Below are 55,417 nucleotides of genomic sequence, written 5' to 3' on the forward strand. Positions count from 1 at the left end.
GGGAGGGGGGGGGGGGGAGGGGGAGGGGGGGGGGGGGGGGGGGTGACTTGGCCCCGGTCGCGCCTCCCCCCCGCCGCCGGTCAGTGCCTGTTCCCGGCCGTCCGGCGCCGCACGACCACCACGGCCCCCGCCGCGACCACGGCTCCGACCGCCACGGCCGACCAGCCGCCCAGGCCCAGCCCGTCGTCCCCGGCCGAGGCCGTCGCGGCGGGCCGGAGCGCGGTGGGGGAGGGGTTCGGCGCCGCCGGGGCGTCGGACGAGCCACCCGCCCGGCCGGTCGACTCCACGCCGCCGGCCGCCTGCCGGGCCGGCTTCTCGTCGACCAGGTTGCCGACCGGCTTGACCTTGCCGGCCGCGGCGAAGCCCCAGTCCAGCAGCTCGGCCGTCTCGTCGTAGACCTTCTGGTAGCTGGTCGGGTGCATCACCGTCACCAGCAGGGTGCGCCCGTTGCGCTCGGCGGCGCCGACGAAGGTCGAGCCGGCGTTGGTGGTGGTGCCGTTCTTCACCCCGATCAGGCCCGGGTACTTGCCCAGCAGCCGGTCGGTGTTCGCGATCCCGAAGCTGCCGCGCTGGCCGGTGTTCTTGTCGACGGCGCCGGGGAACATCGCGTCCCGGGTCGCGCAGTACATCCGGAAGTCCGCGTTGCGCAGGCCGGACCGGGCGAACAGCGACAGGTCGTACGCCGAGGAGACCTGGCCGTCCATGTCGTAGCCGTCCGGGGAGATCACCTTGGTGTCCCCGGCCTGCAGCGCGTCGGCGCGGGCCTGCATCTCGGCGACGGTCTGCTGGACGCCGCCGTTCATGTGTGACAGGACGTGCACGGCGTCGTTGCCCGAGCTCAGGAACACCCCGCGCCAGAGGTCCTCGACCCGGTACTCCAGGTTCTCCTTGATGCCGACCAGGCTGCTGCCGGCGCCGATGTTCTGGATCTCCTCGTCGGCGACCTTGTGCACCGCGTTGCGGTCGAACTTGGGCAGCACGGTGTCGGCGAAGAGGATCTTCAGGGTGCTCGCCGGGGGCAGCCGCAGGTGCGGGTTGTAGGCCGCCAGCACCTCCCCGGACGAGGCGTCGGAGACTATCCAGGACAGGCCGGTGAGGTCCGTCGGCAGCGCCGGGGCGCCCGGCAGCGGATTGACCTGGACCCCGGGTAGCCCCAGCCGCTCACCGCCGACCGCGGTCGACGGGGGCGGCACCTGCGGGGCCGCGACCGCCGCCGGGGTGGCGAGCAGAACCGGGAGGGCCGCGGCGACCGCGGCGCACAGCTGCGCGAACGTGTGACGGGATGTGGACACCAGCTGACCGTACCCATGACGGAGCCCGGCCGCGCGACACTCCGGGCGGGTCCTTCGAAGGAGGGGCCCGCCGTACGCCGATCGGCGGTCCACGCATACTGGGGAGGCTCACACCGCCTTCACACCCCCGGCGAGGACCACCCCATGAAGCTCAGCCGCCGCACCTCCTGGTTCCTGACCGCCTTCGGCGTCTGGTCGATCATCATCTGGACCACCTTCGTCAAGAACCTGTGGAAGGACTCCGGCGGCCAGGCCTTCGTGAACGGCGACCACTCCCGGCCCACCGCCTTCTTCTGGGTGCACCTGCTGCTCGCCATCACCTCCTTCGTGCTCGGCATCGCCGTCGGCGCCGTCGGTGTGCGCGGCCTGCGCGCCACCCGGCGCGGCCCGGCCGTGGACTGAAATCCCCGAACGCGAAGGCCCCCGTCCGATCGGAGATCGGACGGGGGCCTTCGCGTTCGTCAGGCGGGGATCAGAAGCGGCGGGTGACCAGCGCCCGCTTCACTTCCTGGATCGCCTTGGTGACCTCGATGCCACGCGGGCAGGCCTCGGAGCAGTTGAAGGTGGTGCGGCAGCGCCACACGCCCTCACGGTCGTTGAGGATCTCCAGGCGCTGCTCGGCACCCTCGTCGCGCGAGTCGAAGATGAAGCGGTGCGCGTTGACGATGGCGGCCGGGCCGAAGTACTGGCCGTCGTTCCAGAACACCGGGCAGGACGACGTGCACGCGGCGCACAGGATGCACTTGGTGGTGTCGTCGAAGCGCTCGCGCTCCTCGGCGGACTGCAGGCGCTCGCGCGTCGGGTCGTTCCCCTTGGTGATGAGGAACGGCATGACGTCCTTGTACGCCTGGAAGAACGGGTCCATGTCCACGACCAGGTCCTTGAGGACCGTCAGGCCCTTGATGGCCTCGATCGTGATCGGCTTCTCCGGGTTGACGTCCTTGATCAGGGTCTTGCACGCCAGCCGGTTGCGGCCGTTGATCCGCATGGCGTCGGAGCCGCAGATGCCGTGCGCGCAGGAACGGCGGTAGGTGAGGGTGCCGTCCTGCTCCCACTTGATCTTGTTGAGCGCGTCCAGGACGCGCTCCTTCGGGTCCATCGTCAGCTGGTAGTCCACCCACACCGGGTCCGGGTGCTCCTCCGGGTTGAACCGGCGGATCCGGAAGGTGACGGTGATCAGCTTGGTGACACCGGCCTCGGCCGCGTCCAGAGCGGCCGAGTGCTCCACAGTCGGAGTGCTCATCAGTACTTACGCTCCATCGGCTGGTAGCGGGTCTGCACGACCGGCTTGTAGTCGAGGCGGATGGAGGTGCTGCCGTCGGCGGCGACCTCCTGGTACGCCATGGTGTGCTGCATGAACTTCACGTCGTCACGGGTCGGGAAGTCCTCGCGGTAGTGACCGCCGCGGGACTCCTCGCGGGCCAGCGCGGAGACGGCCAGCACCTCGGCCAGGTCGAGCAGGTTGCCCAGCTCGATCGCCTCCAGCAGGTCCGTGTTGTAACGGAAGCCCTTGTCCTGGATGGAGATGTTCTTGTAGCGCTCCTTCAGCGAGGCGATGTCCTCGACCGCCTGCTTCAGGGTGGCGCCGGTGCGGTAGACCATCGCGTTGGCGTCCATGGTCTCCTGCAGGGCCGTGCGGATCTGCCCCACGGACTCGGTGCCGGTCGACTCGCGCAGCTTGTCGACCATGTCCTGGACCAGCTCTTCCGGGTTCTCCGGCAGCGGGACGAACTCGTTCGCGTTGGCGTAGTCGGCGGCGGCGATGCCCGCGCGACGGCCGAACACGTTGATGTCCAGCAGCGAGTTGGTGCCCAGGCGGTTGGCGCCGTGGACGGACACGCAGGCGACCTCGCCGGCCGCGTACAGGCCCGGGACGACGTCGGTGTTGTTGCGCAGGACCTCACCCTCGACGTTGGTCGGGATGCCGCCCATGGCGTAGTGCGCGGTGGGCTGGATCGGGATCGGGTCCGTGTAGGGCTCGATGCCGAGGTAGGTGCGCGCGAACTCGGTGATGTCCGGGAGCTTGGCGTCCAGCTGCTCCGGCGGCAGGTGGGTCAGGTCCAGGTAGACGTGGTCGCCGTCCGGACCGCAACCGCGACCCTCGCGGATCTCGGTGTAGATCGCGCGGGAGCAGACGTCACGGGACGCGAGGTCCTTCATGACCGGGGCGTAGCGCTCCATGAAGCGCTCGCCGTCCTTGTTGCGCAGGATGCCGCCCTCGCCGCGGGCGCCCTCGGTGAGCAGGATGCCCATGCGCCAGATGCCCGTCGGGTGGAACTGGAAGAACTCCATGTCCTCCAGCGGCAGGCCGCGGCGGTAGGCCACCGCCTGGCCGTCACCGGTGAGGGTGTGGGCGTTCGAGGAGACCTTGAACATCTTGCCGGTGCCGCCGGAGGCGAACACGACGGCCTTGGCCTGGAAGACGTGGATCTCGCCGGTGGCCAGCTCGTAGGCGACGACGCCGGCCGTCTTGCCCTCGTTGATCAGCAGGTCGAGGACGTAGAACTCGTTGAAGAACTCGACGCCGTGCTTGACGCAGTTCTGGAACAGCGTCTGGAGGATCATGTGGCCGGTGCGGTCGGCCGCGTAGCACGAGCGGCGGACCGGGGCCTCGCCGTGGTTGCGGGAGTGACCGCCGAAGCGGCGCTGGTCGATCCGGCCCTGCTCGGTGCGGGAGAAGGGCAGACCCATCTTCTCCAGGTCGAGGACGGCGTCGATGGCCTCCTTGCACATGATCTCGGCGGCGTCCTGGTCGACCAGGTAGTCACCACCCTTGACCGTGTCGAAGGTGTGCCACTCCCAGTTGTCCTCCTCGACGTTGGCCAGGGCGGCGCACATGCCGCCCTGGGCCGCGCCGGTGTGGGACCGGGTCGGGTAGAGCTTGGTCAGGACCGCGGTGCGGCTGCGCTGCGTGGACTCGATGGCCGCGCGCATGCCGGCGCCGCCGGCGCCGACGATGACGGTGTCGTACTGGTGAATCTGCATGGGGGGTTAACTCGCCTCTGGCCTCTGCCGATGGTCGATGGTGCTCGCGGCTCAGATGTTGGGGTCGAAGGTGAAGATCACCAGGGTGCCCAGCAGCACGGTGAAGACCGTGGCGGTACCCATGAGTCCCTTGAGCCAGAGCCGGGTCGAGTCCTTCTCGGCGTAGTCGTTGATGACCTGACGCATGCCGTTGGCGCCGTGCAGCATGGCGAGCCAGAGCATCAGGAGGTCCCAGCCCTGCCAGAACGGCGAGGCCCAGCGGCCGGCCACGAAGGCGAAGCCGATCTTGGAGACGCCGCCGTCGAGCACCAGCATGATCAGCAGGTGGCCGAGGATCAGCACGACCAGGACGACACCAGACAGGCGCATGAAGAGCCAGGCCAGCATCTCGAAGTTGGTGCGGGTGCGGCGCGGGGTCTTCGCGGTCCGCTTGCGCGGCGGCTCGATGACGAAGGCGTCGGCCGGGTTACCGGTGCCGAGGCCCTTGCCGGTGTGCGCCTGCTTCGACGGGACGGTGATCGCGTCGGAGATTTCCGTGGACATCAGTCAGCTCACTTCCCGAACCAGGCGATCAGCGTGTGCTGCAGGATGCCGTAGAACGAGCCGGCCATCAGGGCGACCCAGACTCCGACGACGGTCCAGAGCATCTGCTTCTGGTACTTCGGGCCCTTGGACCAGAAGTCCACGGCGACGACGCGCAGGCCGTTGAGCGCGTGGAACAGGATGGCGGCCACCAGGCCGTACTCCATCAGGTTCACGAGCGGAGTCTTGTACGTCTGAATGACGGTGTCGTAGGACTCCGGCGACACTCGCACCAGGGCGGTGTCCAGGACGTGGGCGAACAGGAAGAAGAAGATGAGGACGCCGGTGACTCGATGAGCCACCCAGCTCCACATGCCTTCCCGGCCGCGGTACAGCGTTCCAGCCGGCACGGAAAAACCCTCCGGAAGCGATTGGGGGCTCGGCCGGCTTCGGTGTCGGTCAGCCCGGCCGGGTCGGTCCACCGGCCGCCAGCATCCTATCGACGCCTTGTTGGGAACCGCCTCCGGGGCCCCCCGGTGTGATCAATCAGGCACTTCTGGCCTAGCGGAGCGGGAACCAAGGCCGGTTTGGTCACGTTGGGTGACTGAATGGCTGCGCTACGGTGGCGAACCCCGCCCGTCGACACCCTGCCGAGGCGTCCGTGCCGTTTCGCCCCTCCCGTCCGTCCGCCGCCCCGGCCGTCCTGGTCGGCCTGCTGCTCGCCACGGGCTGCACCACGGTCGGCGGCTCCTCCGGGGACCGGGCCGCGCCCGGTCGGGAGCTGTCCGCGGCCGAGCTGCGGGCCGCGGCCGTGGCCGACGTCGACCTCGGGCCGGGTTACACGGTGACGCTGATGACGCCCGGTCACGGCGACACCGGGACGGGCGCCGGGCGGGAGGCCGCCGACGTCCCGGCCTGTCAGCCGCTGCTGGACGCGGTCGCCCCGGCCGCCTCCACGGGCGCGTCCCCGGCCTCGCCGGCGCCCGGCTCCCCGTACGCGGAGACGGACCTGAGCGTGGCTCGGGCCGCCGACCCCGAGGGCCGGGTGTACGGCGGGCTGCTGGGCTACCGGGCCGGGCGGGCGGCCGCGCGGCAGGCGGAGCTGGAGGAGCTGTTCGGTCCGTGCGCCTCGTTCACGTCGGCGGCCCCGGCGCCACCGGCCGAGAAGCCGGGTCGGAAGGTGGCGATCCGTACCCGGCACCGGCTGAACCGGCAGGACACGCCCACGCCCGAGGGAGCGGACTCGGCGATCGGATTCACCCTCACGAATGAATCGGGTACCGCCGTGCCGGCTCAGCGTGCCGTGCTCGTCCGGGTCGGCGCGACCCTCGCGGTGTTCGCCACCTCCGGGGCCGCCACCGGGCCGGCCGGCGCGCCGGACGAGCGGATCGTCCGGCAGCAGGTGGCCAAACTGCGTGCCGCACAGGCGGGGGACGCACGGGCGGGGGGCGCACAGTCGAAGGAGGATCAGCCGAAGCGCCGGCCCTAGTGCGCCCCGGCTTCGGAGTGGGTGGCGACCAGGTGCTCCAGTCGAGTGAGGGCGATCCGCCGGAGCTCGTCCGCCGCGATCAGCCGCTCCTCGTCCGGGTCGTTGGCCAACCGGGTGCGGATCGAGGAGAGCACGGTGTCGAGCATCTCCTCCGGGGGGACGCCCTCCAGGCAGACCACGAACACGTGGCCGAACCGGGCCTCGTACGCGGCGTGCGCCGCCCGCAGCGCGGTGTGCGCGGCCTGGCTGCCGGGGGCCCGCATGCCGAGCAGCGGCTGCGGCATCCAGCTCTCGTCGGCCAGCGCCTCGGCCAGGTCCGCCGGGCGCAGGTCGTAGGAGGCCTCGCTGGCGGCGGCCAGCAGGGACTCTATGTCGGGGTACGGCCGGTGCGCGGTGAGCCGCAGGGCCCAGCGGTGGCTGCCGCAGCAGGCCAGCAGGGCCTCCTCGGCGGCGCCGGCGTCGGCCTCGTTGAAGCGGTGCAACCCGAGGAGGGTCGGCTCGGTGCTGGCGTCGAGCCGCTGTGGCGGGATGTCGCTGGCCAGCGGGTCCTCCTCGTGAGGGCGGGAAGGTGCCGGTGGAGTGGGGTGGTGGAGCAGGTGAAGTATGGGGGCCGCAGGGGGCGCGCGGCGGCGCTCTGGCAGCGCTTCAACGGTAGTTGAGCCGTCATCAGTTGGGGAGGGCGTGCGCGGAATTCATCCGGACGAGCTATCAAGTTGTGACGTTGACACCTTCGCGTCATCGCCCTCCCCGCTTTCCTCTGTCAGTTCACCGCAGCCGGTTCAGGAGCAGCGGGTCCCCTCGGCCGGCATCGTGCCCTCGGTCAGGTAGGCCTCCATGGCGCGGTCGATGCAGGTGTTGCCCTTGCCGAAGGCGCCGTGGCCTTCGCCCACCCGGGTGAGCAGGGTGGCCTTGGCGAAGCCCTTGGCCAGGGACTCGGCCGCGGCGTACGGGGTGGCCGGGTCGCTGGTGGTGCCGATCACCAGGATCGGCGCGGCACCCTCGGCCCGGATGGTGTGCGGCTTCTCGGGGGACTGGTACGGCCAGCCCTCGCAGGCCGCGTCGGTGAAGTCCTCGGCGGTGACGCCCTTGGTCAGCAGCGGGGCCTTCTCCTGGAGCTCCTTGACCGCGGCCTGGGCGCGTTCGGGCGAGGGGGCCGGGGCGGACCCGTCGGCGCAGCTGATCGCGGTGTGGGCGGAGTCCATCGGGGAGTAGTGGCCGTTCTCGTCGCGCTCCGCGTAGCTGTCCGAGAAGGCGAGCAGGATGTCGCCGCGCTTCATGGTCATCGCCATGCCGAGGCCGACCCGCAGGTACTTCCAGTCCTGGTTCTGGTCGCCGTAGAGGGCCGAGGTGACGCCGTTCCAGGCCAGGTCGCGGCCGACCTTGCGACCGTCCTTGGTGGGCAGCGGGTGGTCGATCAGGCCGTCCAGGAAGTCGGCGGCCTTCTTGGCGGCCTGGTCCTTGTCCTGGCCGAGCGGGCACTCGTCGGCGTGGTTCTCGACGCAGTCGGCGGCGAAGTGCTCGAAGGAGGTCTCGAAGCCGATCCGCTGCTTGACCGCGGAGTCCAGGTCGTCGGCGGCCGGGTCGACCGCGCCGTCCAGGACCAGTCGGCCGGTGTTCTGCGGGAACTCCTCGGCGTAGAGCGAGCCCAGGTAGGTGCCGTACGAGACGCCCAGGTAGTTGAGCTTGCGGTCGCCGACGGCCGCGCGCAGCACGTCCAGGTCACGGGCGGTGTTGCGGGTGCCGACGAAGGGCAGCAGCTTGCCGGACTTGGCCTTGCAGGCGGCGATGTACTCGGTGTTCTGCTTCTCCTCGGCTGCCCGGCGGGCGTCCGGGTCCAGCGGCGAGTCCACCTGGCTCTGGGCGTCGCGCTGCTTGTCGTCCAGGCAGAGGACGGGCGAGCTGCCGCCGGTGCCGCGAGGGTCGAAGCCGATCACGTCGAAGCGGTTGTGCAGGGCGCCGGCGAAGTCCTTGGCGCCGTACTCGACCATCTCGACGCCGGAGCCGCCGGGGCCGCCGGGGTTGACCATCAGCGAGCCGATCCGCTGGTCCTGGTTGCCCGCCGGGTACTTGATCAGCGCGAGGTCGATCGCGTCGGCGGTGGGGTCGGTGTAGTCGAGCGGGACGTGCAGCTTGCCGCACTTCATCGTGGAGACGTCGGCCCGGGCCTCCTCGGCCTTGGGGTCGGCCGGGCAGTCGGACCAGCTGATCTTCTGGCCGTAGAAGGACTTCAGGGCCGGGTCGGCCTCGCCGCTCGGCTTGGAGGCCGCGGCGGCCGACCGGCTCGCGCCGGCGTCGGCGGTGGCGTCGGCGGTGGTGCTGGTGCCGGCGGCTTGGTCCTGGGCCGGCTTCGCGGTGTCGTCGCAGGCGGAGGTGAGCAGCAGGGTGCCTGCCGCCAGCGCGGTCAGCAGGACGCGTGGGCGGGCGGCCCGGAAGGTCTTCATCGCACGTGTGTACCACCCGGTGGTGACGTGTTTGACCTGCACCCCTGCGGGTCCGCCCGCCCGTCCCGGTCAGCCGCGGTGGACCTTGTGGTTGGCGGCCTGTGCCCGGGGGCGGACCACCAGCAGGTCGATGTTCACGTGCGAGGGCCGGGTGACCGTCCAGGCCACGGTGTCCGCGATGTCCTCCGAGGTCAGCGGCTCGGCCACGCCCGCGTACACGGCGGCGGCCTTCTCCTCGTCGCCCCGGAAGCGGGTGACCGCGAAGCCCTCGGACTTCACCATGCCGGGCGCGATCTCGATCACCCGGATCGGCTCCCCGCACAGCTCCAGCCGCAGCGTGGCCGCGATGGTGTGCGCGGCGTGCTTGGCCGCGACGTACCCGCCGCCGCCCTCGTACGCGGCCAGCGCGGCGGTCGAGGAGAGCACCAGCACCGTGCCGTCGCCGGTGGCGCGCAGCGCGGGCAGCAGCGCCTGCGTCATGTGCAGCACGCCGAGCACGTTCACCTCGTACATCGCCCGCCAGTCGGCCGGGTCGCCGTGCTCGACCGTCTCGGCGCCGATCGCGCCGCCGGCGTTGTTCACCAGCACGTCCACCCGGCCGACCTCGGCCGCGAAGGCGTCCACGGCGGCCCGGTCGGTGACGTCCAGCGTGACCGCCCTCGCCGAACCGCCCCGGTCGCCGATCTCCTTGGCCAGTGCCTCGATCCGCTCCGTCCGGCGGGCGGTCAACACCACGTCGAAGCCCTCGGCGGCCAGTCGGCGGGCGGTCGCCGCGCCGATTCCGCTGCTGGCACCGGTGACCACGGCCACCTTCTGCTCGGTCATTGCCACTCCCTGGGGCTCATCGGTCGTTCACCCGATCATCTCAACCGAGTCGGCGCCCCCGCCGCCCGGTCAGGACCTAGATTGCGAGGACCGACCTGTGCCCCGCCGTTCCCGTGGAGGGACCCATGGCAGCCGAGCCGCGCCGCACCGAGTCCGCCCGTCCTTCGGAACCAGCCCGTCTTTCCGAGTCAGGCTTCCCGATCGAGCCCCTGTACGGCCCCGAGGCGCTGGCCGGCTGGGACCCGGACACCCGGTTGGGCCGACCGGGGGAGTACCCGTACACCCGGGGGGTCTACCCGACGATGTACACCGGCCGGCCGTGGACGATGCGCCAGTACGCGGGCTTCGGCACCGCCGCCGAGTCCAACGCCCGCTACCGGCAGCTGATCGCGGGCGGCGGTACCGGCCTCTCGGTGGCCTTCGACCTGCCCACCCAGATGGGCTACGACTCGGACGCGCCGCTCGCCGCCGGGGAGGTCGGCAAGGTGGGCGTGGCGGTGGACAGCGTCGAGGACATGGCGGTGCTCCTCGACGGCATCCCGCTCGGCGAGGTGTCCACCTCGATGACCATCAACGCGCCCGCGGCCCTGCTCCTGCTGCTCTACCAGCTGGTCGGCGAGGCCCAGGGGGTGGCGCCGTCCGCGCTCACCGGCACGGTCCAGAACGACGTGCTGAAGGAGTACATCGCCCGGGGCACCTACATCTTCCCGCCGCAGCCCTCGCTGAGGCTGGCCGCGGACGTGTTCCGGTACTGCCGGGCCGAGGTCCCGCGCTGGAACACCATCTCCATCTCCGGCTACCACATGGCCGAGGCCGGGGCCGACCCGGCGCAGGAGATCGCCTTCACCCTGGCCAACGGCATCGCCTACGTCCGCACCGCGCTCGCCGCCGGGATGGCCGTGGACGACTTCGCGCCCCGCCTCTCCTTCTTCTTCGTGGCCCGCACCACGCTGCTGGAGGAGGTGGCGAAGTTCCGTGCCGCACGCCGGATCTGGGCCGGGATCATGCGCGACGAGTTCGGCGCGAAGGACCCGCGCTCGCGGATGCTGCGCTTCCACACCCAGACCGCCGGGGTGCAGCTCACCGCCCAGCAGCCCGAGGTGAACCTGGTCCGGGTCTCGGTGCAGGCGCTGGCCGCGGTGCTCGGCGGCACCCAGTCGCTGCACACCAACAGCTTCGACGAGGCGATCGCGCTGCCCACCGAGAAGGCCGCCCGGCTGGCCCTGCGCACCCAGCAGGTGCTCGCCCACGAGACCGACGTGACCGCCACCGTCGACCCCTTCGCGGGCTCCTACGCGGTGGAGGCGCTGACCGATCGGGTGGAGGCCGCCGCACTGGCCCTGATGGCCCGGATCGAGGAGCGGGGCGGCGCGGTGGCCGCGATCGAACAGGGCTTCCAGAAGGGCGAGATCGAGCGAACCGCCTACCGCCTCCAGCAGGAGACCGACTCCGGCGAGCGGACGGTGGTCGGCGTGAACCGCTTCCGGCTGGACGAGGAGGAGCCGTACCAGCCGCTGCGGGTGGACCCGGCGATCGAACGGCGGCAGGCCGAGCGGCTGGCCCGGCTGCGGGCCGACCGCTCCTCGACCGCCGTCTCCCGGGCGCTGGACGCGCTGCGCCGCACCGCGGAGGGGCAGGAGAACGTGCTGTACCCGATGAAGGAGGCGCTGGCCGCCCGGGCCACCGTCGGCGAGGTCTGCGACGCGCTGCGCGGGGTGTGGGGGACGTACGCTCCGGTGGAGCGATTCTGAACAGAACAGATCGTCTGAACGGCCGTCAATATCCCGCGCTCGTCAAGTGGACGGTGGCCGTGACCACCGGCCAGGGTGATCGTTGCACAGGACAAGCAACCCGGGGAAGGCGGCTAAAACGAGATGTCATACCCACCTGTCCGGCCGGTATGCGCCCATCCGGGGACTAATTTTCTGGAAGTCGGGCCAAATCCCCCCAACGGGCCTAGTCTTGGGGAGATGAACCGTCCTGAGCCCGCTCAGCCGGGCGCCACCCTCGCCGCCGCACGCCCCGCCGCCGACTTGCGCGCCAGGGTCAGCAGGCTGGAGCCTGAGCTGGTCGCCTTCCGCCGTGATCTGCACCGGCACCCGGAGCTGGGCCGCCAGGAGTTCCGCACCACCAACCTGCTGCGCGACCGGCTGGTGGCGGCGGGCCTGGACCCGCGGGTGCTGCCCGGCGGCACCGGTCTGCTGGTGGACATCGTCCCGGCGGACACCCTCCCGGGCGCCGAGTTCCTGGCCTTCCGCGCCGACATCGACGCGCTGCCGATCGACGACGCCAAGACCGACGTCCCGTACCGCTCGACCGTCCCCGGCCGGGCCCACGCCTGCGGCCACGACGTGCACACCTCGGTGGTGCTCGGCCTCGGCCTGGTGCTGGCCGAGGCCGCCCGCACCGGTGAGCTGCGCCGCCCCGTCCGGCTGGTGTTCCAGCCCGCCGAGGAGGTCATGCCCGGCGGCGCGCTGGACGTCATCAAGGCCGGCGGGATGGAGGGCGTCGGTCGGATCTTCGCGGTGCACTGCGACCCGAAGGTGGAGGTCGGCCGGATCGCCCTGCGCACCGGGGCGATCACCTCGGCCTGCGACCGCCTGGTGCTGCACCTGGACGGGCCCGGCGGCCACACCGCGCGCCCGCACCTGACCACCGACCTGGTGACCTCGATCGCCCGGCTGGCCGCCGACCTCCCCGGCGCGCTGGCCCGCCGGATGGACCCGCGCTGGGGCGTCAGCCTGGTCTGGGGCCGGATCGCCTCCGGCTCCGCGCCCAACGTCATCCCGCAGCACGCCGAACTGGAGGGCACCGTCCGCTGCCTGGAGCTGGACGGCTGGCGCGAGGCGCCGGACCTGCTGCACGAGCTGATCGCCAAGCTCGCCGAGACCTACCGGGCCAAGTGGACGCTGGACTACCACCGCGGGGTGCCGCCGGTGGTCAACGAGGCGGTCTCGGTCGCCCGGCTGGACGCCGCGATGACCGCCCGCTTCGGGAGGGACGGCGCCCAGGTGGTGGAGGGCACCGAACAGAGCCTCGGTGGCGAGGACTTCTCCTGGTACCTGGAGCACGCCCCGGGCGCGCTGGCCCGGCTCGGCGTCCGCGCCCCCGGCGACACCACCGTCCGCGACCTGCACCAGGGCCGCTTCGACGTGGACGAGCGGGCGATCGGCGTCGGTGTGGAACTGTTCGCGGCGCTGGCCCTGGAGGAGGACCGGGACTGACCGTATTCCAGCGGGTGTGGTCGATGAGTGATCGGGTTGTTGAGATCCGGGGTTCCGGAACGGTTCCGTAAACTGGACCGAACCAGTCTCGGATCGCCGCCCGTTTCACGGGAAAGGAGCCTCGGGAGACCCTTCAGACCACGGTTTGATAACAACCCGAACGCTCCGGCAGCCCGTAACCCAACCGTGTTCTACGCGCGTTACGGTGGCGTCCGACCACGCCAAACGGTTGCGTGTCAGAAGGAGAAACTCCCTTGCGCCGTTCAATGAAGCTCGCCGCGGTTGTGCTCTCGGGTTCCCTGGGCATGGCCTCGCTCGCCGCTTGCGGCGCAAAGAGCAACGACAACACCTCCTCCTCCGCGTCCGGTGACGGCTCGCTGAAGGTCGGCATGGCCTACGACATCGGTGGCCGTGGCGACCAGTCGTTCAACGACTCCGCCGCCCGCGGCCTGGACAAGGCCAAGGCCGACCTGGGCGTCTCCGTCACCGAGGCCGAGGCCAAGCAGGGCGAGGCCGAGGCCGACAAGGAGACCCGCCTCAAGAACCTGGTCGACGCCGGCTACAAGACCATCATCGCGGTCGGCTTCGTCTACCAGCCGGCGGTCGACAAGGTCGCCAAGGACAACCCGAACGTCAAGTTCGCGATCATCGACTCGAACGACAAGGACCAGCCGTCCAACGTCACCTCGCTGCTCTTCGCCGAGCAGGAGGGTTCGTACCTCGCCGGTGTCGCCGCCGCGAACAAGTCGAAGAGCCACCACATCGGCTTCATCGGTGGTGTGCAGTCCGAGCTGATCAAGAAGTTCGAGGCCGGTTACAAGGCGGGCGCCAAGTCCGTGGACCCGAACATCCAGATCGAGACCACCTACCTGACCACCCCGCCGGACTTCAGCGGCTTCGCCTCGCCCGACAAGGGCAAGGAGGCCGCGCAGGGCCAGCTCGACAAGGGCGCGGACGTCATCTACTCCGCCGCCGGTTCCTCCGGCGCCGGCTCCATCGAGGCCGTCGCCAACGCGGGCAAGCTCGCGATCGGTGTCGACTCCGACCAGGCCAGCCAGCCGGCCCTGGCGAAGTTCAAGAACAGCATCCTGACCTCGATGGTCAAGAACGTCGACACTGCGGTCTACTCGTACATCGACTCGGTCAAGAAGGGCACGCCGTTCACCGGCATCAAGCTCTTCGACCTGAAGGCCGACGGTGTCTCGCTCGCCACCACCGGTGGCAAGATCGACGACATCCAGGACAAGCTGAAGGCCGCCGCCGACTCCATCAAGAGCGGCGCCACCACCATCCCGACCGCGCCGACCTCCTGAGGTCCGCGCGTCTCGGACGCGACATGCGCTGCCGCCTGCCCGGTGGCGCGATGATCGACACGGTAAACGGGAGGGGCCCGGCAGGGTGCGCTCAACGCGTACCCCCGGGCCCCGTCCCGTCTCCACGTTTCCCCAGTTCCCCCCCCTTGGCCCTCCCAGCGCAACGACGCGCCTCCAGACCACCAGGAGATCGCCATCACCGCATCCGAACCCGTCCCCCTGCGCAAGGACGGCACCCCCAGCGCTGGGACGGCGACACCGGCCGTCGAACTGCGCGGCATCACCAAGCGCTTCCCGGGTGTCGTGGCCAACCACGACATCAACCTCACCGTCCGCACGGGCACCGTGCACGCCCTGATGGGTGAGAACGGCGCCGGCAAGTCGACGCTGATGAAGATCCTCTACGGCATGCAGAAGCCGGACGAGGGCACCATCGCGATCAACGGCGAGCAGTGCGAGTTCAACACCCCGGGCGACGCCATCTCCCGCGGCATCGGCATGGTGCACCAGCACTTCATGCTCGCCGACAACCTCACGGTGCTGGAGAACGTCGTCCTCGGCGGCGAGAAGCTCCACGGCATCGGCGCCAAGGCGAAGGCGAAGATCAAGGAGATCTCCGACCAGTACGGCCTGGGCGTGCGCCCGGACGCCCTGGTCGAGGACCTCGGCGTCGCCGACCGCCAGCGCGTCGAGATCCTCAAGGTGCTGTACCGCGGCGCCAAGATCCTGATCCTCGACGAGCCCACGGCCGTGCTGGTCCCGCAGGAGGTCGACGCGCTGTTCGACAACCTGCGCGAGCTCAAGTCCGAGGGCGTCACCGTCATCTTCATCTCGCACAAGCTGCACGAGGTGCTCGCGGTGGCCGACGCGATCAGCGTCATCCGGCGCGGCACCACGGTCGGCGACGCCGACCCGAAGGCCGTCACGGCCCGTCAGCTCGCCGAGATGATGGTCGGCGCCGAGCTGCCCTCCCCGGAGAGCCGCGAGTCGACCGTCACCACGACCGAGATGCTCAAGGTCGAGGACCTGCGGATCGCCAAGACCGACGCCGAGGGCATCGAGCGCGTCGTCCTGGACGACATCTCGCTGCGCATCCACAAGGGTGAGATCCTCGGCATCGCCGGTGTCGAGGGCAACGGCCAGGCCGAACTGGTCGAGGCCATCATGGGCATGCTGCCGCTGGACGGCGGCACCGTCACCCTGGACGGCAAGGACCTCTCCGGCACCCTCACCCGGGCGCGCCGCGAGGCCGGCATCGGCTACATCCCCGAGGACCGCCACAAGCACGGCCTGCTGCTGGAGGCCCCGCTCTGGGAGAACCGCATCCTCGGCCACGTCACCGAGGAGCCCAACTCCAGCGGCCCGCTGCTCAAGCCGACCGCCGCCCGCGAGGACACCTGGCGGATCGTCGAGCAGTACGACGTCCGCACCCCCGGCATCGAGGTCACCGCGGCCTCGCTCTCCGGCGGCAACCAGCAGAAGCTGATCATCGGCCGCGAGATGAGCCACCAGCCGAAGCTGCTGATCGCCGCGCACCCGACCCGCGGTGTGGACATCGGCGCGCAGGCCCAGATCTGGGAGCACATCCGGACCGCGCAGCGCGAGGGCCTGGCCGTCCTGCTGATCTCCGCCGACCTGGACGAGCTGATCGGCCTCTCGGACACCATCCGGGTCATCTACCGCGGCCGCCTGGTCGCCGACGCCGACCCGGCGACCGTCACCGCCGAGGACCTCGGCACCGCGATGACCGGTGCCGCGGCAGGCCACATCGAGTCCGAGTCGGAGGCCGTCGCCGAGGCGCAGGCCGTCGCGGCCGAGGGCACCGAGGCCGAGGGCGAGCACCCGCACACCGACACCGCCGACGACCCGCAGGCGGGGGAGTAACCCATGACCAGTCCCAACCCCGTCGCCAAGCGCAGCCTGGCGCAGCGGATCAGCGGTGAGCGGATCGTGCTCGCACTGGCGGCGCCGGTGCTCGCTGTCGCCCTCTCCGTCGCGATCTGCTCCGTCCTGCTGGCGACCTCGGGCAAGAACCCGTTCGACGCGTGGAACGTGATGATCACGTACGCCACCAAGTCGGACGGTCAGGTGGCGATCCTCAACCGGACCACCACCTACTACCTGGCCGCCGCGGCCGCCGCGTTCGGGTTCCGGATGAACCTGTTCAACATCGGCGTCGAGGGCCAGTACAAGGTCGCGGCGCTGTTCGCCGCCTTCGTCGGCGCCCAGCTCGACCTGCCGTCGTTCATCCAGATCCCGCTGCTGCTGATCACCGCCATGCTGGTCGGTGGCCTGTACGCGAGCATCGCCGGTCTGCTGAAGGTCTACCGCGGCGTCAGCGAGGTCATCTCGACCATCATGCTGAACTCGATCGCGCTCGCGATCATCGGTGTGCTGCTCGTCCCGGGCGTCTTCGCGCCCAAGGTCAGCGGCACCACCAACTCGATCCAGACCGACCCGGTCTCGCAGTCCAGCCACTTCTTCTCGATCGAGACGCCCGGCGGCACCCTCTGGGGCTTCATCTTCGTCGCCGCCCTGGTCGGTGTGGTCTTCCAGTTCGTGCTGACCCGCACCCGCTTCGGCTTCGACCTGCGCGCCACCGGCCGTTCCGAGTCCGCTGCGACAGCGTCCGGCGTGAACGTCAAGAAGATGGTGATCATCTCGATGGCGGTCTCCGGTGCGATCGCCGGTCTGATCGGCATGCCCGAGCTGCTGCAGAACTCCTTCTACTACGGGCAGACCTTCCAGCAGAACCTGGGCTTCCTCGGAATCTCGATCGCCCTGCTGGGCCGCAACAGCCCGATCGGCATGGCCTTCGCGGCCCTGCTGTTCGCCTTCCTGGACGCCACCGGCGCCCAGCTGCCGCTCAAGGGCGGCTTCCCGTCCGAGATCGTCTCGGTCATGCAGGGCACCATCGTGATCTGCGTCGTCGTCGCGTACGAGCTGGTGCGCCGCTACGGCCTGAAGCGCCAGCAGAAGCGGGTCGGTGCCCAGCTCGCCGCCCAGGCCGCGGCCACTGAGAAGAAGGAGGTGTCCGCGTGAGCACGGCGACTGCTGCTCGTCCGAAGGCGCCGGGCGCGCCCGCGAAGAAGCGCAAGCTGTCCTGGCCGGTGGTCCTGCTCCTGATCGCGGGTGCCCTGGTCCTCATCTCCGCCGTGGGCATGGCCACCGGCAACCACTCGCTGACCTCCTCCGGTCAGATCGCCGCCGCGCTCAGCGCCGCCGTGCCGATCGGCATGGCCGGTCTGGGCGGTCTCTGGTCCGAGCGGGCCGGCGTGGTCAACATCGGCCTCGAAGGCATGATGGTCGCCGGTACGTTCTGCGGCGCCTGGGCGGGCTACCTGGTCAACCCGTGGGTCGGTCTGCTGGCCGGCATGCTCGGTGGTGCGCTCGGTGGTCTGCTGCACGCGATCATCACCGTCACCTTCGGTGTCGACCACATCGTGTCCGGTGTCGGCATCAACCTGCTGATCCCCGGCATCTGCGCGTACGTCAACCGGATCTACTACAAGGACTACATCTCGGCGGGCGCCGGGCAGAACCAGTCCCCGCCGGCGGACCCGCTGCCGTACATCACCGTCCCGGGCCTGTCCTCGGGCCTGAAGAGCATCGAGAACCACCACTGGTTCCTCGTCTCGGACGCGGCCGGCGTGCTCGGCGGTCTGGTCACCAACCTCTCGGTGGTCGTGGTGCTGGCCGCCGCGCTGATCGTGGCCAGCTACTTCCTGCTCTGGCGCACGGTGTTCGGTCTGCGGCTGCGCTCCTGCGGTGAGAACCCGACCGCGGCCGAGTCGCTGGGCGTCAACGTCTACAAGTACAAGTACATGGCGGTCATCGCCTCCGGCGCCTTCGCGGGCCTCGGCGGTGCGTACCTCTCGCTGGTCGCCGCGCACTTCTACAAGGACGGCCAGACGCTGGGCCGGGGCTTCATCGGCCTCGCGGCGATGATCTTCGGCAACTGGATGCCCGGCGGTCTCGCCATGGGTGCCGGCCTGTTCGGCTTCACCGACAGCCTCCAGCTGCGCGACCCGGAGTCGGTCCACGTGCTGATCCTGATCGTCTCGATCGCGATGGCGCTGCTCGCCCTGTGGCAGCTGTACCGTCGCAAGTACACCGCGACGGTGATCTCCTTCGTGGTGGCCGGCGGTCTCGCCGCCTGGTACGCGCTGACCGATGAGGTGCAGCGTCCGCTGATCGTCGCCACGCCGTACGTGATCACCCTGGTGGTGCTCTCGCTGGCCTCGCAACGGCTGCGGATGCCCAAGGCCGACGGCCAGATCTACCGCAAGGGCCAGGGCAAGTGACCGCCCCCGCGATCGACTGGGAGCGGCTGCGCGCGGCGGCGCGCGAGGCGATGGGCCACGCGTACGCCCCGTACAGCAAGTTCCCGGTCGGCGCGGCCGCGCTGGTCGACGACGGCCGGCTGGTCAGCGGCTGCAACGTGGAGAACGCTTCGTACGGGCTCGGGCTGTGCGCCGAGTGCGGGCTGGTGTCCGCGCTGCACGCCTCCGGCGGCGGCCGGCTGGTCGCCTTCACCTGCGTCGACGGCGCGGGCGAGCTGCTGATGCCGTGCGGGCGCTGCCGCCAGCTGCTGTACGAGCACGGCGGTCCCGAGCTGCTGATCGACCTGGCCTCCGGCGTGAAGCCGATGAGCGAGGTTCTGCCCGACGCGTTCGGGCCGGAGCGGCTCTAGCATCTGCAATTGTTACGCGCGTAGAGTGTCGCGAGTGGGCCGTAACCCGGTCATCTCGCGACACTCTTCGCTTTTGACGCTTTTGAAACCCCACTGCATTTGAGAACCCCACTGGGAGCACGCATGGACGCCATCTCCGTCATCCGGACCAAGCGCGACCGCGGAGAGCTGAGCGACGCTCAGATCGACTGGGTCATCGACGCCTACACCCGCGGCGAGGTCGCCGACGAGCAGATGTCCGCGCTGGCCATGGCGATCCTGTTGAACGGCATGAAGCCGCGCGAGATCAGCCGCTGGACCGACGCCATGATCCGCTCGGGCGTCCGGATGGACTTCTCCTCGCTGCCGCTGCCCACCAGCGACAAGCACTCCACCGGCGGTGTCGGCGACAAGATCACCCTCCCGCTCGCCCCGCTGGTCGCCGCCTGCGGCGCGGCCGTCCCGCAGCTGTCCGGCCGCGGCCTCGGCCACACCGGCGGCACCCTGGACAAGCTGGAGTCCATCCCCGGCTGGCGCGCCCTGCTCTCCAACGACGAGATGATGGACGTGCTGCGCGACGCGGGCGCGGTCATCTGCGCGGCCGGCGACGGCCTCGCGCCCGCGGACAAGAAGCTGTACGCGCTGCGCGACGTCACCGGCACCGTCGAGGCCATCCCGCTGATCGCCTCCTCGATCATGTCCAAGAAGATCGCCGAGGGCACCGGCGCGCTGGTCCTGGACGTCAAGGTCGGCTCCGGCGCCTTCATGAAGAACCTGGACGACGCCCGCGAACTCGCCCGCACCATGGTCGGCCTGGGCACCACCGCCGGGGTCAACACCGTCGCCCTGCTCACCGACATGTCCACCCCGCTCGGCCTCACCGCGGGCAACGCCCTGGAGGTCCGCGAGTCCGTCGAGGTCCTGGCGGGCGGCGGCCCGGCCGACGTCGTCGAGCTCACCCTCGCGCTCGCCCGCGAGATGCTCGCCGCGGCCGGCGTGCACGGCAAGGACCCGGCCGACGCCCTGCGCGACGGCTCCGCGATGGACCACTGGCGCCGCATGATCGCCGCCCAGGGCGGCGACGTCGACGCCCCGCTCCCGGTCGCCCGCGAGCAGCACGTCATCCCCGCCCCCGCCTCCGGCGTCCTCACCACGCTGGACGCCTACGCCGTCGGCGTCTGCGCCTGGCGCCTGGGCGCCGGCCGCGCCCGCAAGGAGGACCCGGTCCAGGCCGGCGCCGGCGTCGAGATGCACGCCAAGCCCGGCGACACCGTCGTGGCCGGCCAGCCCCTGCTGACCCTCCACACCGACACCCCGGAGCGCTACGACTACGCCATCGAGGCGCTGGCGGGCGGCATCGAGGTCGCCCCGGCGGGCACGGCGTTCACCCCGAACCCGATCGTCCTCGACCGCATCGCCTGAGGACGGAACCGATCGGGCCGCCGCCGGTACGTACCGGCGGCGGCCCGACGCGTGTGGTCTCGGTCAGGGCCGGCTGAAGATCTCGTGGGTGCAGATTCGGCGCCAGACGATGTGCTGCCCGCCGTCCTGGACGGTCGTTCCGTAGTGGAAGGTGGCCCGGCCGTCCGGCGCCCAGGTCATCTCCCAGATGTCCGGGTGGCCCTGCATCTTCTTCACCCGAAGGCCCCGGCGGAAGCCCTGTCCGGCCCGGAGATCGGCGACGAACTGGGCGACAGCGATGAGGAACGCGGCTTTCTGTGCTGCGGTCAGGCCCTTCCAGTCGCGTAGGAAGTGAGCCAGTGACTCATACGTCGGCACGGCGCTTGATCTCCCCCAGGTCCAGCCCGGCCTCGTCGGCGAGCGACTTCAGGAACTCCTCGCCATCCTGGAAGATTTCGCCGCGCTCGCCTGCGGCGACGGCCTCGTCGACTTCCTGTTCCTTCTCCTGCCAGGCGCTGCTCCAGAACCATGCCTGGTCGTCGGGGATGACGGATGCGGGGGTGAGCACGATCCGGCCGTCCTCCACCGCGATCACCAGGTGGTCGCCCTCCTGGAGGTCCAGTTGCTCTCTTATCTCCTGCGGGATGGTGACCACGCCCTTCTTCCGCACGGGCGTGGACACCAGGTGGGGGCGATGGCGGCGCTTGAGGTCTGCCATGAGGAGAATCTACCTAGCGGAAAGTCTGCCCGGCCGTTTCTCGTGCCGGGCCGAGTGCGCCTGGTGGGTGGCGTAGAGGGTGACGGTGGCGGCGAGGGCCATGGCGGTGAGGCCGACGGTGGCGGCGCCGGGCCAGCCGGTGGCGTGGTAGGCGTCGGCGCCGAGGGTGCCGCCGAGGCTGTTGCCGAGGTAGTAGGCGATCAGGTAGAGGGCGGAGGCCTGGGCGCGGCCCTCGGTGGCGGTGCGGCCGACGGCGGAGGAGGCGGTGGCGTGGCCGGCGAAGAAGCCGGCGGTGATCAGGACCAGGCCGAGCAGCGCGCAGAGCAGCGAGTCGGCGAGCGAGAGCAGCAGGCCGGCGGCGGTGACGCCGACGGAGACGTAGAGGGCGCAGCGGCGGCCGAGGCGGCGGGAGAGGCGGCCGGCCGCGGCGGAGGTGCCGGTGCCGACCAGGTAGACCACGAAGATCGAGGCGGCGGCCGACTCCGGGAGGTGGAACGGCGCGGAGATCAGCCGGTAGCCGACGGTGTTGTAGACCGCGCCGAACACGGCCATGAACAGCATTCCGAGCGCGTACAGCCGTACCAGCAGCGGGTTGCGCAGGTGCCGCCCGACCGTCCGGGCGAGCGCGCGGGCGTCCACCGGGGCCGGGGTGAAGTGCCGGGCGGCGGGGATCAGCAGCCGGAAGGCGAGCGCGGCCAGCAGTGCGAGGACGGCGGAGGCGGCCAGGCCCCAGCGCCAGCCGAGGGCGGCGGCGGTCCAGCCGGAGAGCAGTCGGCCGCCCATGCCGCCGATGCTGTTGCCGGCCACGTACAGGCCCATCGCGGAGGCCAGCGCGCTGGGGTGGACCTCCTCGGCGAGGTAGGCCATCGCGGTGGCGGGCAGTCCGGCGAGGGCGGCGCCCTGCAGGACGCGCAGCGCGACGAGGGTGGTGAGGTCGGGCGCGAAGGGCAGGGCGACGGCGAGGGCGGTGGCGGCGAGGGTGGAGGCCGTCATCACCGCGGTGCGGCCGTACTTGTCGGACAGCGCGCTGGCCGGGAGCAGCCCGAGGGCGAGGCCGAGGGTGGCGGCGGAGGCCGTCCAACTGGCCTGGCCGGGGGTGAGGTCGAGGTCGGCCGAGAGGATCGGCAGCAGGCCCTGGGTGGAGTAGAGCAGGACGAAGGTCGCGATCCCGGCGGCGAACAGGGCGAGGTTGGCGCGGCGGAAGTCGCGCTGGCCGGGGCGGTGGCGGTCGTCCGGGGCGGGGGCGGTGGGGGCGGCGGCGCGGGCATCCGGGGCGGTCGCGGATGCCCTGGTATCGGAGGGCTGCATGCCGTCGACCGTAGGCCTGGCGCGGTTGATGCGTCCAATGCATGAAGAGTGGATGATCGATGCACTGGCGTATGAGTCGAGGTGGTGTCGGGATGGCGGTGCCGGATGTGTCGGACGGTACGGAGCAGCGGTACCGGTCGGCCGAGTTGGGGCCGGACGAGCCGGCCGTCCTGCTGGCGCCCCGGCTGGCGCAGTTCGCCGCGGTGGCCCGGCTGGAGCACGTGACGCAGGCGGCGGCGCTGCTCGGGGTTCCGCAGCCGACGCTGTCGCGCGCGGTGGCCCGGCTGGAGGAGGAGCTGGGGGTGGACCTGCTGGCCCGTCAGGGCCGGACGGTCCGGCTGACCAGGGCGGGCCGGCTGCTGCTGGCCTCGGTGGAACGGGCGCTGGCGGAGGTGGAGCGCGGTGCGGAGGCGGCCCGGGCGGAAGCGGATCCGGCGGTGGGGCGGGTGGCCTTCGGCTTCCTCCACACGATGGGGCCGGACGCCGTCCCGGCGCTGCTGCGCGGCTTCCGGGCGGCGCATCCGCAGGTGCGCTTCCAGCTGGTGCAGGACTACGGCATGGCGATGCTGGAGCGGCTGCGGGCGGGGGAGTTGGACCTGTGCCTGGTCGCGCCGCTGCCGGACGACCCGGCCTTCACCGCCCGGCCGCTGGACGAGCAGCGGCTGCACCTGGCCGTCCCGGCCGACCACCGGCTGGCCGGCCGACGGCGGATCCGGCTGGCGGAGGTGGCCGAGGAGCCGTTCGTCGGGCTGGAGCAGGGGTACGGGCTGCGCATGATCACGGACGGCTTCTGCGCGCAGGCCGGGTTCGTGCCCCGGCTGGCCTTCGAGGGCGAGGAGACCGAGACGCTGCGCGGGCTGGTGGCGGCCGGGCTGGGGGTGGCGCTGCTGCCGCCGGCGCTGGTGCCGCGGCCCGGCGTGGTGGAGCTGGAGGTGACCGCGCCGCGGACCCGGCGGGCGATCGGCCTGGCCTGGGCGGCGGGGCGGCCGCTGACCCCGCCGGTGGCGGCGTTCCGGGACTTCGTGCTGTCCCGGCGGGGGCGGCTGCTGCACCACGACTGATTTGGCGGATCGTATGGACCAGTCGGTGGAATTTCGGGTGGAGTTTGGACCATTCGGTACTGTCCCCGGTGGTGGGTCTACGCGCGTAGGGGCTATATTTCCGCAATGGAGAAGCAGATCCCCGTCACCACCGCGGGCACCGGCCCGCGCATCCCCACCCCCGACCAGATCCGCCGCGCGCCGAAGGTCCTGCTGCACGACCACCTGGACGGCGGGCTGCGCCCGGAGACCGTCGTCGAGCTGGCCGCCGCGACCGGCTACGAAGGCCTCCCGACCACCGACGTCAAGGAGCTCGGCGAGTGGTTCCGCGAGGCCGCCGACTCCGGCTCGCTGGTCCGCTACCTGGAGACCTTCGCGCACACCTGCGCCGTCATGCAGACCCGTGACGCCCTGATCAAGGTCGCCGCCGACTGTGCCGAGGACCTGGCCGCCGACGGTGTCGTGTACGCCGAGGTCCGCTACGCCCCCGAGCAGCACCTGGAGGGCGGTCTGAGCCTGGACGAGGTCGTCGAGGCCGTCCAGGAGGGCTTCCGCCTCGGCGAGGCCAACGCCCGTGCGGCAGGCAACCGGATCCGCATCGGCACCCTGATCACCGCGATGCGGCACGCCGCCCGTTCGCAGGAGATCGCCGAGCTGGCCAACCGCCACCGGGACCAGGGCGTCGTCGGCTTCGACATCGCGGGCGCCGAGGCCGGCTACCCCCCCACCCGCCACCAGGCCGCCTTCGACTACCTCAAGGGCGAGAACAACCACTTCACCATCCACGCGGGCGAGGCCTTCGGCCTGCCGTCGATCTGGGAGGCCCTGCAGTGCTGCGGCGCCGACCGGCTCGGCCACGGCGTGCGGATCGTCGACGACATCACGGTGAACGAGGACGGCAGCGTCGAGCTCGGCCGGCTGGCCGCGTACGTGCGCGACAAGCGCATCCCGCTGGAGATGTGCCCGACCTCCAACCTCCAGACGGCGGCCGCCGCTTCGTACGCCGAGCACCCGATCGGGCTGCTCAGCCGGCTGAAGTTCCGGGTCACCGTGAACACCGACAACCGGCTGATGAGCGGCACCAGCATGAGCCAGGAGTTCGGCCACCTGGTGGACGCCTTCGGCTACACGCTGGGCGACATGGAGTGGTTCACGGTGAACGCGATGAAGTCCGCGTTCCTGCCCTTCGACGAGCGGCTGGCGATGATCAACGACGTGATCAAGCCGGGCTACGCCGAGCTCAAGGCGGAGTGGCTGTTCAGCGCGGGTGCCGTCGCCAACTGAGCCGGCGCCCCGTCCTGCGTCGGATGAACGCGGCTTCCCCGTAGGGAAGTTGGCGTTCATCCGACTACTCACTCGGGTGAGTGAACGCCCTTTGGTTCTCGCGCGACCCTCTCACTACGGTGTGCCAGTCATTGCTAACAGGCCGTGGCGGCGGTCGCCCGTCCGCCGATCCCGTGCGCGATGTCGGCCACCGACGACGATCCAAGGGGAACGAACCATGAAGCAGGCTCTCAAGGCCGCCGGTACCGCGGCGCTCGGCATCGCGATCGCGGCGGTCGGCGCCGGCACGGCCTCCGCGGCCGCCGGCCAGGCGGCCGGCGGCCTCGGGCTGCCCACCGGCGCGGTGACGAACCCCGCGGTGACCGGTGCGGTCGCCGACACCGCCGCCAAGCTGCCCGGCGGCGACAAGGTCGCGGGCACGCTCGGCACCCTGGCCCGGACCGTCGGTCAGGCCGCGCCCGCCGCCGAGGCCGCCCCGGTCGCCGGTATCGCCCAGCAGCGCGGCGCCCTCCCGGGCGTCCCCGGCCTGGACAAGACCCCGGTCGGCGGGCTGGCCAACGCCCTGCCGGGCCTGCCGCTGGGCTGATCCGCCCAGCCCGTACGACGACGGGCCGCCCACCCCCGGAGACCCCGGGAGCGGGCGGCCCGTCGTCGTGCCCGCCCGTACGGCGTCACGGCTCCTGGGGGAGCAGCACCCACAGGGCGAGGTAGATCAGGAACTGCGGGCCGGGGAGCAGGCAGGAGAGCAGGAAGATCAGTCGGACGGTCCACGGGGTCAGGCCGAAGCGCTCGGCGATCCCGGCGCAGACGCCGGCGATGACGCGGTTGTGGCGGGGACGGGCGAGGCGGGCGCTCATGCGCCCACCTCGCTGCGCTCGGCGAGGGCATTCGCCCACGCGCACTTTTTGATGATTCGCTCGCTTCGCTCACTCATGCGAACTCCTTGGCGGCGGCGACCCGGTCCGGCTGGTCCGGCGGGCGTACTTCCATGCTCGGCGTCCGCCGGCCCGAAAACCTCCGCCCACCAGGCGATTCGCCACCCCGACGAGTCACCGGGGAGGCGTAGCCCGGAGTCGGGGTCCGCCTCAGGGATACCCCGGAGGCCGATGGGCCGAAAGTCCGTCCGGCCCGGGGCGCGGGTGTGGAAAACCCGTTCGCGAACCTGTACGGCCGGGGGGATATGATTCCGCGGTCGCTGGTGGTGGGGGGCAATTTCGGCGGCGCCTGCACGGCCTCAAGCGACCCCTCACGCCTGCGATTTCGCACTCTCTCGGGTTTCGCCCGATTCCTCCATGAGGTTCCATTGCGCAGTCAGTCCCGCAGATTCCTCGCCGCAGCCGCCACCACCGCCCTGGTCTCCGGTCTCGCCCTGACCTCGGCCCCGGCCGCCGTCGCGACCCCGACGACCGAGCCCACCGCGCCCGCCGCCGTCGCGACCCCGACGACCGAGCCCACCACCCCGGCCGCCACCCCGACCACCACCGCCCCCACCCTGGCGCCGCACGGCTGGGCCTCGCCCGTCGTGATCACCACCAGCGGCTTCCCGACCACGGTGACGGCGGGCAGCGCGGTCGAGTTCACCTCGACCCTCAAGAACACCGCCGACCACCAACTGGACGCGATGACCGGCTTCGGCGTCTCGTCCGCCGCCACCGGCCTCAGGCAGAGCCAGCTCAAGCTGGAGTACCAGCGCCCCGGCAGCACCCAGTGGCAGGACGCCAAGGCCAACAACGGCGACCTCGGCGGATTCTGGGAGCTGGACCAGTTCGCCACCGCGCTGCACCTGGCGGCCGGCGCCGAGGCCACCTACCGGCTGCGGCTGACCTTCGCCGCCGACGCCACCCCCGGCCAGGCCGCCGCCGCCCTCGACGCGATGGTCTCGGACCCGACCCTGCCCACGGAGCAGCGCGTCACCCAGGCCTCCGGTGGCACCCCGAACTTCACGATCGTCAGCAGCTCCCCGAACACTCCCGTCCCCGTCGGGCTCCCGGACGTGAAGGTCCAGGGCGTGCCCGCCTCCTTCACCGCCGGAGGCGAGGCCAAGCCGTTCAAGGTGGTCTACGGCAACCACACCGGCAAGGACCTCCGGATCGTCCCGACGATCGTGTTCCAGGGCGAGGGCATGCTCCGCGCGGACATGGTGAAGATCGAATTCCAGACCCGGGCGGGCGACTGGATCGGCGGCACGCCGGAATGGCACGACCTCCCCGACAGCCAGCTGGGCGTGCGGCTGCTCAGCGGCTCCGAGGACGCCGACGTCATCGCGCTGCCGAACGGCGAGACCCGTACGGTCAACCTGCGCCTCGCCTGGACCAAGGGTGCTCCGGCGGCGGCCGAGTCGGTGTTCGCCAACGGATGGAGCCTGGCCGGCCCGGGCGGGCACGACTCCGCCGCCACCAGCCCGAAGGTCGCCTTCCGGATCGAGGCCGCCGCGGGCTCCACCGGCATCCCGGCCCCGACCTCCCCGGCCACCGACGCGGCGCCGACCACCCCGGCCGCCACCGCCGACCCGTCCGCTGCCCCGGCCGCCCTGGTCACCACCGCTGCGCCGAACCCGGCGGCAGGCTCCGCGCAGGCCGCCGCGGCCCCGGCCGCCGCGACCAGCCCTCGGCTGGCCTCCACCGGCGGCGACTCCTCCTCCGCCCCGATGGCGATCACCGGCGCGATGGCGATCGCCCTCGGCCTCGGCACCCTGGTCGTCGCGCGCCGCCGCAAGGGCGCGCAGGGCGCGGGGAAGTGACCTGATACGGCCGAAGGCCCGTCCGTCCCCGCTCTCGCAGCGGGGACGGACGGGCCTTCGGCCCTCGTACGGAGGGGTCAGCCGGCCGGGTGCTGCGGCGGCTGCGGCTGGGCGTACGGGTTGTCCGCCACCGGCTGCGGCGGGACACCCGGCTGGTACGGCGCGGCGGGCGCGGCACCCTGCGGCGGGACGGGCTGGCCCGGCTGCGGGGCGTTCGGGTTGAACGGAGCCTGCTGCGCGTTGGGGTTGTACGGCGCGTTCGGGTTGTACGGCGCGTTGGGGTACGCCCCGACGGGTGGGGCCGCCTGCCGGTTCTTCGCGTTGCTGCGCTCGACGATCGCCTTCACCGAGGCGACGATCATCAGCACCGGCAGGATGAACGCCTTGAAGAAGATGTAGTACTCGCCGCCCTTGAAGACGAACGCGAGGTAGTAGGCGTAGCCCAGGAACCCGAGGCCGAAGAGCACGTTGAGGATCCGCAGGCCGGCCTTCATGCCGCCGCCGACGGCGCCGAGGACCAGCATGATGGCGCCGCTGAGCGCCAGCAGGACGACGTACCAGGAGAACAGCGGTTCGGCGCTGAAGTCGAGATTGTTCAAGGGGGGTTTCCTGTGGGAGGAAGAAAAACGGCGGGAACCGTTCGGGGACGAGAGCGCACAGTACTGGAGGCGGCCGACATCCGTCGTCGCCTTTTCATCACGGTGTCGTTGCGCCGCGCCGGAACGGCAATTGACGAGGTGGGAAATGACTGACTATGAGGTGCTGCGGGTCTTTTGCGGACCCGACGGACGGCACGGCAACGAACTCGGGGTGGTGCGCGACGGCGCCGCCGTGCCGGAGCGGACGGAGCGGCAGGTCTTCGCCCGCGAACTCGGCTTCAGCGAGACGGTGTTCGTCGACGACCCGGAGCGCGGGGAGATCGACATCTACACCCCGACGCTGCGGCTGCCCTTCGCCGGTCACCCCTGTGTCGGCACCGCCTGGCTGCTCGGCGTGGACCGACTGGTCACCCCCGCCGGGGTGGTGGCCGTCCGGCACGACGGCGGGCTGACCCGGATCGAGGCCCGGCCGGAGTGGGCCCCGGGGCGCACCCTGCGGCAGTACGGCTCGGCGGCCGAGGTGGACGCGCTCCGGGTGCCGCCGCCGGGGGAGTGGATCTACGCCTGGGCCTGGCAGGACGAGGCGGCCGGTACGGTCCGGGCGCGGGCCTTCCCCGGCCGGGGCGACGGGATCGACGAGGACGAGGCGACCGGGGCGGCCGCCCTGCTGCTGACCGCCCGGCTCGGGCGGGCGCTGACCATCACCCAGGGGCTGGGCTCGCAGCTGCTGACCGGGCCGCGCCCGGGTGGGCTGATCGAGGTCGGCGGCCGGGTGATGAGGGCGCAGGCTCAGCCCGCCGGCGGCGTCGGCTCCGCGTAGGCGCGCGGACGGGGCGCGGGCGCGACCGCCACCGCCGGGGCGACGGTGGCGGTCACCGGCGGGCCGGCCAGGACGGCGACCCGCGGTGTCCGCGGCTCGGGCCGGCGGTCCCGCAGCAGGTGGCGCAGGCCGGGGACGAGGGCGAGGTGGGCGATCACCACGCCGATCACGGCGAACAGTATGTGGTCCACGTTGAGGACGTGCCCGGGCGTCCAGGAGGAGAGGAACTCCAGGCCGGTCGCCAGCAGGGCGGAGACGCCGGTGGTGCGAAGGAAGGAGGGCAGCCAGGGGGCCCGGATCCGGCCGCCGGCCAGCGGGAGCAGGACGCCGAGCGGGGCGAGCAGCAGGAACTCGCCGACCACCTGCCAGGTGGTGGAGGAGCGGAGCGAGGCGAGCGGCGTCAGGTTGGCGTCGTACACCCAGGCCACCGGCAGGGGTCTGAGCACCAGCCAGAGCGCCAGCGTCAGGTGGAGGGCCAGGCCCGCCAGCCCGGCCAGCCGGAGGGGACGGTGGATGACCGCCGCCGGCCTCGTCTCGGTCCGCGCGCCGGAACGCTCGTCGCGTGTCCTGGTGCCATCTCGCTGCACGGGGGGAAGGACGTGCCCCGGTGGTGCGACGGTTCCACTCCGGGCGCGAACATTCCCGGACACGCCCCTTCGCGCGGCCTCCTCACTTGCAGGGGGAGGCCGTCGGCACCGCGCTGAACACGTTGTCCGGCGGCGGCGAGCCCGGCGTCACCGGGGTGGGCGAGGGGCTCGGGCTGGCGCTCGCTTTGGCGGCCGTGCCGCGGGCCGGGGTCGCGGCGGTCGCCGGGCCGGACGGGGTGGCCAGGGCGGTCGGTATGTGCGGGGTGGTCGGGCAGGCGGTCCTGCTGGCGGGCGCGCCGGCGTCGACCGGGACGGCGGTCGGCCGGATGCCGCAGCCGGAGGCCAGCGCGAGCAGGAGCAGCAAGCCGGCGGTGCGGTGCACGGTGGTGCGGGTGGGGGAGGTCACGTGGCGTCCTTGTGCTCGGCGGCGTCGCCGACGGGGCCGTCCTCAGCCCCGCCGGCGGACGGCGGAGGCGGCGGAGTCAGCGGCAGCGTCAGGGTGAACACCGCGCCGACCTCCCCGTTCGCCGCGGTGATCGTCCCCCCGTGGATCTGGGCGTTGGCCATCGCGATGGACAGCCCCAGGCCGCTGCCCTCGGAGCGGGCCCGCCCGCGGTCGGCCTTGTAGAAGCGGTCGAAGACGTGCGGCAGCACGTCCTCCGGGATGCCGGGGCCGCTGTCGGAGACCTCGATCACGACCGAGTCGTCGGTCTGCCGGACCTTGACCCGCACCGGCGAGCCGCCGTGCTTGAGCGCATTGCCGATCAGGTTGGCGAAGACCACGTCCAGTCGGCGCGGGTCGACCACGGCCAGGATGCCGCGCGGGGCGTCCAGTTCGACCGCGTCGTACCAGGCCCGGCCGTCGATGCAGGACATGATCAGGTCGGCGACGTCCACCTCGTCGGCGACCAGCTTGGCGGTGCCGGCGTCGAAGCGGGTCACCTCCATCAGGTTCTCCACCAGGTCGGACAGCCGGCGGGTCTCGCTCACCACGAGCCGTACGGCCGGCTCGATCATCGGGTCCAGCGACTCGGCCTCGTCCTCCAGGATGTCCGTCACCGCGGTCATCGCGGTCAGCGGGGTGCGCAGTTCGTGCGACATGTCGGCGACGAACCGCCGGCTCTGCGCCTCGCGTGCGCTCAGCTCCTCGACCTGCTCGTGCAGCGACTCCGCGGCCCGGTTGAACGTCCGCGCCAGGTCGGCGAGTTCGTCCGAGCCCTCGACCTCCAGCCGGGTGTCCAGGTGTCCCTGGCCGAGCCGTCGGGCGGCCTCGCCGAGCCGCTTGACCGGCCGCAGCACGGTCGCCGAGGCGGCCTGGGCGAGCAGCGCCGAGCCGATCAGCGCGAGCAGTGTCGCGATGGCCAGCGACCAGCCCAGCGTGTTGAGATCGGCCCGCTCGTTCTCCAGCGACTTGAACACGTAGGCCGTCGGCCCGTTCGGCACCACCTTGGTGCCGCCGATCACGAACGGGTGGCCCTCCAGGTTCTGCCGCTGCCAGTACAGGTGGTACGGGTACGGGTTGCTCTCGCTGACCTCGCGCGGCTTGGCGACGGTGGACTGCAGCGCCGCCGGCACGTCGGCCAGCGTGTAGTGCTGCGGGTCCGAGGACGCCGGGCACTCCGGGTGCGCCGGGTCGACCACCACCACGTCGTAACTCAGGCCGGAGCTGGCCACGTTGGAGGCCAGCGTGGCGAGCTCCGGGCAGCTGGCGTTCAGCGGCAGGTCGGAGACGTTGCGGCTGAGCGAGACCCGGAAGTCGTTCAGCGCGGTGTCCTGGGCGCGCTTGAGCACCGCGTCGCGGTTCAACCAGTACGCGATGCCGGAGGCCGAGACGGCGGCGAGCAGCGCGACCGCCGCGAACACCGCGATCAGCCGCACCCGCAGGGAGCGCAGCTTCCGCCACCGGCCCGCGGAGAACCGTCGGGCAGTCTGCTGATGTTCAGTCACGAGAGCCTGTCGTCGTACGGGAGTTCAGATGCCTGGGATGAGCGGTCAGACCGTCGGCGGGTCCAGTCGGTAGCCGACGCCACGCACGGTGCGGATCAGCGTCGGCGCGGACGGCACGTCCTCGACCTTCGCCCGCAGCCGCTGCACGCAGGCGTCCACCAGGCGCGAGTCGCCGAGGTAGTCGTGCTCCCAGACCAGCCGCAGCAGCTGCTGGCGGGAGAGCGCCTGGCCGGGGCGGCGGCTGAGCTCCAGCAGCAGCCGCAGCTCGGTCGGGGTGAGCTGGAGGTCCTGTCCGTCCTTGGTGACGGTCATCGCGGCCCGGTCGATCACCACGCTGCCGTACGCGGAGGAGTCCGAGCTCTCCCGCTCCCCGCGCCGCAGCACCGCCCGGATCCGGGCGTCCAGGACGCGCGGCTGCACCGGCTTCACGACGTAGTCGTCCGCGCCGGACTCCAGGCCCACGACCACGTCGATGTCGTCCGAACGCGCGGTGAGCAGGATGATCGGCAGCTGGTCGGTGCGGCGGATCCGACGGCACACCTCGAAGCCGTCGATCCCGGGCAGCATCACGTCCAGCACGATCAGGTCGGGCCGCTGCTCCTTGAAGAGCTTCAGACCGTCCTCACCGGAGGCGGCGGTGGCCACGCGGTGGCCCTGGCGGGTGAGGGCGAGTTCGAGGCCGGTCCGGATGGCGTCGTCGTCCTCGATCAGTAGGAGGAAAGGCACGGCCCCATTTTGGCCCACCGGGAGCGTCGAATCACCCCCCGCACCGGTCACCGACCGTACGGGAACCGGAAGAGCGGCTACCGGCGTCCGGTACGGAGGGAGGCGGACCGGGACGAAAGGCCCGCCCCTGTGACACCCCTGTGACAGTCGACGGACAGCGCCATCACAACCGCCGGGCAGGATTTTCCATGTCGCCGCAGGACAGCGGGCCGCAAGGGCCGGCTGGAGGGCGGCAACAGGAACCGCTCGTACCGACCAAGGGGGCGCACGATGAACGCCACGCTTCAGACCCGGACCAACCCGGCTCTCCGCACCGCGCGTTCCTCAGCGACCACCCATCGGACCCGGTACGAGATCAGGACCGACGAGAACTCCGGTGCCGTGACCGTACGGGGGTGCGCGCACAGCACCGGTGGAAACCCTGTCGCACGCCGGGTGAGCGGCGGCGGCAGGACGGGGGAGCTGTACGGGATCGGCCGACTGGGGAGTGCGGTCGACTCCGCCAACACCCTCACGCTGCGGGGGATCCTCCCCGTCCGCGTCGAGGGCAAGGACGCCCTGGGGGGTACCAGGGGGACCAGGGGAACCGGGGGGAACAACGGCCTGCGGACGGTCGGTTCGGGGGAGCCGACCGGCCGCGAGGCCGCCGGTGCGACGCTGCTGCGGCTGAACCCCGCACCGGCCCGCACCACCGAGGCGGGACAGGGAGACGCGCAGGGGGAGCACCCGGCCGTCGCGGAGGACCACATCACGGAGTTCACCGCGTACGTGCGCGAGCGCCGCGCCTCCCTGTACGCCACGGCGTACCACCTCACCGGTGACCGCTACGAGGCCGAGGACCTGCTGCAGAGCGCGCTCTTCAGCACCTACCGGGCCTGGGGCCGGATCACCGACAAGGCCGCGGTCGGCGGGTACCTCCGCCGCACCATGACCAACCTGCACATCTCCGCCTGGCGGCGCCGCAAGGTCAACGAGTACCCGACCGAGGAGCTGCCGGAGACGGCCGGCGACACCGACGCGATGGGCGGCACCGAGCTGCGCACCGTGCTCTGGCAGGCGCTGGCGAAGCTGCCGGAGAACCAGCGGACCATGCTGGTGCTGCGGTACTACGAGGGCAAGACCGACCCGGAGATCGCCGACGTGCTGGGGATCAGCGTCGGAACGGTCAAGAGCAGCATCTGGCGCGCCCTGCGCCGGCTGCGCGACGACGAGCACCTGAACAAGTCGGGCGACACCGTCCGGGCGTTCGGCGAGCTGGTCGCGTAGGACTCACAGAGGACTCCCGTCGGGGGACGGGTAGCGGACGGTTGCGGTTCGGGGACGCCGACTCGGGGGAGCGGCGCCCGTGGGGAGCCGAGAGCCGTTCGGGGAAGGCGACGGGCCCGGTGCGGGGGAGACGCACCGGGCCCGTCGTCCTTCTCGTTCCAGGGGCCCGTTCGTTTCAGGGCCGGGGGCCACCGTCAGGGGGTTGCCCCAGGGGTCGCTGCGGGCACTGCCCCGGGCGGCCGCTCCGGGGGCTCAGACCGCTGAGAGCTCCCGCCGCCCGGCCGCGGCGAGGACCCGCCGCTCGGCCTCCGGCCCGGCGCACGGGTACGAGCCCAGCGAGACCTGCCGCCCGACGATGGAGCGCTCGGCCCGCATCAGCCGGTAGCCCCGGCGCAGCAGCACCGGCAGCGACTTGCGGCCCTCGCGGACGTCCCGGCGCAGTCGGCGCCAGGCCGTGGTGAGCGCGCCGTTGCGCAGGCACAGGGCGTCGCCGAGCAGGCCCTCGGCGGCGCACTGCGCGACGATCTCGGCGGCGAAGATGCCCTCCGCGATGAACGCGGCGGCGCCGCCCAGGTCCAGGGTGCTGGTGTCGATCCGGCCGTTGTCCGGGATCGAGTACACCGGCACGTCCGTGCGACCGTGCTCGTACAGCGCGCGGATCGCGGCGACGGCCTGGTCGCGGTGCCAGGCGAGCGGGGAGTCCCAGTCCACGGTGCCGTCCGGCAGCCGGGGCAGGGTCGGGTCGTCCCCGTCCTTGTAGAAGTCGTCGAGCTGGAGCACCGGCAGACCGCTGCGCTCGGCGAGCGAGGACTTCCCCGATCCGGAGGGCCCGGAGAGCAGGATCACCCGGGCATGGGCCGGCGGGGCGGGATTCATGGGGGAGTCACTCACGGGACACCAGTCTGACGCATCCGGGCCGGTTGCCGAAACCGGTGTGCACAGAACTTCCGGCTCCGGGCGGGACGTGAGCCGCCGGAACACCGACGGACCCGCACCAGGGGGGGAGAGGTGCGGGTCCGTCCAATGACCGTCCGGGCCCTGGGGGGGGAGAGGGCACTGGGGACGGCCAGTCTGTGGAGTTGTGACGAAGTGGCGGCGGAGGGTCAGATGCCCATCGGGTGCCAGACCGTCTTCGTCTCCAGGAACGAGAGTAGCCGGTCCGTACCGGGCGCATTCGTCCAGTCCTGGGCGAACGGGTCCAGCTCCGGACGGACCACCCGCTTCAGGGTATCCGCGGCGGCGGCCTCCAGGGCGGGCGCCGCGCCGGGGCCCTCGGCGGCGATGGCGCCGGTGAGGTCCAGCGCGTTGACGTCCTGGTGCGAGGCCAGGGTCGGGGCGATGTCCGCGGTCCGGCCCGAGATGATGTTGACCACGCCGCCCGGGACGTCCGAGGTGGCCAGCACCTCGCCCAGCGACAGCGCGGGCAGCGGGGCGTCCGCGGCGGCCGCGACCACGACCGTGTTGCCGGTGGCGATCGCCGGGGCGATCACCGAGACCAGGCCGAGCAGCGAGTGCCCGTACCCGGCCTGCGGCGCGACGATCCCGACCACGCCGGTCGGCTCCGGGGTGGAGAGGTTGAAGTACGGCCCGGCCACCGGGTTGGCGCCGCCCGCGATCTGGGCGACCTTGTCCGTCCAGCCCGCGTACCAGACCCAGCGGTCGATCGCGGCGTCCACCAGCGCGGCGGCCTTCTTCGGGCCGATGCCCTCGGAGACGGCCACCTCGGCGGCGAACTGCTCGCGTCGGCCCTGCAGCATCTCGGCCACCCGGTACAGCACCTGGCCGCGGTTGTACGCGGTGGTGCCGGCCCAGCCCTTGACCGCCGCGCGGGCGGCCAGGACGGCGTCGCGGGTGTCCTTGCGGGTGCCCAGCGGGACGTTGGCGAGCCACTCGCGCTTGCCCGCCGCGTCAGCGGCTGATGTCGCCTTGGTCACCTCGTACACCCGCCCGCTCTCGGAGCGCGGGAACTTCCCGCCGACGTACAGCTTGTAGGTCTTGAAGACATCAAGACGGCTCGCGACATCAGACATCGAGGTAGGCCTCCAGACCGTGGCGGCCACCCTCGCGGCCGTAACCCGACTCCTTGTAGCCGCCGAACGGCGAGGTCGGGTCGAACTTGTTGAAGGTGTTGGCCCAGACCACACCGGCCTTGAGCTTGTTGGCCATCCAGAGGATGCGCGAGCCCTTCTCCGTCCAGATGCCGGCGGAGAGGCCGTACGGGGTGTTGTTGGCCTTCGCGACCGCCTCTTCGGGGGTGCGGAAGGTCAGCACCGACAGCACCGGGCCGAAGATCTCCTCCTGGGCGATCCGGTGGGCCTGGCTGACGCCGGTGAACAGGGTCGGCTTGAACCAGAAACCGGTGCCCGGCAGCTCGCAGGCCGGCGACCAGCGCTCGGCGCCCTCGGCCTCGCCGGCCTCGGTCAGCGCGGTGATCCGGGCCAGCTGCTCGGCCGAGTTGATGGCGCCGATGTCGGTGTTCTTGTCCAGCGGGTCGCCGACCCGCAGGGTGCCCATCCGGCGCTTCAGGGCGTCCAGCAGCTCGTCCTGGATCGACTCCTGGACCAGCAGGCGCGAGCCCGCGCAGCAGACGTGGCCCTGGTTGAAGAAGATGCCGTTGACGATGCCCTCGACCGCCTGGTCGAGCGGCGCGTCGTCGAAGACGATGTTGGCGGCCTTGCCGCCCAGCTCCAGCGACAGCTTCTTGCGGGTGCCGGCCAGCTGCTTGGCGATCGCCCGGCCGACCGGGGTGGAGCCGGTGAAGGCGACCTTGTTGACGTCCGGGTGGGCGGTCAGCGCGGCGCCGGTGCGGCCGTCACCGGTGACGATGTTGACGACGCCCTTCGGCAGACCGGCCTGGCGGCAGATCTCGGCGAAGCGCAGGGCCGTCAGCGGGGTGGTCTCGGCCGGCTTCAGGACGACCGTGTTGCCGGTCGCCAGCGCGGGCGCGACCTTCCACGCCAGCATCAGCAGCGGGAAGTTCCACGGGATGACCTGGCCGGCCACGCCCAGCGGCTTCGGGTTCGGGCCGAAGCCGGCGTAGTCCAGCTTGTCCGCCCAGCCGGCGTAGTAGAAGAAGTGCGCGGCGACCAGCGGCAGGTCGACGTCACGGGTCTCGCGGATCGGCTTGCCGTTGTCGATCGACTCCAGCACGGCCAGCTCGCGGCTGCGCTCCTGGATGATCCGGGCGATCCGGAACAGGTACTTGGCGCGCTCGCTGCCGGGCAGCGCCGACCAGTCGGCGAAGGCCTTGCGGGCGGCGGCGACGGCGCGGTCCACGTCCTCGTCGGTGCCCTGGGCGAACTCGGCGAGCACCTGCTCGGTGGCCGGGTTGACCGTCTTCAGGGCCTCGCTGCCGGAGGAGTCGACGAACTCGCCGCCGATGAAGTGGCCGTAGGAGGTGGCGATGTCACCCGCGGCGGCGGGGGACTCGGGGGCCGGGGCGTACTCGAAGAGGCCGGCCTTGCGCACGGGCTCCTCGATGTTCTTCTTCTTGGCCATGGTGATCAGTCCACCGTCACGTAGTCGGGGCCGGAGTAGCGTCCGGTGGTGAGCTTCTGGCGCTGCATCAGCAGGTCGTTGAGCAGGCTGGAGGCGCCGAAGCGGAACCAGTGCGGGGTCAGCCAGTCGTCGCCGAGGGTCTCGTTGACCATCACCAGGTACTTCATGGCGTCCTTGGTGGTCTTGATGCCACCGGCGGGCTTCACGCCGACCTGGACGCCGGTCTGCGCGCGGAAGTCGCGGACCGCCTCCAGCATCAGCAGGGTGACCGGCGGGGTCGCGTTGACGGCGACCTTGCCGGTGGAGGTCTTGATGAAGTCGGCGCCGGCCAGCATCGCCAGCCAGGAGACGCGGCGCACGTTGTCGTAGGTCTGCAGCTCGCCGGTCTCGAAGATCACCTTGAGGTGGGCGTAGCTGCCGTCGGCGCGCTTGCTCGCCTCCTTGACGGCGACGATCTCGTTGAAGACGTCGAGGTAGCGGCCGGAGAGGAAGGCGCCGCGGTCGATCACCATGTCGATCTCGTCGGCGCCCGCGGCCACCGCGTCGGCGGTGTCGGCGAGCTTGACCGGGAGGGCGGCACGGCCGGCCGGGAAGGCGGTGGCCACGGAGGCGACCTGGATGTCGGTGCCGCGCAGGGCGTCCTTCGCGGTGGCCACCATGTCGGGATAGACACAGATGGCGGCGACGCGCGGGGTGGTCGGGTCGGTCGGGTCGGGGGTCCTGCCCTTCGCGCACAGGGCGCGCACCTTGCCGACCGTGTCCGCGCCTTCCAGCGTGGTCAGGTCGATCATGGAGATCGCCAGGTCGATGGCATTGGCCTTGGCCGTGGCCTTGATCGAGCGGGTACCGAGGGCGGCGGCACGCGCCTCCAGGCCGACCTGGTCGACGCCGGGCAGGCCGTGCAGAAAGCGGCGGAGCGAGGCCTCGGACGCCGCAACGTCCGCGAGGCCGCTGCCCGCAACGCCGGGGGCATTGGCTGCAACAGTGGACATAGTCACAAGACCAGCATATCTACGCGCGTAGCAAACCGCTAGGGTGCCTGCCATTCGTGGCCGGACCGAGACCTGCAGGTGAGGGGCATGGGGCAGAATCGACGCCATGACCGATTCCGACGGCAAGCCCCACCAGGGCTCGGCCGCCCCCGACGGGGAGCCCGAGTACGCGGACCGCGTGTACCGCTCCGTCCCCGGCGTCATCTCCGGCGTGTTCCTGCTGGCCATCGCCGCCTGGCTGATCGGCGACGCCGTGGTGACCGGCACCGGGAAGACCCCGTACGTCGCCCTCGCGGCCGTACCGGTGTTCGCCCTCCCGGTGATCGCCTACACCTTGCGCCCGGTGGTGCGGGCCGACAACAGCCGGCTGCTCGTCCGCAACCCGTGGCGGACCATCACCGCCCCCTGGGCCTCGGTGGACGCCCTGCGCGCGGGCTACTCGGTCGAGCTCCTCGCCGGCGACAAGAAGTACCAGGTCTGGGCCGTCCCGGTCTCCCTGCGCCAGCGCAAGCGCGCCACCCGCGCCCAGACCCGCGGCGCCGACGAGCACGCCTCCCGGATGGGCATGGTCTTCGGCCGCCAGGCCAACCCGGTCGTCCAGGGCTCCCCGGACCCCACCCGCGCCTGGTCCGACCAGATCACCGACGTCCTCCAGGAGATGGCCGAACGCAACGCCACCCGCCCCGAAGCCGCCGGCCCCCTCGTCGTCCGCTGGTGCTGGTGGGTCATCGCCCCGACCCTGGTCGGCCTCGTCGCCCTGATCGCGGTGATCACGGTCTGACCGGACCGACACGTACGAAAGGGCCCGCCGGAAACCGGCGGGCCCTTTCGTACGGGGTGGGTCAGATGCCCGCGGCCTGGGCGAGGTCGCGCTTGATGGTGGCGAGGAGCTCGGCGGCGCGGGTGCGGGTGGGGGCGAGGTCGGCGGCGGTGGCGACCGGGAGGACGACCTCCAGGTAGCACTTGAGCTTGGGCTCGGTGCCGGAGGGGCGGACCACGATGCGCGCGGAGCGGACGGACTCGCCGGCGAGGTAGTAGCGCAGGCCGTCGGTGGGGGGCAGGTCGGCGGAGCCGGCCGAGAGGTCGTCGGCGCGGGTGACGGTCAGGCCGGCCAGGGCGGTCGGGGGCTGCTCGCGCAGGCGGCGCATCGCGTCGGCGATCAGCGAGAGGTCCTGGACCCGGACGGAGAGCTGGTCGGTGGCGTGCAGGCCGTGCTCCAGCGCCAGGTCGTCCAGCAGGTCGGTCAGGGTGCGGCCGGACTTCTTGAGGGTCGCGGCGAGCTCGGCGACCAGCAGGGCGGCGGTGATGCCGTCCTTGTCCCGGACGCCCTGCGGGTCGACGCAGTAGCCGAGCGCCTCCTCGTAGCCGTAGCGCAGGCCCTCGGCGCGGGAGATCCACTTGAAGCCGGTCAGCGTCTCGGCGTAGTCCAGGCCCGCGGCCTCGGCGATCCGGCCGAGCAGGGTGGCGGAGACGATGGTGGTGGCGAAGGTGCCCTCGGCCTTCTTGGCGACCAGGGCGGAGCCGAGCAGCGCGCCGACCTCGTCGCCGCGCAGCATCCGCCAGCCGGAGGTGCCGTTGCCGCTGCCGGCCGCGTTGGCGTTGGTGGGGACGGCCACCGCGCAGCGGTCCGCGTCCGGGTCGTTGGCGATCACGATGTCCGGGCCGACCGCGGCGGCGGTGCGGAAGGCGAGGTCCATCGCCCCCGGCTCCTCCGGGTTGGGGAAGGCCACGGTCGGGAAGTCCGGGTCGGGCTCGGCCTGCTCGGCGACCACGGTGGGCGCCGGGAAGCCGGCCCGGCGGAAGGCGGCGACCAGGGTGTCGCGGCCGACGCCGTGCATCGGGGTGTAGACCACGTCCAGCTCGCGCGGGCTGTGCTCGTCGACGATGGAGGCGGCCCGGGCCAGGTAGGCCTCGATGACGTCCTCGCCGAGCACCTCCCAGCCCTCCTCGGCGCGCGGGACGTCGTCCAGCGAGCCGATCGCGTCGATCTCGGCGGCGATGCCGGCGTCGGCCGGCGGGACGATCTGCGAGCCGTCGCCCAGGTAGACCTTGTAGCCGTTGTCCTGCGGCGGGTTGTGGCTGGCGGTGACGGTCACACCGGCGGCCGCGCCCAGGTGGCGGATGGCGAAGGCGAGCACCGGGGTCGGCAGCGGGCGCGGCAGCAGCGCGGCGCGCAGGCCGGCCGCGACCACCACGGCGGCGGTGTCGCGGGCGAAGTCGTAGGACTTGTGCCGGGCGTCGTAGCCGATGACGACCAGGTCGCCCAGGTTCTCCTTCTTGACGTACGCGACCAGGCCGGCGGCGGCCCGGATCACCACGGCGCGGTTCATCCGCATGGGGCCGGCGCCGAGTTCGCCGCGCAGGCCGGCGGTGCCGAACTGGAGGCGGTCGGCGAAGCGCTCGGCGATCTCGGCCCAGGCGAGCGTGCAGTCCTCCTCGGCCTCCGGGCCCTCGGCCCGGGCCAGCAGGGCGGTCAGCTCCTCGCGGGTCTGCGGGTCGGGGTCCTCGGCCAGCCAGGTGCGGGCCCGGGCGAGGAGGTCGGTGGTGGGTGCCTGCGTCATGTTTCCTGCTCCATCGGAAGTGCGTCGGGGTGTCGGCCGGAGGGTTCCGCGCAAAGAGAAGAAGGGGTGTGCACATGCGGACGGGGCCCGCGGGAAGGCGTGATCAGCGGATCACGCCGCCCGTGGGCCCCGTCACTCATGATTCTGCGCCCAGGAGGCGTCAGATCCGCTCCAGGACCTTCGCCAGCAGCTCGCCCATGCGCTCGGCGGAGGCCTTGCCGGCCTCCAGCACCTCTTCGTGGTTGAGCGGCTCGCCGGTCATGCCGGCGGCCAGGTTGGTGACCAGGGAGATGCCGAGCACCTCGGAGCCGGCCTCGCGGGCGGCGATGGCCTCCAGGGTGGTGGACATGCCGACCAGCTCGCCGCCGATCACCCGGGCCATGTTGACCTCGGCCGGGGTCTCGTAGTGCGGGCCGCGGAACTGGACGTAGACGGCCTCGTCCAGGCTCGGGTCGACCTCGTGGCACAGCGCGCGCAGCCGCTTGGAGTACAGGTCGGTGAGGTCGACGAAGTTGGCGCCGACGATCGGGGAGTCCGCGGTCAGGTTGATGTGGTCGCTGATCAGGACCGGCTGGCCGGGGGTCCAGCCCTGGCGCAGGCCGCCGCAGCCGTTGGTCAGCACGATGATGCCGCAGCCGGCCGCGGCGGCGGTGCGCACGCCGTGGACGACGGTGGCCACGCCGTGGCCCTCGTAGTAGTGGTTGCGGCCGAGGAAGATCAGGGCGCGCTTGTCGCCGATCTTCACCGAGCGGATCTTGCCGGCGTGGCCGGCCACGGCGGGGGCGGGGAAGCCCGGGAGTTCGGTGACCGGGAACTCGGCCACGGTCTCGCCCAGGGCGTCGGCGGCCGGCACCCAGCCGGAGCCCATCACCAGGGCGACGTCGTGCCGCTCGGCACCGGTCAGCTCGCGCAGGCGCTCGGCGGCGGCCTGGGCGGCGGCGTAGGGGTCGGCGGAGACGACCGACTGAGGAGAAGCGTTCACGGGTCCGAGGATAGACGGCTTTCGGCTACGCGCGTAGAAAATCTGATGCGGCGTGCCGGATCGTTACCCGGTTGGCCCGAAAACACAGCTCGGTGCCGCTTTTCGGGTGACCGGGTCGTTGATACGTACAGGAAGAAGAAAGTGCGCGTTCAGCAGGGCCGGCGGCGCAGGTCCATCACGTAGTCGTGCGGGGCGCCGGCGCTCTCCGCGGCGTCGGCGATCAGGCCGAGGTAGCGGGCCGCGGGCAGGCCGCCCTCGTAGTCGTTGAGCACGTACGTCCAGACCTGGATGTCGCCGTCCAGGGTCTGCGCGCGCAGCTTGGTCTTGCGGTAGATGCCGAGCTGGACGCCCTCCCAGCGGTCCAGGCCCTCCTCGTCCATCGGCGCGATGTCGTAGAGCGAGACGAAGACCTGGTGCTTCCCGTCCTCGACGACGGTGGCCAGCGAGCCCTCCCAGCCGAGCTGCTCGCCGCCGAAGGTGAGCCGCCAGCCGTCCAGCCACCCCGTGCCGCGCAGCGGGGAGTGCGGGGCTCGGCGGGTCATCTGCCGGGCATCGAGGTTGGTGGCATACGCGGCGTAAAGGGGCATGGGGGCCAGCGTAGCCCGGTCGGCGCACGTGGCGGGCGGTTGTGCGTCCGTACGGAGCCCGGACCCCGTTGTGGCGGCACTCTCGGCGTGCGGGACAATGGTGAGCGTGACTCGGATCGTGATCATCGGTGGCGGACCCGGCGGCTACGAGGCGGCGCTGGTGGCCGCTCAGCTCGGCGCGGAGGTGACCGTCGTCGACCGCGACGGCCTGGGCGGATCGGCGGTGCTCACGGACTGCGTGCCGTCGAAGACCCTGATCGCGACCGCGGAGGTGATGACCACCTTCGACAGCTCGTACGAGGAGCTGGGCATCACGGTCGCCCGGGACGGCGACGGTGACGGCGACGCCCGGGAGAGCAAGGTCGTCGGCGTGGACCTGGGCAAGGTCAACCGCCGTGTGAAGCGCCTGGCGATCGCGCAGTCCCACGACATCACCCAGTCCGTCACCCGCGCCGGGGTCACCGTGCTGCGCGGCCGCGGCCGGCTCGGCGCCGGCGGGCAGGCCGTGGACGGCTCCCGCGAGGTGCTGGTGGACGGGCCCGACGGCAGCGTCCAGTCGCTGCGCGCCGACGCCGTGCTGATCGCCACCGGCGCCCACCCGCGCGAGCTGCCGGACGCCCAGCCGGACGGCGAGCGGATCCTCACCTGGACCCAGGTGTACGACCTGGAGGAGCTGCCCCGCGAGCTGATCGTGGTCGGCTCCGGTGTGACCGGCGCCGAGTTCGCCGGCGCCTACCAGGCGATCGGCTCCAAGGTCACGCTGGTGTCCAGCCGCGACCGGGTGCTGCCGGGCGAGGACCCGGACGCCGCCGAGGTGCTGGAGGACGTCTTCCGGCGCCGCGGCATGAACGTGATGAGCCGCTCGCGCGCCGAGAGCGCCAAGCGCATCGGCGACCGGGTCGAGGTGACCCTCTCCAACGGCACGGTGATCGAGGGCACCCACTGCCTGATGGCGGTCGGCTCGATCCCCAACACGGCCGGCATGGGCCTGGAGGAGGCCGGGGTCAAGCTCAACGACTGGGGCCAGATCCAGGTCGACCGGGTCTCCCGCACCAGCGCCCCGGGCGTGTACGCGGCGGGCGACTGCACCGGCGTCTTCATGCTCGCCTCGGTCGCGGCCATGCAGGGCCGGATCGCGATGTACCACGCGCTCGGCGACGCGGTGCAGCCGCTGAACCTCAAGACCGTGGCCTCCAACGTCTTCACCGACCCGGAGATCGCCACCGTCGGCTACACCGCCGCCGACGTGGAGTGCGGCAAGATGGACGCCGTCGAGGTCAAGCTCCCGCTGCGCGGCAACCCGCGGGCGAAGATGCAGGGCATCCGGGACGGCTTCGTGAAGCTGTTCTGCCGCCCGGGCACCGGCATCGTGGTCGGCGGCGTGGTCGTCGCCCCGCGGGCCAGCGAGCTGATCCACTCGATCTCGCTCGCGGTGGACGCCAATCTGACCGTCGAACAGGTGGCCAGCGCCTTCACCGTCTACCCGTCGGTCTCCGGCTCGACCGCCGAGGCAGCGCGGCAGCTGCACATCCGCAAGCGGGCCGACGGCGAATCCTGAGCTCAAGGCGTGAAGTTGAGGGCGGCTGCCGATCGGCGGCCGCCCTTCGCGCATGGGTGATCGTCACCCGGACGGCGGGCGCAGTCCCGGGCTATTGACGGCGCGTATTGTACGGTCACGCGCCGCTCTTGTGCGAGCAATTCCCGCTACTAGCTGCAAACGCCTGAAAGCAGACGGTCACGCAGGTTACCGTCGGTTCTGTGTTTGCAGCAGAACGTCGCCAGTTGATCCTCGAAATGGTGCGCGCCAACGGAGCCGTCTCGCTCCGGGAGTTGGCCCGCGTCGTCCAGACCTCCGAAGTGACCGTGCGCCGCGACGTGCGGGCGCTGGAGGCAGAAGGGCTCCTCGACCGCCGGCACGGCGGCGCGGTGCTCCCCGGCGGCTTCAGCCGCGAACCCGGCTACCCGCAGAAGACCCACCTGTCCGCGGCGGAGAAGAGCGCCATCGCGGACCTCGCCGCCGGGCTGGTGGAGGAGGGCGACGCGGTGGTGGTCGGCGCCGGCACCACCACCCAGGAGCTGGCCCGCCGGCTGGCCAGGGTGCCCGGCCTGACGGTGGTCACCAACTCGCTGCTGGTCGCCCAGGCGCTGGCACACGCCAACCGGGTCGAGGTGGTGATGACCGGTGGCACCCTGCGCGGCTCCAACTACGCGCTGGTGGGCAGCGGCGCCGAGCAGTCGCTGCAGGGGCTGCGGGTCACCAAGGCCTTCATCTCCGGCAGCGGGCTGACCGCCGAGCGCGGGCTGTCGACCGCGAACATGCTGTCCGCGAGCGTGGACCGGGCAATGGTGCTGGCGGCCGCCGAGGTCATCGTCCTCGCCGACCACACCAAGCTCGGCGCGGCCGGCATGTTCCAGACCGTGGCCACCGAGACCATCACCCGGCTGGTCACCGACGAGCAGGCCACCGCCGACGACGCCACCGCCCGCGAGCTGGACGCGCTGGCCGACTGCGGGGTGCAGATCGACCTGGCACCGCTCGGCGCGGGCCCCGGCGGCGACGCCCCGGTGCACGGCACGGGCAGCGGCCCGGTCCACCAGACCCAGCCCGGCCCGATGGGCCGCCGCCCCGCCCAGGGCCCCGGCGGCGCCCCGCTGCCCGGCCAGCGCCGCCCCGGGGCGCACGGCGGGCCGGTCGGCCCGGGCGGGATGCCGGTCCGGCTGGCCGAGCTGGGCATGCCGCGGGGGCGCTGAGGCCGTCGCCGGCACGACCGGGAAACACGACCGGTCCGCACACCCCGAAGGGCGTACGGACCGGTCGAGGGATTGACGACCGCGGGTCGGCCCCCGATTCCGCCGGGGCCCGGACCGCTACGGCCTCGGTCAGTCCTTGATCTCGCAGAGCGCGGCGCCGCTGCTGACGCTCGCGCCCACCTCGGCCTTGAGGCCGACGATGGTGCCCGACTTGTGGGCGTTCAGCGGCTGCTCCATCTTCATCGCCTCCAGGACCACGATCAGCTCGCCCTCGGCGACGACCTGGCCCTCCTCGACGGCGACCTTGACGATGGTGCCCTGCATCGGCGAGGCCAGGGTGTCACCGCTGACGGCCGAACCGGCCTTCTTGGCGCCCACCCGGCGCTTGGCCTTGACGGCACCCGCCGCACCGGCCGCCGGTGCCGTCGAGACGCCCAGCGAGGACGGCAGCGAGACCTCGATCCGCTTGCCGCCGACCTCGACGACCACGGTCTCCCTGGTCTCGGCCTCCTCGGCTTCGCCGGCCCCGCCCGCGAACGCCGGGATGGTGTTGTTGAACTCGGTCTCGATCCAGCGGGTGTAGACCGTGAACGGTTCGTCGCTGCCGTGCACCTCGGGTGCGAACGCCCGGTCGGTGACGACCGCCTGGTGGAAGGGGATGGCGGTGGCCATGCCCTCGACCTTGAACTCGTTCAGCGCGCGCTTGGCCCGCTCCAGGGCCTGCTTGCGGTCACGGCCGGAGACGATCAGCTTGGCCAGCAGCGAGTCCCAGGCCGGGCCGATGACCGAGCCGGTCTCCACGCCGGAGTCCAGGCGCACGCCCGGGCCGGACGGCGGGGCGAACAGCGTCACGGTGCCGGGCGCGGGCAGGAAGTTGCGGCCCGGGTCCTCGCCGTTGATGCGGAACTCGAAGGAGTGGCCGCGTACCTCCGGGTCGCCGTAGCCGAGCTCCTCGCCGTCGGCGATCCGGAACATCTCGCGGACCAGGTCGATCCCGGTGACCTCCTCGGTGACCGGGTGCTCGACCTGCAGGCGGGTGTTGACCTCCAGGAAGGAGATCGTGCCGTCCGTCGCCACCAGGAACTCGCAGGTCCCGGCGCCCTCGTAGCCGGCCTCCTTCAGGATGGCCTTCGACGCGCGGTACAGCTCGGCGTTCTGCTCCGGGGTCAGGAACGGCGCGGGCGCCTCCTCGACCAGCTTCTGGTGCCGGCGCTGCAGCGAGCAGTCACGGGTGGAGACGACCACGACGTTGCCGTGCTTGTCCGCGAGGCACTGGGTCTCCACGTGCCGCGGGTTGTCCAGGTAGCGCTCGACGAAGCACTCGCCGCGACCGAAGGCGGCGACCGCCTCGCGCACCGCGGACTCGTACAGCTCCGGGATCTCCTCCAGCGTGCGGGCGACCTTGAGGCCGCGGCCGCCGCCACCGAACGCCGCCTTGATGGCGACCGGCAGGCCGTGCTCCTGCGCGAACGCGACGACCTCGTCCGCACCCGAGACCGGGTCCGGGGTGCCGGCCACCAGTGGGGCGCCGGCGCGCTGGGCGACGTGACGGGCGGTGACCTTGTCGCCCAGGTCACGGATGGCCTGCGGCGGCGGGCCGATCCAGGTCAGACCCGCGTCGATGACGGCCTGGGCGAAGTCGGCGTTCTCCGACAGGAACCCGTAGCCGGGGTGGACGGCGTCCGCGCCGGCGTCCTCGGCGGCCTTGAGGACCTTGGCGATGTCGAGGTAACTGGTGCCGGGGGTGTCGCCGCCCAGCGCGTAAGCCTCGTCGGCCGCGCGGACGTGCAGCGCATCCCGGTCCGGCTCGGCGTAGACGGCGACGCTGGCGATACCGGCGTCCGAGCAGGCCCTGGCGACGCGGACGGCGATTTCCCCGCGGTTGGCGATGAGCACCTTGCGCACTGTGGCTCCCTTCTTGAACCTCGTTGAGTTTATGGATTCCTGGGCAGTACCGGCGAGTAGCCCCAGGTTGTGAACTATCCCACACGCTCGGTGATGGGAATTCGGGCCCCGGACACCGCCCTTGTGGCGACTTCGCAGGTCGAGGCCGGTGCGGTGGGACCGGGGCGGTCGACGCCGGGTGAGCGGGGGGCGGCGTGGCGGGACGGTGTCATGGGACACACCCTCCCGCAGCCCGCTTAAGCCGTGGTCGAGGCCGCGGCGGGGCGCCGCAGCGCCTCGGCCGTCACGTCGGCGACGAGCTCCACCATGTCCGGCCCGTACGCCTCCGGGTTGACCACCCGCAGGACGAGCGCGAACGTTCCGTTCTGGCCGTACTTGCGGGCGAGTTCGCGGTGGTGGGACACCAGGTAGCGCACCCCGGCCTGGTTGGCGGTGCCGGTCTGGCCGGAGATCAGGAACACCGGCCGGCCGTCGTCCGGGGTGGCGATCCGGGCCAGCAGGGTGTGCGCCTGGTCCTGGTCGGCGCGGAAGTCGCGGTCGCCCACCACGAGCACGTTGCTGCCCGGACCGGGACCGGAGGTGACCAGCACCCCCGGCAGGCCCCAGGCCAGGTGGGCGGCCATCCGGTCGTTGCTGACCGGACCGCCCAGGCACAGCTCGGTCTTGGCGCCCAGGCCGCGGTGCGCCGCGTCGTGGGCGACCAGTTCGGGCCGGGCGCCACACTCCTCGACCAGCCCGGCCAGCCACATCAGCGCGTAGGCGTCCCGGCGGGTCACGGTGTGCGCGTGCGAGCCCGTCCCGATGCTGCGAGGCACCACGATCAGGCACTCGCTGCCGGACGGCAGCCCGAGGAAGCCCCGCACCCGTTCGACCTTGCGACGTCGCCGCAGGGCCTGCGCCAGCCAGCCCAGGCCGGCGCTGATGGCGCTGGCCACCAGGCCGAGCACCACGTTGAGCACGCTGTCGGTCATCGCCGCGTTCCCTCCCCGTTCGAACGCCGCTCAGCTTAGAGGTGCACCTGCCGGGTGCGGCAGGTTGCTCGGTCCACGGATCAGCCCCGGCCGTCAGACCCAGAGATCGACCAGCCGGACGTCCAGGTCGGCGAGCAGCCGGCGCAGCAGCGGCAGGGACAGGCCGATGACGTTGCCCGGGTCGCCGTCGATGCCGTCGATGAACGGCGCCGAGCGGCCGTCCAGGGTGAACGCCCCGGCCACGTGCAGCGGTTCGCCGGAGGCCACGTAGGCGGCGATCTCCTCGTCGTCCGGGGTGCCGAAGCGGACGGTGGTGGAGGCGGTCGCCGAGGACTGCCGACCGGTCACGGTGTCGATCACGCAGTGGCCGGTGCGCAGCACGCCGGCGCGGCCGCGCATCGACTGCCAGCGGGCCAGCGCCTCGGCGGCGTCGGCGGGCTTGCCGAGGGCCTCGCCGTCCAGCTCCAGGACGGAGTCGCAGCCGATCACCAGCTCGCCGCCGGTCAGTTCGGCGGCGACGGCCTTCGCCTTGGCCTCGGCCAGGACGAGGGCGAGCTCGGCGGGGGAGGCGGCGCTGATCGCGTCCTCGTCGACGCCGCTGACCACCACGCGCGGGTCGAGCCCCGCCTGGCGCAGCAGCCCGAGGCGGGCGGGGGAGGCGGAGGCGAGGACGAGGGGGCGCTGGTCGGTCATGCCCACCAGGGTAGGGGGTGCCGGTGTCCGCCGTTCGAGTGAACGGCTCAGGTGAACGACCGGGCGATCATGATCAGGACGGCGCCCACCAGCACCAGGGCGGCGAGCACCTTGCCGGCCCGCTGCATCCGTTCCTGCATGCGGCGGGCCTCGGGCGAGGGCTCATCGCGGGGGTCTGACCAGAGCACCCGTCCAGAGTGCGCCGCGCGGGGGCCGGGCGCCTGAGTATCCGTACTCAGGTTTCGGGCGACGCGGGCCCCCGATAGGGGGAAGCGGGCGTTGCCCGCCCCGAGCCGAAGGGGCGCGCCGGTGCCGAAAGCGACGAGCGGCAAGCGACGAAGGAGCGCCGGAGCGTGGGGGCACCTCCCAGCCGCCAGGCTGGGGGAGAACGTCGGCACCGGGTCCGAGCGCCCTGGAGGCGAGCGGGCGAACACCCGGAGCAGGAAGTCGGACGGGCCGGCTTCCTGCTCCGCGTGTCAACTCAGTGCGCCCAGCCCGACGTCCGCCAGGCGTTGACGCCCGGGTGGACGGCGGGGCGGAGCAGGCGGGAGCGGTCGTTCCAGGGGGAGTCCGGGCCGACGCCGGCCTGGCGCGCCGCCTCGGCGGCGGCCTGCGCGACGGCGGCCCGGGCCTGGACCACCGCCAGGACGGTGGCGAGCTCCTCGGGGGTCGGCTGCCCGTGCAGCACGTGGATCGGGGACATGGCGTGTTCTCTCCCGACAGGGATGGGGCCTACAGAGGGATGTTGCCGTGCTTCTTGGGCGGCAGCACCTCGCGCTTGCCGCGCAGGGCCCGCAGACCCCGGACGATGTGCCGGCGGGTCTCGCTCGGGGCGATCACCGCGTCGACGTAGCCGCGCTCGGCGGCCAGGTACGGGTTCAGCAGGGTGTCCTCGTACGAGGCGATCAGCTCGGCCCGCTTCTCCTCGACGGTGCCGGCCGCCTCGGCCTCGGCGATCTCGCGGCGGTGCAGGATGTTGACCGCGCCCTGCGCGCCCATCACCGCGATCTGCGCGGTCGGCCAGGCCAGGTTGAGGTCGGCGCCCAGGTGCTTGGAGCCCATGACGTCGTACGCGCCGCCGAAGGCCTTGCGGGTGATCACGGTGATCAGCGGGATGGTGGCCTCGGCGTAGGCGTAGATCAGCTTGGCGCCGCGGCGGATGATGCCGTCCCACTCCTGCTCGGTGCCGGGCAGGAAGCCGGGCACGTCGACGAAGGTCAGCACCGGGATGTTGAACGAGTCGCAGGTGCGGATGAAGCGCGCGGCCTTCTCGCTGGCGTTGATGTCCAGGCAGCCGGCCAGGTCCATCGGCTGGTTGCCGACGATGCCGACCGCGTGGCCCTCGACCCGGCCGAAGCCGGTGATGATGTTGCCCGCGTACAGCGGCTGGGTCTCCAGGAACTCGCCGTCGTCGACGATGTGCTCGATCACCTTGTGCATGTCGTACGGCTGGTTCGCCGAGTCCGGCACGATCGTGTCGAGTTCGAGGTCCTCATCGGTGATCGAGAGGTCGGCCTGCTCGGGGTAGGACGGCGGGTCGCTCAGGTTGTTCGAGGGCAGGTACGAGAGCAGGCTCTTGACGTACTCGACCGCTTCCTTCTCGTCCGTGGCCAGGTAGTGGGCGTTGCCGGACTTGGTGTTGTGGGTGCGGGCGCCGCCCAGCTCCTCCATGCCGACGTCCTCGCCGGTCACGGTCTTGATCACGTCCGGGCCGGTGATGAACATGTGCGAGGTCTGGTCGGCCATCACCACGAAGTCGGTGATCGCGGGGGAGTAGACCGCGCCGCCGGCGCAGGGGCCCATGATCAGCGAGATCTGCGGGATGACGCCCGAGGCGTGCACGTTGCGGCGGAAGATCTCGCCGTACAGGCCGAGCGAGACCACGCCCTCCTGGATCCGGGCGCCGCCGGAGTCGTTGATGCCGATGACCGGGCAGCCGGTCTTCAGCGCGAAGTCCATCACCTTGACGATCTTCTCGCCGAAGACCTCGCCGAGCGAACCGCCGAAGACGGTGAAGTCCTGGGCGAAGACCGCGACCTGGCGGCCGTCGACGGTGCCGTAGCCGGTCACCACGCCGTCGCCGTACGGGCGGTTCTTCTCCTGGCCGAAGTTGGTCGAGCGGTGCCGGGCGAACTCGTCGAACTCGACGAAGGAGTCCTCGTCCAGCAGCTCCACGACCCGCTCGCGGGCGGTCAGCTTGCCCTTGGCGTGCTGCTTCTCCACGGCCTTGGACGAGCCGGAGTGCACCGCCTCGTCAAGCCTGCGCCGCAGGTCGGCGAGCTTGCCGGCGGTGGTGTGAGGGTCGTAAGGGGCCTCGGTCATGCGGTGGCTCTCCCTGATCATGGGCCGCGGCCTGTTCGATTGCGCGCGGGCCTGAGTCGGGGGCTCGCGCATGAGGGCAGGGCGGCACTGCGAACTACCGTTGGGTAGCGTAGCCAGCGCGCAGCGCTATGTGGCATGTCCTGGCGTTATGGTCATCGACACAGTGTGTCAACGCGCGTCATGCGGGACGATGAGGCGGACTGCGCCTCTAGTCTGCTGCCCATGACCGCACCCGACACCCCCCGCCGCAGCGGACTGCGCGGCTTCGGCCGTACCGGACCGTCCCCCTGGACCGACCTGGACCGGCCGCCGCTGGACGAGGAGGCGCTGCGCCGGGACCTGGTCGTCCCGGGCGGGCTCTGGACCTCGCTGGACGTCGTCGCCGAGACCGGCTCCACCAACACCGACCTCGCCGAGCGGGCCCGGGCCGGTGCCCCGCAGGGCGCGGTGCTGGTCGCCGAGGCGCAGAGCGCCGCGCGCGGGCGGCTGGACCGGCAGTGGAGCGCCCCGGCCCGCTCCGGGCTGTTCCTGTCCTTCCTGCTGCGCCCCGAGGAGGTGCCGGTCGAGCGGTACGGCTGGCTGCCGATCCTGGTCGGGGTGGCCGCCGCCAGCACGCTCGGCCGGGTGGCCGGGGTCGACGCCGGGCTGAAGTGGCCCAACGACCTGCAGGTGGAGATCGACGGCGCGGAGCGCAAGCTCGGCGGCATCCTCACCGAGCTCAGCGGCGGCGCGGTGGTGGCCGGGCTGGGGCTGAACGTCTCGCTGCGCGCGGAGGAGCTGCCCGTCCCCACCGCCGCCTCGCTCGCGCTGGCGGGCGCCGAGACCACCGACCGCTCCGTCCTGCTGCGCGCCCTGCTGCGCGAGTTCGCCGAGCTGTACGGCGAGTGGACGGCCGCGGCCGGGGACCCGCACGCGAGCGACCTGATGCGCGCGTACGTGGACCGCTGCACCACCCTGGGCCGCCGGGTGAAGGTGCACCTGCCGGGCGACCGCGAGCTGGTCGGCGAGGCGGTGGCGATCGACGGGGACGGCCGCCTGGTGGTCCGTACCGCCGACGGCGCGCGCCGGGCGGTCGGCGCGGGGGACGTGGTGCACGTCCGCCCCGAAGCCCCCTGAACGGCAGTCTTCACCTCCCCTTGACTCGGGCGGATGCCCCGGATCACGGGATTCCGTGCGAACATTCCACCTGGCAGCGGTGTGAGGCGCGCCACTGCCCGCCCGGGTGGCGGGCGGCGCGCCCGGACAGGTAGGAAACGAGGCAAGTGCGGCAACCGCACGGGGACGGACCGGTGGCAGAGGACGGCAGCGGCGGGACGGCGGGCAGCCACGACCCCACGGTCGCGCTCGAACTGGAACGCCTCATCCTGGACGCGCCACGCCGCTACACCCCGTACCAGGCCGCGCGCGCCGCCGACGTCCCGATGGAGCTGGCCACCCGCTTCTGGCGGGCCATGGGCTTTCCCGACATCGGCCAGTCCCGGGCGCTCACCGACGGCGACGTGATCGCGCTGCGGCGCCTCGCCGGCCTGGTCGAGTCCGGGCTGCTCAGCGAGTCGATGGCGATCCAGGTGGCCCGTTCCACCGGCCAGACCACGGCCCGGCTGGCCGGCTGGCAGATGGACACCTTCCTGGAGAACCTCACCCAGTCCGCCGAGCCGGGGCTGACCCGCGCCGACGTCGCGTACCCGCTGGTCGAGCTGCTGCTGCCGGAACTGGAGCAGTTCCTGGTGTACGTCTGGCGGCGCCAGCTGGCCGCCGTCACCGGCCGGGTGGTGCAGGCCGCCGAGGACAACGAGATCACCAGCGGTCGGCTCGCGGTCGGCTTCGCGGACCTGGTCGGCTTCACGCGGCTGTCGCGGCGGCTGGAGGAGGAGGAGCTCGGCGAGCTGGTCGAGACCTTCGAGAACACCTGCTCCGACCTGATCGCCGGGCAGGGCGGCCGGGTGATCAAGACCCTCGGCGACGAGATCCTCTACGTCTCGGAGGACCCGGCGACCGCCGCCGAGATCGCGCTGAGCCTGATCGAGGCGCTGGCCGAGGACGACACCATCCCGGCGCTGCGGGTCGGCATGGCCTTCGGGACGGTCACCCAGCGGATGGGCGACGTCTTCGGCACCACGGTGAACCTGGCCAGCCGGCTCACCTCGATCGCGCCCAAGGACGCGGTACTGATCGACGGGCAGTTCGCCGCCGCGTTGGAGCAGAACGGCAGCGTCGGCCCGGCCGACTCGGAGGGGCCGGGCCTGGCGGAGGCGCTGTCGGTAGCCGCCGGGATGCCCGCCTCCGGGCTGCCGGTGCCGGGGCCGGACGCGGGGGCCCGGTTCCACCTGCAGCCGATGTGGCGACGGCCGGTGCGGGGGCTGGGGCTGGTCGAGCCGTGGCTGCTGTCGCGGCGGCTGAAGCCGGAGTAGCGGGCGGCGCCTCCTCCGTCGGGGAGGGCCTCCGGGGGTCTCCGAGGGGTACCCGAGTCCGGGGAGGGGTCTCCGAGTGGCCGAACGGTTGAAAGCCGTACGGTCCGCTGCGGGTCCATCCGGGCAAACAGGGCATAACCGAACGAAATCGCCATAGTCTTGGTGCAAGCGGCCGGACGGGTGCGATCGGCTTCGGGGGTCTGGCAGGACCGAGCACAGGGAGCGAGGCGAGCCGGTGAGCAGTGAGGCGATCATGACGGACCGCGGCTGCGACTGCGATGGCCCGCGCCACCCCGACCCGCTGCCCGACCTGCGGCTGCAGTCGGTGGTCGAACTCGCCCAGGACATGGCCGGCGCGCTCACCCCGTTGGAGGCCGTCCGGGCCGCCGCCGCCCGGGCCACCGAGGCGCTCGGCGCCACCATGGCCGCCGTCTCGGTGTGGGACCGCGAGTCCGGCCGGCTGCGGGTCCTGGTCAACCACGGGTCGCTCGCCCCCGGCGAGGAGGAGCTGCCGGAGGACGAGTCGTACCCGGTCGCGGACTTCCCGGAGATCGTGACCTACCTGGAGGAACGCTGGACCACCGGCCGTCTGCCCCGCGCCTGGCTGCAGACCGCCGAGAACGTCGAACCGCACGCCGGACACACCCACCCGACCGCCGGCGCGTACTGCCGGGAACGCGCCGCGGCGCTGCGCCGGCGCGGACGGGCCTGCTGCGTGGTCGCGCCGATCGTGCTGCACGGGCAGGCCTGGGGCGAGCTCTACCTCGCCCGGTCGATCGGGACGCCCGAGTTCACCCAGGCCGACGCCGACTACGCGACCCTGCTCGCCGCCCAGGTCTCGGCCGGACTCGCCCAGACCGAGCGCCTCGCCGACCTGCGCAAGCTCGCCTTCTCCGACCCGCTCACCGGCCTGGCCAACCGGCGCGCCGTCGACGCCCGGCTGGAGAGCGCGCTGGAGGCGCACAACCGGGACAACACCGTGGTCTCGCTGGTGGTCTGCGACGTCAACGGGCTGAAACGGGTCAACGACCAGCTCGGCCACGAGATGGGCGACCGGCTGCTGGAACGCTTCGCCCACCAGCTGTCGCTGGCCGCCGCCAAGCTGCCCGGCAGCCTCGCCGCCCGGCTCGGCGGGGACGAGTTCTGCCTGCTGGCCGAGGGGCAGAAGGCCGACGAGGTGGTCACCGTCGCCGAGGAACTGTGCGCGCGGGCGCTCGCGCTGTCCGAGGGTGAAGGGGTCGCCTGCGGCGTCGCCTCCACCGGGGACTCCATCGGGCCGGTCACCACCCCCGACCGGCTCTTCCGGCTCGCCGACGCCGCCCAGTACCGGGCCAAGGCCGCCCGCGCCGCCCACCCCGTCGTCGCCGGCCGCAGCCACGGCCCCGGGTTCTCGCCCGACCCCACCGTGCTGCTCGCCGACGCCGCCGACCCGCACCACCGCGCCGACGGCCGCCGCGGCCCCGGCGGGCGGGCCGGTGCGGCGGACCGGCGGCGCTTCCGCGGCGCCGCCCACAGTGCCGACCCCGGGCAGCTGCTCACCGCCGTCCTCGCCGCCCTCGACCAGGCCGCGGCCGCCCGGGCCGTCCACCCGGCCGACACCCTCGCCAAGCTGGTCGTGGTCGCCGAGACCTCCGCCCGGCTGCTCGACGCGGTCGGCTGGTGGGTCTCCTACGTCCCGCCCGGCTCCCAGCTGATGCGCACCTCCCAGCACGCCGTCTACCGGATGACCAGCGGACCCAGCAGCACCCGCGCCGAGACCCAGCGCGCCCAGATCGAGGCCCCGGACGCCGTCTTCGACCTCCGCCACTACCCGATGACCCGCCGCGCCGTCCGGGGCGGCGCCTTCGCGCTCCGCGCGGGCGCGGCGGGGAACGACCCGGCGGAGGAGGCCATGCTGGCCGTCTCCGGTTACCGGGGGATGGTCGCGGCCGGTGGGCAGAATGCGGCCGGGGGCTGGCTGGTGGAGCTCTTCGCCGACGATGCGACGCTGCCGTTGGGGCAGGTCGCGTGCGCGATGCGGGCGGTGGTGGCGGTGGCGTTGGCGGGGGCGGCTTCGCCGCCGGCGATGTGAGGGGCCGGGGGATGGTCGCGGCCGGTGGGCGGAACGCGGCCGGGGGCCGGCTGGTGGAGCTCCTCGCCGACGATGCGACGCTGCCGCTGAGTCGATCGGCGACTCGCCCGTGCCGTCGGGCGTGATCCGCGTGGGCCGGCTGCCCCTTGACGGCCGGGCGCTGCCTGCCGGCGCCCCGTCCGGCGGCGGGTCGGCGCCGCTTTGTGCCGGTTCGGTGACCGGGGTGTCGCGGGTGGGTCGCGGTTGGGGGTGAGGGCTGCCGCGGGTGGGTCGGGCGGTGGGATGGTGGCGGGGGTGGACCGGGGAGTGGGGGTCGGCGGTGGGCGGACGGCTGGTGGGCGCGGCGGTGACCGGGGTGCTGGTGCTCGGCGGCGGGGTGGCGACGGCCGCCCCGGCGTCGGCGGTGTCGGTGGCCGTACCGGCGGCCCCGGCGGCCCCGGCGGCCCCGGCGGGCCTGGCGGGACAGACGGGCCC

General features: G+C 72.2%; 52 protein-coding genes and 1 pseudogene (1 of these 53 only partly in view). 23 read left to right on the forward strand and 30 right to left on the reverse strand.

What is annotated here, in order from left to right; genetic code table 11:
• Positions 1-80: 80 nt before the first annotated feature.
• A complete protein-coding gene (locus ACFQ87_RS11860; protein ID WP_380610516.1) occupies positions 81-1,292 on the reverse strand; it encodes a D-alanyl-D-alanine carboxypeptidase family protein in 1,212 nt (403 codons plus the stop codon).
• Between the two features lie 144 nt (positions 1,293-1,436).
• Between ACFQ87_RS11860 and ACFQ87_RS11865 the strand changes: the two genes are divergently transcribed.
• Positions 1,437-1,694: an SCO4848 family membrane protein gene (locus ACFQ87_RS11865; RefSeq protein WP_380610517.1), complete on the forward strand. Its 258-nt coding sequence runs from the start codon at positions 1,437-1,439 to the stop codon at positions 1,692-1,694.
• Positions 1,695-1,764: 70 nt separating this feature from the next.
• Here ACFQ87_RS11865 and ACFQ87_RS11870 read toward each other — a convergent pair whose 3' ends face one another.
• The 4 genes from ACFQ87_RS11870 to sdhC are packed head-to-tail and all read right to left on the reverse strand — an operon-like array spanning position 1,765 to position 5,209.
• Complete coding sequence (locus ACFQ87_RS11870) at positions 1,765-2,535, reverse strand: succinate dehydrogenase iron-sulfur subunit (protein WP_380610518.1); 771 nt, start codon at positions 2,533-2,535, stop codon at positions 1,765-1,767.
• Positions 2,535-4,277 (reverse strand): succinate dehydrogenase flavoprotein subunit, encoded by a 1,743-nt coding sequence (sdhA, locus tag ACFQ87_RS11875; RefSeq protein WP_380610519.1) that lies wholly within the window; start codon positions 4,275-4,277, stop codon positions 2,535-2,537. The genes ACFQ87_RS11870 and sdhA overlap by 1 nt, the downstream gene beginning before the upstream one ends.
• Positions 4,278-4,328: 51 nt before the next feature.
• The gene (gene sdhD / locus ACFQ87_RS11880) at positions 4,329-4,820 is read right to left on the reverse strand and encodes a succinate dehydrogenase, hydrophobic membrane anchor protein (RefSeq protein WP_380610520.1); all 492 of its coding nucleotides are present in this window, start codon (positions 4,818-4,820) and stop codon (positions 4,329-4,331) included.
• Between the two features lie 8 nt (positions 4,821-4,828).
• Positions 4,829-5,209, reverse strand: coding sequence for a succinate dehydrogenase, cytochrome b556 subunit (gene sdhC / locus ACFQ87_RS11885; RefSeq protein WP_380610521.1), 381 nt, complete (start codon positions 5,207-5,209; stop codon positions 4,829-4,831).
• Positions 5,210-5,460: 251 nt separating this feature from the next.
• Here sdhC and ACFQ87_RS11890 point away from each other — a divergent pair, with 251 nt between their 5' ends.
• Positions 5,461-6,288 carry a hypothetical protein gene (locus tag ACFQ87_RS11890; protein WP_380610522.1) on the forward strand — a complete coding sequence of 276 codons (828 nt, stop codon included), beginning with the start codon at positions 5,461-5,463 and terminating at the stop codon, positions 6,286-6,288.
• Here ACFQ87_RS11890 and ACFQ87_RS11895 read toward each other — a convergent pair.
• From ACFQ87_RS11895 to ACFQ87_RS11905, 3 genes are all read right to left on the reverse strand, one after another.
• On the reverse strand, positions 6,285-6,770 hold the full coding sequence (locus tag ACFQ87_RS11895; protein WP_380610523.1) for a 2-oxo-4-hydroxy-4-carboxy-5-ureidoimidazoline decarboxylase: 486 nt from the start codon (positions 6,768-6,770) through the stop codon (positions 6,285-6,287). The genes ACFQ87_RS11890 and ACFQ87_RS11895 overlap by 4 nt on opposite strands.
• A gap of 297 nt (positions 6,771-7,067) precedes the next feature.
• Positions 7,068-8,729: an alpha/beta hydrolase gene (locus ACFQ87_RS11900; protein ID WP_380610525.1), complete on the reverse strand. Its 1,662-nt coding sequence runs from the start codon at positions 8,727-8,729 to the stop codon at positions 7,068-7,070.
• A 69-nt stretch (positions 8,730-8,798) separates the two neighbouring features.
• Complete coding sequence (locus tag ACFQ87_RS11905; RefSeq protein WP_380610526.1) at positions 8,799-9,554, reverse strand: SDR family oxidoreductase; 756 nt, start codon at positions 9,552-9,554, stop codon at positions 8,799-8,801.
• Positions 9,555-9,679: 125 nt separating this feature from the next.
• Between ACFQ87_RS11905 and ACFQ87_RS11910 the strand changes: the two genes are divergently transcribed.
• The 8 genes from ACFQ87_RS11910 to ACFQ87_RS11945 all read left to right on the forward strand — a co-directional run bounded on the left by ACFQ87_RS11910 (position 9,680) and on the right by ACFQ87_RS11945 (position 20,185).
• Positions 9,680-11,305, forward strand: coding sequence for a methylmalonyl-CoA mutase (locus ACFQ87_RS11910; RefSeq protein WP_380610527.1), 1,626 nt, complete (start codon positions 9,680-9,682; stop codon positions 11,303-11,305).
• 219 nt (positions 11,306-11,524) lie between these two features.
• Complete coding sequence (locus ACFQ87_RS11915; RefSeq protein ID WP_380610528.1) at positions 11,525-12,778, forward strand: amidohydrolase; 1,254 nt, start codon at positions 11,525-11,527, stop codon at positions 12,776-12,778.
• 254 nt (positions 12,779-13,032) lie between these two features.
• Positions 13,033-14,091 carry a BMP family protein gene (locus tag ACFQ87_RS11920; RefSeq protein WP_380610529.1) on the forward strand — a complete coding sequence of 353 codons (1,059 nt, stop codon included), beginning with the start codon at positions 13,033-13,035 and terminating at the stop codon, positions 14,089-14,091.
• Between the two features lie 357 nt (positions 14,092-14,448).
• Positions 14,449-15,975: an ABC transporter ATP-binding protein gene (locus tag ACFQ87_RS11925; RefSeq protein ID WP_380610614.1), complete on the forward strand. Its 1,527-nt coding sequence runs from the start codon at positions 14,449-14,451 to the stop codon at positions 15,973-15,975.
• A 3-nt stretch (positions 15,976-15,978) separates the two neighbouring features.
• Entirely contained in the window at positions 15,979-17,133 is a 1,155-nt protein-coding gene (locus ACFQ87_RS11930) for an ABC transporter permease (RefSeq protein ID WP_380610530.1), read from the forward strand.
• Positions 17,130-18,395, forward strand: a complete 1,266-nt coding sequence (locus ACFQ87_RS11935; RefSeq protein ID WP_380610531.1) for an ABC transporter permease — start codon at positions 17,130-17,132, stop codon at positions 18,393-18,395. The genes ACFQ87_RS11930 and ACFQ87_RS11935 overlap by 4 nt, the downstream gene beginning before the upstream one ends.
• Entirely contained in the window at positions 18,392-18,784 is a 393-nt protein-coding gene (locus ACFQ87_RS11940) for a cytidine deaminase (RefSeq protein WP_380610532.1), read from the forward strand. Before ACFQ87_RS11935 ends, ACFQ87_RS11940 begins: the two co-directional genes overlap by 4 nt.
• A gap of 123 nt (positions 18,785-18,907) precedes the next feature.
• Positions 18,908-20,185 (forward strand): thymidine phosphorylase, encoded by a 1,278-nt coding sequence (locus ACFQ87_RS11945; RefSeq protein ID WP_380610533.1) that lies wholly within the window; start codon positions 18,908-18,910, stop codon positions 20,183-20,185.
• 63 nt (positions 20,186-20,248) lie between these two features.
• Here the strand turns inward: ACFQ87_RS11945 and ACFQ87_RS11950 are convergent, their stop codons facing one another.
• Genes ACFQ87_RS11950 through ACFQ87_RS11960 form a run of 3 tightly spaced genes read right to left on the reverse strand, consistent with a single transcriptional unit; the run spans position 20,249 to position 22,190 of the window.
• Positions 20,249-20,542, reverse strand: coding sequence for a hypothetical protein (locus tag ACFQ87_RS11950; RefSeq protein WP_380610534.1), 294 nt, complete (start codon positions 20,540-20,542; stop codon positions 20,249-20,251).
• A complete protein-coding gene (locus ACFQ87_RS11955) occupies positions 20,529-20,882 on the reverse strand; it encodes an AbrB/MazE/SpoVT family DNA-binding domain-containing protein (protein ID WP_380610535.1) in 354 nt (117 codons plus the stop codon). Before ACFQ87_RS11955 ends, ACFQ87_RS11950 begins: the two co-directional genes overlap by 14 nt.
• Positions 20,883-20,891: 9 nt before the next feature.
• Positions 20,892-22,190 (reverse strand): MFS transporter, encoded by a 1,299-nt coding sequence (locus tag ACFQ87_RS11960; protein WP_380610536.1) that lies wholly within the window; start codon positions 22,188-22,190, stop codon positions 20,892-20,894.
• A 92-nt stretch (positions 22,191-22,282) separates the two neighbouring features.
• On the opposite strand from ACFQ87_RS11960, the gene ACFQ87_RS11965 reads away from it, so the two are divergent.
• The 3 genes from ACFQ87_RS11965 to ACFQ87_RS11975 all read left to right on the forward strand — a co-directional run bounded on the left by ACFQ87_RS11965 (position 22,283) and on the right by ACFQ87_RS11975 (position 25,100).
• Entirely contained in the window at positions 22,283-23,251 is a 969-nt protein-coding gene (locus ACFQ87_RS11965) for a LysR family transcriptional regulator (RefSeq protein ID WP_380610537.1), read from the forward strand.
• Between the two features lie 105 nt (positions 23,252-23,356).
• Positions 23,357-24,514, forward strand: coding sequence for an adenosine deaminase (locus ACFQ87_RS11970; protein WP_380610538.1), 1,158 nt, complete (start codon positions 23,357-23,359; stop codon positions 24,512-24,514).
• A 217-nt stretch (positions 24,515-24,731) separates the two neighbouring features.
• Positions 24,732-25,100, forward strand: coding sequence for an ATP-binding protein (locus tag ACFQ87_RS11975; protein ID WP_380610539.1), 369 nt, complete (start codon positions 24,732-24,734; stop codon positions 25,098-25,100).
• Between the two features lie 85 nt (positions 25,101-25,185).
• On the opposite strand, the gene ACFQ87_RS11980 is transcribed toward ACFQ87_RS11975, so the two are convergent.
• On the reverse strand, positions 25,186-25,371 hold the full coding sequence (locus ACFQ87_RS11980; protein ID WP_207813471.1) for a PspC domain-containing protein: 186 nt from the start codon (positions 25,369-25,371) through the stop codon (positions 25,186-25,188).
• Between the two features lie 446 nt (positions 25,372-25,817).
• Between ACFQ87_RS11980 and ACFQ87_RS11985 the strand changes: the two genes are divergently transcribed.
• Positions 25,818-27,254, forward strand: a complete 1,437-nt coding sequence (locus ACFQ87_RS11985) for an LPXTG cell wall anchor domain-containing protein (protein WP_380610540.1) — start codon at positions 25,818-25,820, stop codon at positions 27,252-27,254.
• Between the two features lie 77 nt (positions 27,255-27,331).
• Here the strand turns inward: ACFQ87_RS11985 and ACFQ87_RS11990 are convergent, their stop codons facing one another.
• Positions 27,332-27,853 (reverse strand): hypothetical protein, encoded by a 522-nt coding sequence (locus ACFQ87_RS11990; RefSeq protein ID WP_380610541.1) that lies wholly within the window; start codon positions 27,851-27,853, stop codon positions 27,332-27,334.
• 145 nt (positions 27,854-27,998) lie between these two features.
• On the opposite strand from ACFQ87_RS11990, the gene ACFQ87_RS11995 reads away from it, so the two are divergent.
• On the forward strand, positions 27,999-28,673 hold the full coding sequence (locus ACFQ87_RS11995) for a PhzF family phenazine biosynthesis protein (RefSeq protein ID WP_380610543.1): 675 nt from the start codon (positions 27,999-28,001) through the stop codon (positions 28,671-28,673).
• Here ACFQ87_RS11995 and ACFQ87_RS12000 read toward each other — a convergent pair.
• The 4 genes from ACFQ87_RS12000 to ACFQ87_RS12015 form a co-directional block, all read right to left on the reverse strand.
• Positions 28,643-29,260 carry a VanZ family protein gene (locus ACFQ87_RS12000; RefSeq protein WP_380610544.1) on the reverse strand — a complete coding sequence of 206 codons (618 nt, stop codon included), beginning with the start codon at positions 29,258-29,260 and terminating at the stop codon, positions 28,643-28,645. The genes ACFQ87_RS11995 and ACFQ87_RS12000 overlap by 31 nt on opposite strands.
• Before the next feature lie 82 nt (positions 29,261-29,342).
• Positions 29,343-29,666, reverse strand: a complete 324-nt coding sequence (locus ACFQ87_RS12005; protein ID WP_380610545.1) for a hypothetical protein — start codon at positions 29,664-29,666, stop codon at positions 29,343-29,345.
• Positions 29,663-31,207 carry an ATP-binding protein gene (locus ACFQ87_RS12010; RefSeq protein ID WP_380610546.1) on the reverse strand — a complete coding sequence of 515 codons (1,545 nt, stop codon included), beginning with the start codon at positions 31,205-31,207 and terminating at the stop codon, positions 29,663-29,665. The genes ACFQ87_RS12005 and ACFQ87_RS12010 overlap by 4 nt, the downstream gene beginning before the upstream one ends.
• A 45-nt stretch (positions 31,208-31,252) precedes the next feature.
• The gene (locus ACFQ87_RS12015; RefSeq protein WP_355669748.1) at positions 31,253-31,933 is read right to left on the reverse strand and encodes a response regulator transcription factor; all 681 of its coding nucleotides are present in this window, start codon (positions 31,931-31,933) and stop codon (positions 31,253-31,255) included.
• A 354-nt stretch (positions 31,934-32,287) separates the two neighbouring features.
• Here ACFQ87_RS12015 and ACFQ87_RS12020 point away from each other — a divergent pair, with 354 nt between their 5' ends.
• Positions 32,288-33,199: a SigE family RNA polymerase sigma factor gene (locus ACFQ87_RS12020; protein ID WP_380610615.1), complete on the forward strand. Its 912-nt coding sequence runs from the start codon at positions 32,288-32,290 to the stop codon at positions 33,197-33,199.
• A gap of 252 nt (positions 33,200-33,451) precedes the next feature.
• On the opposite strand, the gene ACFQ87_RS12025 is transcribed toward ACFQ87_RS12020, so the two are convergent.
• The 4 genes from ACFQ87_RS12025 to deoC all read right to left on the reverse strand — a co-directional run bounded on the left by ACFQ87_RS12025 (position 33,452) and on the right by deoC (position 37,689).
• On the reverse strand, positions 33,452-34,090 hold the full coding sequence (locus ACFQ87_RS12025) for an ATP-binding protein (RefSeq protein ID WP_380610547.1): 639 nt from the start codon (positions 34,088-34,090) through the stop codon (positions 33,452-33,454).
• A 212-nt stretch (positions 34,091-34,302) separates the two neighbouring features.
• A complete protein-coding gene (locus tag ACFQ87_RS12030; RefSeq protein WP_380610548.1) occupies positions 34,303-35,229 on the reverse strand; it encodes an aldehyde dehydrogenase family protein in 927 nt (308 codons plus the stop codon).
• Complete coding sequence (locus tag ACFQ87_RS12035) at positions 35,222-36,697, reverse strand: aldehyde dehydrogenase family protein (protein WP_380610549.1); 1,476 nt, start codon at positions 36,695-36,697, stop codon at positions 35,222-35,224. Before ACFQ87_RS12035 ends, ACFQ87_RS12030 begins: the two co-directional genes overlap by 8 nt.
• Positions 36,698-36,702: 5 nt before the next feature.
• A complete protein-coding gene (gene deoC, locus ACFQ87_RS12040) occupies positions 36,703-37,689 on the reverse strand; it encodes a deoxyribose-phosphate aldolase (RefSeq protein WP_380610550.1) in 987 nt (328 codons plus the stop codon).
• Positions 37,690-37,795: 106 nt separating this feature from the next.
• Between deoC and ACFQ87_RS12045 the strand changes: the two genes are divergently transcribed.
• Positions 37,796-38,470: a PH domain-containing protein gene (locus ACFQ87_RS12045; RefSeq protein WP_380610551.1), complete on the forward strand. Its 675-nt coding sequence runs from the start codon at positions 37,796-37,798 to the stop codon at positions 38,468-38,470.
• A gap of 61 nt (positions 38,471-38,531) precedes the next feature.
• Here the strand turns inward: ACFQ87_RS12045 and ACFQ87_RS12050 are convergent, their stop codons facing one another.
• From ACFQ87_RS12050 to ACFQ87_RS12060, 3 genes are all read right to left on the reverse strand, one after another.
• Positions 38,532-40,250, reverse strand: coding sequence for a phospho-sugar mutase (locus ACFQ87_RS12050; protein ID WP_380610552.1), 1,719 nt, complete (start codon positions 40,248-40,250; stop codon positions 38,532-38,534).
• Positions 40,251-40,410: 160 nt separating this feature from the next.
• The gene (locus tag ACFQ87_RS12055) at positions 40,411-41,232 is read right to left on the reverse strand and encodes a purine-nucleoside phosphorylase (protein WP_380610553.1); all 822 of its coding nucleotides are present in this window, start codon (positions 41,230-41,232) and stop codon (positions 40,411-40,413) included.
• Positions 41,233-41,381: 149 nt separating this feature from the next.
• Entirely contained in the window at positions 41,382-41,819 is a 438-nt protein-coding gene (locus tag ACFQ87_RS12060) for a gamma-glutamylcyclotransferase (RefSeq protein ID WP_380610554.1), read from the reverse strand.
• 97 nt (positions 41,820-41,916) lie between these two features.
• Here ACFQ87_RS12060 and ACFQ87_RS12065 point away from each other — a divergent pair, with 97 nt between their 5' ends.
• Together ACFQ87_RS12065 and ACFQ87_RS12070 are read left to right on the forward strand one after the other, a co-directional pair.
• Positions 41,917-43,377 carry an NAD(P)H-quinone dehydrogenase gene (locus ACFQ87_RS12065; RefSeq protein ID WP_380610555.1) on the forward strand — a complete coding sequence of 487 codons (1,461 nt, stop codon included), beginning with the start codon at positions 41,917-41,919 and terminating at the stop codon, positions 43,375-43,377.
• Between the two features lie 200 nt (positions 43,378-43,577).
• Complete coding sequence (locus ACFQ87_RS12070; protein ID WP_380610556.1) at positions 43,578-44,570, forward strand: DeoR/GlpR family DNA-binding transcription regulator; 993 nt, start codon at positions 43,578-43,580, stop codon at positions 44,568-44,570.
• 129 nt (positions 44,571-44,699) lie between these two features.
• Here the strand turns inward: ACFQ87_RS12070 and ACFQ87_RS12075 are convergent, their stop codons facing one another.
• The 6 genes from ACFQ87_RS12075 to ACFQ87_RS12100 all read right to left on the reverse strand — a co-directional run bounded on the left by ACFQ87_RS12075 (position 44,700) and on the right by ACFQ87_RS12100 (position 50,461).
• Entirely contained in the window at positions 44,700-46,475 is a 1,776-nt protein-coding gene (locus ACFQ87_RS12075) for an acetyl/propionyl/methylcrotonyl-CoA carboxylase subunit alpha (RefSeq protein ID WP_380610557.1), read from the reverse strand.
• A gap of 236 nt (positions 46,476-46,711) precedes the next feature.
• Positions 46,712-47,446 (reverse strand): hypothetical protein, encoded by a 735-nt coding sequence (locus ACFQ87_RS12080; protein ID WP_380610558.1) that lies wholly within the window; start codon positions 47,444-47,446, stop codon positions 46,712-46,714.
• A 93-nt stretch (positions 47,447-47,539) separates the two neighbouring features.
• Complete coding sequence (locus tag ACFQ87_RS12085; RefSeq protein WP_380610559.1) at positions 47,540-48,139, reverse strand: nucleoside triphosphate pyrophosphatase; 600 nt, start codon at positions 48,137-48,139, stop codon at positions 47,540-47,542.
• Between the two features lie 47 nt (positions 48,140-48,186).
• On the reverse strand, positions 48,187-48,327 hold the full coding sequence (gene mmpB / locus ACFQ87_RS12090) for a morphogenic membrane protein MmpB (protein ID WP_380610560.1): 141 nt from the start codon (positions 48,325-48,327) through the stop codon (positions 48,187-48,189).
• A gap of 293 nt (positions 48,328-48,620) precedes the next feature.
• Positions 48,621-48,842 carry an acyl-CoA carboxylase subunit epsilon gene (locus ACFQ87_RS12095; RefSeq protein ID WP_380610561.1) on the reverse strand — a complete coding sequence of 74 codons (222 nt, stop codon included), beginning with the start codon at positions 48,840-48,842 and terminating at the stop codon, positions 48,621-48,623.
• A gap of 29 nt (positions 48,843-48,871) precedes the next feature.
• Entirely contained in the window at positions 48,872-50,461 is a 1,590-nt protein-coding gene (locus ACFQ87_RS12100; RefSeq protein ID WP_380610562.1) for an acyl-CoA carboxylase subunit beta, read from the reverse strand.
• Positions 50,462-50,683: 222 nt separating this feature from the next.
• Here ACFQ87_RS12100 and ACFQ87_RS12105 point away from each other — a divergent pair, with 222 nt between their 5' ends.
• The 4 genes and pseudogenes from ACFQ87_RS12105 to ACFQ87_RS12120 form a co-directional block, all read left to right on the forward strand.
• Complete coding sequence (locus ACFQ87_RS12105; protein WP_380610563.1) at positions 50,684-51,577, forward strand: biotin--[acetyl-CoA-carboxylase] ligase; 894 nt, start codon at positions 50,684-50,686, stop codon at positions 51,575-51,577.
• Positions 51,578-51,750: 173 nt separating this feature from the next.
• The gene (locus ACFQ87_RS12110; RefSeq protein ID WP_380610564.1) at positions 51,751-52,872 is read left to right on the forward strand and encodes an adenylate/guanylate cyclase domain-containing protein; all 1,122 of its coding nucleotides are present in this window, start codon (positions 51,751-51,753) and stop codon (positions 52,870-52,872) included.
• Between the two features lie 346 nt (positions 52,873-53,218).
• Positions 53,219-54,376 (forward strand): annotated as a pseudogene (locus tag ACFQ87_RS12115) (diguanylate cyclase domain-containing protein); the annotation flags it as partial.
• Between the two features lie 886 nt (positions 54,377-55,262).
• A protein-coding gene (locus ACFQ87_RS12120; RefSeq protein WP_380610565.1) for a hypothetical protein crosses the window boundary here: on the forward strand, positions 55,263-55,417 show its 5' portion. The gene runs 241 nt beyond the window's last position; the window shows 155 of its 396 coding nt (coding positions 1-155); it begins with the start codon at positions 55,263-55,265; the stop codon falls past the right edge of the window.

It is taken from the genome of Kitasatospora sp. NPDC056531, from assembly GCF_042794375.1.
GTDB lineage: Bacteria > Actinomycetota > Actinomycetes > Streptomycetales > Streptomycetaceae > Kitasatospora.

Bases quoted from the DNA above. Each gene is read 5' to 3' on its own strand.
- ACFQ87_RS11870 (WP_380610518.1), bottom strand. From the start codon at position 2,535: ATGAGCACTCCGACTGTGGAGCACTCGGCCGCTCTGGACGCGGCCGAG.
- ACFQ87_RS12045 (WP_380610551.1), top strand. From the start codon at position 37,796: ATGACCGATTCCGACGGCAAGCCCCACCAGGGCTCGGCCGCCCCCGAC.
- ACFQ87_RS12100 (WP_380610562.1), bottom strand. From the start codon at position 50,461: ATGACCGAGGCCCCTTACGACCCTCACACCACCGCCGGCAAGCTCGCC.
- ACFQ87_RS11980 (WP_207813471.1), bottom strand. From the start codon at position 25,371: ATGAGCGCCCGCCTCGCCCGTCCCCGCCACAACCGCGTCATCGCCGGC.
- ACFQ87_RS11945 (WP_380610533.1), top strand. From the start codon at position 18,908: ATGGACGCCATCTCCGTCATCCGGACCAAGCGCGACCGCGGAGAGCTG.
- ACFQ87_RS12050 (WP_380610552.1), bottom strand. From the start codon at position 40,250: ATGACGCAGGCACCCACCACCGACCTCCTCGCCCGGGCCCGCACCTGG.
- ACFQ87_RS11925 (WP_380610614.1), top strand. From the start codon at position 14,449: ATGGGTGAGAACGGCGCCGGCAAGTCGACGCTGATGAAGATCCTCTAC.
- sdhA (WP_380610519.1), bottom strand. From the start codon at position 4,277: ATGCAGATTCACCAGTACGACACCGTCATCGTCGGCGCCGGCGGCGCC.
- ACFQ87_RS12095 (WP_380610561.1), bottom strand. From the start codon at position 48,842: ATGTCCCCGATCCACGTGCTGCACGGGCAGCCGACCCCCGAGGAGCTC.
- ACFQ87_RS12035 (WP_380610549.1), bottom strand. From the start codon at position 36,697: ATGGCCAAGAAGAAGAACATCGAGGAGCCCGTGCGCAAGGCCGGCCTC.
- deoC (WP_380610550.1), bottom strand. From the start codon at position 37,689: ATGTCCACTGTTGCAGCCAATGCCCCCGGCGTTGCGGGCAGCGGCCTC.
- ACFQ87_RS12085 (WP_380610559.1), bottom strand. From the start codon at position 48,139: ATGACCGACCAGCGCCCCCTCGTCCTCGCCTCCGCCTCCCCCGCCCGC.
- ACFQ87_RS12030 (WP_380610548.1), bottom strand. From the start codon at position 35,229: ATGTCTGATGTCGCGAGCCGTCTTGATGTCTTCAAGACCTACAAGCTG.
- ACFQ87_RS11930 (WP_380610530.1), top strand. From the start codon at position 15,979: ATGACCAGTCCCAACCCCGTCGCCAAGCGCAGCCTGGCGCAGCGGATC.
- ACFQ87_RS12080 (WP_380610558.1), bottom strand. From the start codon at position 47,446: ATGACCGACAGCGTGCTCAACGTGGTGCTCGGCCTGGTGGCCAGCGCC.
- ACFQ87_RS11910 (WP_380610527.1), top strand. From the start codon at position 9,680: ATGGCAGCCGAGCCGCGCCGCACCGAGTCCGCCCGTCCTTCGGAACCA.
- ACFQ87_RS11915 (WP_380610528.1), top strand. From the start codon at position 11,525: ATGAACCGTCCTGAGCCCGCTCAGCCGGGCGCCACCCTCGCCGCCGCA.
- ACFQ87_RS11965 (WP_380610537.1), top strand. From the start codon at position 22,283: ATGGCGGTGCCGGATGTGTCGGACGGTACGGAGCAGCGGTACCGGTCG.
- ACFQ87_RS12105 (WP_380610563.1), top strand. From the start codon at position 50,684: ATGACCGCACCCGACACCCCCCGCCGCAGCGGACTGCGCGGCTTCGGC.
- ACFQ87_RS11970 (WP_380610538.1), top strand. From the start codon at position 23,357: ATGGAGAAGCAGATCCCCGTCACCACCGCGGGCACCGGCCCGCGCATC.
- ACFQ87_RS12065 (WP_380610555.1), top strand. From the start codon at position 41,917: ATGGTGAGCGTGACTCGGATCGTGATCATCGGTGGCGGACCCGGCGGC.
- ACFQ87_RS11865 (WP_380610517.1), top strand. From the start codon at position 1,437: ATGAAGCTCAGCCGCCGCACCTCCTGGTTCCTGACCGCCTTCGGCGTC.
- ACFQ87_RS11960 (WP_380610536.1), bottom strand. From the start codon at position 22,190: ATGCAGCCCTCCGATACCAGGGCATCCGCGACCGCCCCGGATGCCCGC.
- sdhD (WP_380610520.1), bottom strand. From the start codon at position 4,820: ATGTCCACGGAAATCTCCGACGCGATCACCGTCCCGTCGAAGCAGGCG.
- ACFQ87_RS11900 (WP_380610525.1), bottom strand. From the start codon at position 8,729: ATGAAGACCTTCCGGGCCGCCCGCCCACGCGTCCTGCTGACCGCGCTG.
- ACFQ87_RS12060 (WP_380610554.1), bottom strand. From the start codon at position 41,819: ATGCCCCTTTACGCCGCGTATGCCACCAACCTCGATGCCCGGCAGATG.
- ACFQ87_RS11995 (WP_380610543.1), top strand. From the start codon at position 27,999: ATGACTGACTATGAGGTGCTGCGGGTCTTTTGCGGACCCGACGGACGG.
- ACFQ87_RS11955 (WP_380610535.1), bottom strand. From the start codon at position 20,882: ATGGCAGACCTCAAGCGCCGCCATCGCCCCCACCTGGTGTCCACGCCC.
- ACFQ87_RS11905 (WP_380610526.1), bottom strand. From the start codon at position 9,554: ATGACCGAGCAGAAGGTGGCCGTGGTCACCGGTGCCAGCAGCGGAATC.
- ACFQ87_RS11975 (WP_380610539.1), top strand. From the start codon at position 24,732: ATGAAGCAGGCTCTCAAGGCCGCCGGTACCGCGGCGCTCGGCATCGCG.